Origin of the sequence: Propioniciclava tarda (assembly GCF_900182665.1) — a bacterium.
GTDB lineage: Bacteria > Actinomycetota > Actinomycetes > Propionibacteriales > Propionibacteriaceae > Propioniciclava > Propioniciclava tarda.
This window is the reverse complement of sequence record NZ_FXTL01000005.1, coordinates 55,274-112,944: the sequence shown is the minus strand read 5'-3', so window position 1 is coordinate 112,944 and position 57,671 is coordinate 55,274. Positions and strand designations below refer to the sequence as shown.

At 69.5% G+C, this 57,671-nt stretch carries 45 protein-coding genes, 1 other RNA gene and 1 pseudogene (1 of these 47 cut by a window edge); 26 read left to right on the top strand and 21 right to left on the bottom strand.

The window, feature by feature from the left end:
- Window positions 1-96: 96 nt before the first annotated feature.
- Window positions 97-465, top strand: a transfer-messenger RNA (tmRNA) gene (gene ssrA, locus FN821_RS06010).
- A 52-nt stretch (window positions 466-517) separates the two neighbouring features.
- On the opposite strand, the gene FN821_RS14965 is transcribed toward ssrA, so the two are convergent.
- The 3 genes from FN821_RS14965 to FN821_RS05995 form a co-directional block, all read right to left on the bottom strand.
- Window positions 518-1,051 (bottom strand): putative immunity protein, encoded by a 534-nt coding sequence (locus FN821_RS14965; RefSeq protein WP_131171809.1) that lies wholly within the window; start codon window positions 1,049-1,051, stop codon window positions 518-520.
- Between the two features lie 164 nt (window positions 1,052-1,215).
- Window positions 1,216-1,476 carry a Txe/YoeB family addiction module toxin gene (locus tag FN821_RS06000; protein WP_131171808.1) on the bottom strand — a complete coding sequence of 87 codons (261 nt, stop codon included), beginning with the start codon at window positions 1,474-1,476 and terminating at the stop codon, window positions 1,216-1,218.
- A 4-nt stretch (window positions 1,477-1,480) separates the two neighbouring features.
- Complete coding sequence (locus tag FN821_RS05995) at window positions 1,481-1,735, bottom strand: type II toxin-antitoxin system Phd/YefM family antitoxin (RefSeq protein ID WP_131171807.1); 255 nt, start codon at window positions 1,733-1,735, stop codon at window positions 1,481-1,483.
- 217 nt (window positions 1,736-1,952) lie between these two features.
- Between FN821_RS05995 and FN821_RS05990 the strand changes: the two genes are divergently transcribed.
- From FN821_RS05990 to FN821_RS05975, 4 genes are all read left to right on the top strand, one after another.
- Entirely contained in the window at window positions 1,953-2,513 is a 561-nt protein-coding gene (locus tag FN821_RS05990) for a YqgE/AlgH family protein (protein WP_131171806.1), read from the top strand.
- Between the two features lie 85 nt (window positions 2,514-2,598).
- The gene (gene mtrA / locus FN821_RS05985) at window positions 2,599-3,315 is read left to right on the top strand and encodes an MtrAB system response regulator MtrA (protein ID WP_131171805.1); all 717 of its coding nucleotides are present in this window, start codon (window positions 2,599-2,601) and stop codon (window positions 3,313-3,315) included.
- Window positions 3,316-3,335: 20 nt separating this feature from the next.
- Window positions 3,336-4,502 (top strand): sensor histidine kinase, encoded by a 1,167-nt coding sequence (locus FN821_RS05980; protein WP_131171804.1) that lies wholly within the window; start codon window positions 3,336-3,338, stop codon window positions 4,500-4,502.
- A 51-nt stretch (window positions 4,503-4,553) separates the two neighbouring features.
- Entirely contained in the window at window positions 4,554-5,240 is a 687-nt protein-coding gene (locus FN821_RS05975) for a ComF family protein (RefSeq protein WP_131171803.1), read from the top strand.
- On the opposite strand, the gene FN821_RS05970 is transcribed toward FN821_RS05975, so the two are convergent.
- Window positions 5,237-5,575, bottom strand: a complete 339-nt coding sequence (locus tag FN821_RS05970; RefSeq protein WP_131171802.1) for a P-II family nitrogen regulator — start codon at window positions 5,573-5,575, stop codon at window positions 5,237-5,239. The two genes, FN821_RS05975 and FN821_RS05970, sit on opposite strands and share 4 nt — an antisense overlap.
- Complete coding sequence (locus tag FN821_RS05965) at window positions 5,572-6,990, bottom strand: ammonium transporter (RefSeq protein ID WP_180319742.1); 1,419 nt, start codon at window positions 6,988-6,990, stop codon at window positions 5,572-5,574. The genes FN821_RS05970 and FN821_RS05965 overlap by 4 nt, the downstream gene beginning before the upstream one ends.
- Window positions 6,991-7,260: 270 nt before the next feature.
- Here FN821_RS05965 and hpf point away from each other — a divergent pair, with 270 nt between their 5' ends.
- Window positions 7,261-7,875, top strand: a complete 615-nt coding sequence (hpf, locus tag FN821_RS05960; protein WP_131171801.1) for a ribosome hibernation-promoting factor, HPF/YfiA family — start codon at window positions 7,261-7,263, stop codon at window positions 7,873-7,875.
- Window positions 7,876-7,921: 46 nt separating this feature from the next.
- On the top strand, window positions 7,922-9,124 hold the full coding sequence (locus FN821_RS05955) for a winged helix-turn-helix domain-containing protein (RefSeq protein ID WP_131171800.1): 1,203 nt from the start codon (window positions 7,922-7,924) through the stop codon (window positions 9,122-9,124).
- 171 nt (window positions 9,125-9,295) lie between these two features.
- Here the strand turns inward: FN821_RS05955 and FN821_RS05950 are convergent, their stop codons facing one another.
- The 5 genes from FN821_RS05950 to FN821_RS05930 form a co-directional block, all read right to left on the bottom strand.
- A complete protein-coding gene (locus FN821_RS05950) occupies window positions 9,296-9,994 on the bottom strand; it encodes an ABC transporter ATP-binding protein (RefSeq protein WP_131171799.1) in 699 nt (232 codons plus the stop codon).
- Window positions 9,994-10,878: an ABC transporter ATP-binding protein gene (locus tag FN821_RS05945; RefSeq protein WP_131171798.1), complete on the bottom strand. Its 885-nt coding sequence runs from the start codon at window positions 10,876-10,878 to the stop codon at window positions 9,994-9,996. The genes FN821_RS05950 and FN821_RS05945 overlap by 1 nt, the downstream gene beginning before the upstream one ends.
- Window positions 10,871-12,007, bottom strand: a complete 1,137-nt coding sequence (locus FN821_RS05940) for a branched-chain amino acid ABC transporter permease (protein WP_131171797.1) — start codon at window positions 12,005-12,007, stop codon at window positions 10,871-10,873. Before FN821_RS05940 ends, FN821_RS05945 begins: the two co-directional genes overlap by 8 nt.
- Before the next feature lie 4 nt (window positions 12,008-12,011).
- Window positions 12,012-12,902, bottom strand: coding sequence for a branched-chain amino acid ABC transporter permease (locus tag FN821_RS05935; protein ID WP_131171796.1), 891 nt, complete (start codon window positions 12,900-12,902; stop codon window positions 12,012-12,014).
- A gap of 97 nt (window positions 12,903-12,999) precedes the next feature.
- Window positions 13,000-14,151, bottom strand: a complete 1,152-nt coding sequence (locus tag FN821_RS05930; RefSeq protein ID WP_131171795.1) for an ABC transporter substrate-binding protein — start codon at window positions 14,149-14,151, stop codon at window positions 13,000-13,002.
- 341 nt (window positions 14,152-14,492) lie between these two features.
- Between FN821_RS05930 and FN821_RS05925 the strand changes: the two genes are divergently transcribed.
- From FN821_RS05925 to pruA, 7 genes and pseudogenes are all read left to right on the top strand, one after another.
- A complete protein-coding gene (locus FN821_RS05925) occupies window positions 14,493-15,317 on the top strand; it encodes a transporter substrate-binding domain-containing protein (RefSeq protein WP_180319741.1) in 825 nt (274 codons plus the stop codon).
- 82 nt (window positions 15,318-15,399) lie between these two features.
- On the top strand, window positions 15,400-16,230 hold the full coding sequence (locus tag FN821_RS05920; RefSeq protein ID WP_131171793.1) for an amino acid ABC transporter permease: 831 nt from the start codon (window positions 15,400-15,402) through the stop codon (window positions 16,228-16,230).
- A pseudogene (locus tag FN821_RS05915) lies at window positions 16,227-16,994 on the top strand (amino acid ABC transporter ATP-binding protein); the annotation flags it as partial. The gene FN821_RS05920 and the pseudogene FN821_RS05915, both read left to right, overlap by 4 nt.
- Before the next feature lie 257 nt (window positions 16,995-17,251).
- Window positions 17,252-19,987, top strand: coding sequence for a preprotein translocase subunit SecA (secA, locus tag FN821_RS05910; protein WP_479681055.1), 2,736 nt, complete (start codon window positions 17,252-17,254; stop codon window positions 19,985-19,987).
- 4 nt (window positions 19,988-19,991) lie between these two features.
- Entirely contained in the window at window positions 19,992-20,450 is a 459-nt protein-coding gene (locus tag FN821_RS05905) for a DUF6912 family protein (protein ID WP_131171791.1), read from the top strand.
- A gap of 54 nt (window positions 20,451-20,504) precedes the next feature.
- Window positions 20,505-21,326: a non-homologous end joining protein Ku gene (ku, locus tag FN821_RS05900; RefSeq protein ID WP_131171790.1), complete on the top strand. Its 822-nt coding sequence runs from the start codon at window positions 20,505-20,507 to the stop codon at window positions 21,324-21,326.
- A 78-nt stretch (window positions 21,327-21,404) separates the two neighbouring features.
- On the top strand, window positions 21,405-23,057 hold the full coding sequence (gene pruA / locus FN821_RS05895) for an L-glutamate gamma-semialdehyde dehydrogenase (protein ID WP_241660130.1): 1,653 nt from the start codon (window positions 21,405-21,407) through the stop codon (window positions 23,055-23,057).
- A gap of 44 nt (window positions 23,058-23,101) precedes the next feature.
- Here pruA and FN821_RS05890 read toward each other — a convergent pair whose 3' ends face one another.
- Window positions 23,102-23,587 carry a DUF2505 domain-containing protein gene (locus tag FN821_RS05890; protein WP_165489277.1) on the bottom strand — a complete coding sequence of 162 codons (486 nt, stop codon included), beginning with the start codon at window positions 23,585-23,587 and terminating at the stop codon, window positions 23,102-23,104.
- A gap of 287 nt (window positions 23,588-23,874) precedes the next feature.
- On the opposite strand from FN821_RS05890, the gene FN821_RS05885 reads away from it, so the two are divergent.
- From FN821_RS05885 to FN821_RS05870, 4 genes are all read left to right on the top strand, one after another.
- A complete protein-coding gene (locus FN821_RS05885; protein WP_338324576.1) occupies window positions 23,875-26,973 on the top strand; it encodes an NAD-glutamate dehydrogenase domain-containing protein in 3,099 nt (1,032 codons plus the stop codon).
- 91 nt (window positions 26,974-27,064) lie between these two features.
- Window positions 27,065-27,916, top strand: coding sequence for a PHP domain-containing protein (locus tag FN821_RS05880; RefSeq protein WP_277751011.1), 852 nt, complete (start codon window positions 27,065-27,067; stop codon window positions 27,914-27,916).
- Between the two features lie 158 nt (window positions 27,917-28,074).
- Complete coding sequence (gene trpS, locus FN821_RS05875; protein WP_131171786.1) at window positions 28,075-29,100, top strand: tryptophan--tRNA ligase; 1,026 nt, start codon at window positions 28,075-28,077, stop codon at window positions 29,098-29,100.
- Between the two features lie 200 nt (window positions 29,101-29,300).
- A complete protein-coding gene (locus FN821_RS05870; protein ID WP_131171785.1) occupies window positions 29,301-29,726 on the top strand; it encodes a hypothetical protein in 426 nt (141 codons plus the stop codon).
- Window positions 29,727-29,728: 2 nt separating this feature from the next.
- Here FN821_RS05870 and FN821_RS05865 read toward each other — a convergent pair whose 3' ends face one another.
- The 5 genes from FN821_RS05865 to FN821_RS05845 form a co-directional block, all read right to left on the bottom strand.
- Complete coding sequence (locus FN821_RS05865) at window positions 29,729-30,088, bottom strand: MBL fold metallo-hydrolase (protein WP_338324575.1); 360 nt, start codon at window positions 30,086-30,088, stop codon at window positions 29,729-29,731.
- On the bottom strand, window positions 30,049-30,576 hold the full coding sequence (locus FN821_RS05860; protein ID WP_421958044.1) for an alcohol dehydrogenase catalytic domain-containing protein: 528 nt from the start codon (window positions 30,574-30,576) through the stop codon (window positions 30,049-30,051). Before FN821_RS05860 ends, FN821_RS05865 begins: the two co-directional genes overlap by 40 nt.
- Before the next feature lie 23 nt (window positions 30,577-30,599).
- The gene (locus FN821_RS05855; protein WP_483407045.1) at window positions 30,600-32,036 is read right to left on the bottom strand and encodes a DEAD/DEAH box helicase; all 1,437 of its coding nucleotides are present in this window, start codon (window positions 32,034-32,036) and stop codon (window positions 30,600-30,602) included.
- Between the two features lie 279 nt (window positions 32,037-32,315).
- Window positions 32,316-32,540, bottom strand: coding sequence for a DUF3107 domain-containing protein (locus FN821_RS05850; RefSeq protein WP_131171782.1), 225 nt, complete (start codon window positions 32,538-32,540; stop codon window positions 32,316-32,318).
- 195 nt (window positions 32,541-32,735) lie between these two features.
- A complete protein-coding gene (locus FN821_RS05845) occupies window positions 32,736-32,942 on the bottom strand; it encodes a cold-shock protein (RefSeq protein WP_131171781.1) in 207 nt (68 codons plus the stop codon).
- 193 nt (window positions 32,943-33,135) lie between these two features.
- Here FN821_RS05845 and FN821_RS05840 point away from each other — a divergent pair, with 193 nt between their 5' ends.
- Genes FN821_RS05840 through nudC form a run of 3 tightly spaced genes read left to right on the top strand, consistent with a single transcriptional unit; the run spans window position 33,136 to window position 40,326 of the window.
- Window positions 33,136-36,255 (top strand): ATP-dependent helicase, encoded by a 3,120-nt coding sequence (locus FN821_RS05840; protein WP_131171780.1) that lies wholly within the window; start codon window positions 33,136-33,138, stop codon window positions 36,253-36,255.
- Window positions 36,252-39,452, top strand: coding sequence for an ATP-dependent DNA helicase (locus FN821_RS05835; RefSeq protein WP_165489275.1), 3,201 nt, complete (start codon window positions 36,252-36,254; stop codon window positions 39,450-39,452). The genes FN821_RS05840 and FN821_RS05835 overlap by 4 nt, the downstream gene beginning before the upstream one ends.
- 10 nt (window positions 39,453-39,462) lie before the next feature.
- The gene (nudC, locus tag FN821_RS05830; protein WP_131171778.1) at window positions 39,463-40,326 is read left to right on the top strand and encodes an NAD(+) diphosphatase; all 864 of its coding nucleotides are present in this window, start codon (window positions 39,463-39,465) and stop codon (window positions 40,324-40,326) included.
- A gap of 230 nt (window positions 40,327-40,556) precedes the next feature.
- Here the strand turns inward: nudC and recD are convergent, their stop codons facing one another.
- Genes recD through FN821_RS05815 form a run of 3 tightly spaced genes read right to left on the bottom strand, consistent with a single transcriptional unit; the run spans window position 40,557 to window position 48,693 of the window.
- Window positions 40,557-42,281: an exodeoxyribonuclease V subunit alpha gene (gene recD / locus FN821_RS05825; RefSeq protein ID WP_131171777.1), complete on the bottom strand. Its 1,725-nt coding sequence runs from the start codon at window positions 42,279-42,281 to the stop codon at window positions 40,557-40,559.
- Window positions 42,278-45,604: a UvrD-helicase domain-containing protein gene (locus tag FN821_RS05820; RefSeq protein WP_131171776.1), complete on the bottom strand. Its 3,327-nt coding sequence runs from the start codon at window positions 45,602-45,604 to the stop codon at window positions 42,278-42,280. Before FN821_RS05820 ends, recD begins: the two co-directional genes overlap by 4 nt.
- Entirely contained in the window at window positions 45,574-48,693 is a 3,120-nt protein-coding gene (locus tag FN821_RS05815; protein ID WP_131171775.1) for an exodeoxyribonuclease V subunit gamma, read from the bottom strand. Before FN821_RS05815 ends, FN821_RS05820 begins: the two co-directional genes overlap by 31 nt.
- A 115-nt stretch (window positions 48,694-48,808) precedes the next feature.
- On the opposite strand from FN821_RS05815, the gene FN821_RS05810 reads away from it, so the two are divergent.
- A complete protein-coding gene (locus FN821_RS05810; RefSeq protein ID WP_180319740.1) occupies window positions 48,809-50,881 on the top strand; it encodes an ATP-dependent DNA helicase UvrD2 in 2,073 nt (690 codons plus the stop codon).
- A 107-nt stretch (window positions 50,882-50,988) separates the two neighbouring features.
- On the opposite strand, the gene FN821_RS14215 is transcribed toward FN821_RS05810, so the two are convergent.
- A complete protein-coding gene (locus FN821_RS14215) occupies window positions 50,989-51,150 on the bottom strand; it encodes a DUF5679 domain-containing protein (protein WP_165489274.1) in 162 nt (53 codons plus the stop codon).
- Window positions 51,151-51,425: 275 nt separating this feature from the next.
- Between FN821_RS14215 and FN821_RS05805 the strand changes: the two genes are divergently transcribed.
- Complete coding sequence (locus FN821_RS05805) at window positions 51,426-51,950, top strand: M48 metallopeptidase family protein (RefSeq protein ID WP_241660129.1); 525 nt, start codon at window positions 51,426-51,428, stop codon at window positions 51,948-51,950.
- On the opposite strand, the gene FN821_RS05800 is transcribed toward FN821_RS05805, so the two are convergent.
- Window positions 51,947-53,329, bottom strand: coding sequence for a zinc-dependent metalloprotease (locus tag FN821_RS05800; protein WP_165489273.1), 1,383 nt, complete (start codon window positions 53,327-53,329; stop codon window positions 51,947-51,949). The genes FN821_RS05805 and FN821_RS05800 overlap by 4 nt on opposite strands.
- 110 nt (window positions 53,330-53,439) lie before the next feature.
- Here FN821_RS05800 and FN821_RS05795 point away from each other — a divergent pair, with 110 nt between their 5' ends.
- The 3 genes in view from FN821_RS05795 to FN821_RS05785 are tightly spaced (each overlapping or abutting the next) and all read left to right on the top strand, a layout consistent with a single transcriptional unit that may run on beyond the window.
- A complete protein-coding gene (locus tag FN821_RS05795; RefSeq protein WP_131171772.1) occupies window positions 53,440-54,504 on the top strand; it encodes a S16 family serine protease in 1,065 nt (354 codons plus the stop codon).
- Window positions 54,501-55,040: a PPA1309 family protein gene (locus tag FN821_RS05790; RefSeq protein WP_131171771.1), complete on the top strand. Its 540-nt coding sequence runs from the start codon at window positions 54,501-54,503 to the stop codon at window positions 55,038-55,040. The genes FN821_RS05795 and FN821_RS05790 overlap by 4 nt, the downstream gene beginning before the upstream one ends.
- A protein-coding gene (locus tag FN821_RS05785; RefSeq protein WP_131171770.1) for a UPF0182 family membrane protein crosses the window boundary here: on the top strand, window positions 55,037-57,671 show its 5' portion. It continues 245 nt past the right edge of the window; only the first 2,635 of its 2,880 coding nucleotides appear in the window; its start codon is at window positions 55,037-55,039; its stop codon lies beyond the right edge, outside the window. The genes FN821_RS05790 and FN821_RS05785 overlap by 4 nt, the downstream gene beginning before the upstream one ends.

The following is a 57,671-nucleotide window of genomic DNA, read 5'->3' as shown; positions in this document are numbered from 1 at the left end:
GTCCGGGAAGAATTCGGCGTCGCCGGAGGTTGCTAAGCTGGTAGTTCCCGGCGACGGGGAACTCGCCCGATCAGTAGCGGGCGGGACAACTCAACAGGGGGTGACTGGTTTCGACTTGGGACGGTAGTCCCAGGAGAAGCGGGCCGAGGAGCCGACGACATCTCGTTAACGATCGCCGGAAACCAATAAGTGCCAACTCTGAGCGCACTGACTTCGCTCTCGCTGCCTGATCAGTGATCGAAGGGTCGACCCGGGCTTAGCCTTCAGCCCGGTCATCGGCCTCATCTAGAAGGCTTGCTCCGGCGCTGGTGTTCCAGCGGCGTCGGGGGACTTTGCTGGGGCTGGGCTTGTCCACCACTCGCTGGCGTGAGGGTGGGAGCCGAGTAGAACGTTTTGCCAGCTGCGCCCGGAGAAGACCTGGTTCGCCTCTTGAGGACGCGGGTTCGATTCCCGCCACCTCCACCCCTTACAAGGTCCCGGGACATGCAAGTTGTGTGTCCCGGGTTCTTTGTGTCCTTCAGGTCCAGGTCAAGGCCTCCTGAAGGTGTCTGATTGAGTCGCCGACAGGCCCGCGTGAGAGCAGGCCTGGCCCCAAGGGTCCGCCCGGCTCTCCCAGGGCTGGCAGCCGCCGCAAGGCGGCTCTCACTTCGAGCGACATCTGCGCAAGCTGCCACGTCATCTCGAGCGACCACGCCTGCATTGCATCGTCCCCCGCAGCGAGGAGGGCTGCATGGCAGGCGTACCCTGCTGCGCCGAGGGCGTGCGCCCCCATGTGTGCCGTCGCCAGTGCCTGCCCGGCAGCGCGGCCAGCCGCTGCGGCAGCTGCTGTCACGTCAGGCCGGGGCCCCTTACCGCCACCTCGCTGGAGAATCATCTCGGCCGCGCCAATTGTTCCTCGCGCGAAGGCGCGGGCTGCGGCAATGGCAGTACGGGGTCGCGCATCGACCGGGGCTTCGGCTTCGAACAGCGGCAGTACGTGTTCGGCGCAGTCGGCTGCCCACGCCGAGAGCACCCGCCTGTCCGACAGGCTCAAGGTTTGCTGCGAGCTCACGATCGCCACTGTAGGCCGCCCCCATGGCGATGTGAGTCAGTCGCTGGCCCCCAGATCTGCCTGGGCAGTTGTGGTCAGGGACTGTGCCTTTGGGCAATCCAGTCGACTCGCCAGGGATGGTCGCTCGTGAGGTCGTCCACCAAGGCGATCGGGAACGATGAGCGTCAGCGGCCGTAGTGGTAGCGACAACTGGCAATGCGCACCTCGTTGTTGACGACCTTGTACACCAGGCGATGCTCGTCGGTGATGCGTCTGGACCAGTAGCCAGACAGCCCATGCTTGAGGGCCTCGGGCTTGCCGATTCCCTCATTGCCGTGACGTGCTACGTCCTGGATGAGCAGGTTGATGCGCTTGAGCGTCCGGCGGTCTTCGGTCTGCCACCACAGGTAGTCGTCCCAAGCAGTCTCATCCCAGATGAGGAGCACAGACTCAGTCCTCGGTGAGATGGTGGCGAGTGCCGCCGCCGCTCTCCAGTCGGTCGATGGAGTCCAGGAGTCGTCGGGCGTTGGCGGGCGAGCGCATGAGGTACGCGGTCTCGCGCAGAGACTCGTAGTCGGCAAGGGAGACGATGACGACGGGTTCGTGCCCGGCGCGAGTGATGATCGTCTCCTCACGGTTGTTGACCACGTCGTCGAGCACCTGCGCGTAGTTGGCGCGCGACTCGGTGTAGCTGAGCGTCTTCATGGCGAACCCCCTGTACGTAAAACTGTACGTTTGAACATGAAGGGTGTCAACAGGTCGGCGGCTGGCGAGCAACTGTCGATGAGCTCCGAATGCCACGAGTTCGACAGGTGCCCTCGATCGACAGGACTGCTTGTGATCGCTCGTCCTTCGGGGCCGGACGATCGTTGTTTCTGCGAGGCGTCCGCTGGCGGTGGCAGGATGACCTCAGGAGGTGGGGATGAGCGCTGTCATCAGGCCGGGACTGCTGCTGGCGGCCGGCGTGGGCGTCAGCGACGGCGTGTTCGACCAGACCGTCTGCCTCATTCTGGACGCCGACGCGAACGGTGCCCTCGGCGTCGTTCTCAACCGGCTCTCCGCGTACGACCTGGAGGCCGTCCTGCCCGGGTGGGGGCCCCTGGTCACGTTCCCGGAGCTGCTCTTCGACGGCGGACCGGTGTCGCCGGAGGGGGCGATCTGCCTGGCCGAGCCGGCCCGCGCGGACGAAGAGCCGCCGGGCTGGCGTCCGCTGTTCGACGGCATCGGACTGCTGCACCTCGACACCCCTCTGGAGATCGTGGCAGGCGCCTACCGCAGCCTGCGCATCTACGCGGGGTATGCCGGCTGGGGTCCGGGCCAGCTCGAACGCGAGCTGGAGGACCACTACTGGCACGTCGTGACCTCGCCGGTCTCGGCCGTCTTCGACGCAGATCCGAGTACTCTGTGGCGTCGGGTGCTGCGTCGTCAGCGTGGCGAACTTGGGCTGTTGTCGACGTGGACGCCGACGCCAGAGTTGAATTGACGCCGCGGAGTAGCTCCCGCGGCAGCGCGGTCACCCGGACTGTGCAACGTTTGTCGAGGGAACCGTTCGATGGAGGTGGGGCAACGTGGCTGAATCTTCGAAGGCGCTGACGGGGAGTCGCGTTCTGGTCGTCGATGACGATGCCGCCCTGGCCGAGATGCTGCAGATCGTGTTGCGCGCCTCGGGCTTCGACACGTCTTGGGTCGGCCGCGGGGATGAGGTCATGGCCGAGTTCGGTCGCTTCAAGCCCGACCTCGTCCTGCTCGACCTGATGCTCCCCGGACGCGACGGCGTCGACGTCTGCCGCGAGCTGCGAGCCAGCTCGGACGTGGCCATCGTGATGCTCACCGCCAAGTCGGACACGACCGACGTCGTCTCTGGCCTAGAGGCGGGCGCCGATGACTACGTACCGAAGCCATTCAAGACTCAGGAACTGCTTGCCCGTGTGAAGACGCGCCTGCGCCGTTCCGTGGTCGAGGAGAACGATCCCTCCGTGCTCCGGATCGGCGACGTCGTCATCGACGTCGAGGCCCACACCGTCCACCGTGGCGACCAGGCCGTCGCGCTCACGCCGCTGGAGTTCGACCTGCTGCTGGCCCTGGCCCGCAAGCCCCGGCAGGCGTTCAGCCGCGAGCTGTTGCTGCAAGAAGTCTGGGGCTACCGGCATCCGGGTGACACCCGTTTGGTCAACGTGCACGTGCAGCGGCTGCGCTCCAAAATCGAGAAGGATCCCGAGCGTCCCGAGATCATCGTGACGGTCCGCGGGATCGGCTACCGGGCGGGCACGCCGGCAGCCTCATGAGGGGCGCCCTGAGGCGCCTGGTGAGCGAGCCGGTGCAGCGCTGGGAGCGCTCGCTCCCGTACCGCGCGGTCGTCAGCGCGCTGGTGGTCACCGTGGTCGCCTGGCTGCTGGCGGCGGGCCTGTTGGTGGCCCAACTGTTGGTGAGCCTCAGCCCGGTCATCGGGCCGGGGGAGCGCGACATCCTGCGTGATGCGGTGATCCGCGCGGAGCTGGTGAGCGCGCTCGTCCTGCTCCCCGTCCTGGGCGGGGCGATCTACTGGATCTCGCTGCAGGTTGTCCGGCCGCTGCGCGCAGCCCGGGTGGCTGCCGAGGGCCTTGCCGCGGGCGACCTCGCGCGCCGGATGGTCGTCGAGGGGCCGGAGGACTCGTCCTCGCTGGCCCGCTCGATCAACGACATGGCAGCCGAACTCAGCCGCCGGCTCGCCGACCTGCGGGCGATGGCGCAGCAGCAACACCAGTTCGTGTCGGACGTCTCGCATGAGTTGCGGACGCCGATGACCACCGTCCGGATGGCCGCCGAGGTCATCCACGAGTCGAGGGCCGAGTTGTCTCCGGTGATGGCGCGGTCGGCCGAGTTGCTGGCCCGCGAGGTCGACCGGTTCGAGACCCTGCTGACCGACCTGCTGGACCTGTCCCGGATCGACGCCGGCGCGGCCGTTCTCGCCGCCGAAGAGACCGACGTCACCCAGCTCGTCAAGGACGAGGTCGGTTCGCAGATCCCCCTGAGCATCACGTTCGGCAGCGAGCTCCGGGTGGACGCCGACGCTGGCGTCATCGCTCGCGTGGACGCCATACGCCTGCGCCGGATCGTGGTCAACCTGCTGACCAACGCCATCGAGCACGGCGAGGGACGGCCCATCGACGTGGTGGTCCGGGCGGGCGAGACGGCGGTGGCGATCGTGGTCCGCGATCACGGGGTGGGGCTCACCGCGGACGAACGCGAGCACGTCTTCACGCGGTTCTGGCGCGCGGACCCGTCTCGCTTCCGAACGGTCGGAGGCACCGGGCTTGGCCTGGCGATCGCCCTGGAGAACGCCGAGTTGCACGGTGGTCGCCTCGACGTGTGGGGACGCCCCGGGCAGGGTGCCCAGTTCAGGCTGCTCCTGCCCCTCGCTCCCGGCGGCGACCTCGGGGCCGAGCCGTGGCCCTTCGTCCCGCCGGACGCGGAGGCCTCCGGCGCGGCGTGAAAGCCCGCGCCTAATGTGTAGGCGTGTAGCTATTGGTCGACGGCGGGGGAGTTGCTGCTGGGCGCCGAGTGCCCCGGCTGCCGGGCGGCGGGGCTCGGCCTTTGTGCCGAGTGCCGCAGAGTGCTGGCGGAGCGCTCGGTCCTGGGCGGCGTGATCGCCGGCGTCCCCTGGTGCGCGGCCGCCGAGTACGAGGGCGCCTGGAGCCACTGCCTGGTCGCCTACAAGGAGCGGCGGGCGTGGACCCTGGCGCGTCCGCTGGGACGCGCCCTGGCCTGGTCGGTCGCAGGGCTTCTGGGTGGGGAGAGCCGGATCGCGCTGGTCCCCGTCCCGTCCGCGCCCGCCGTCGTCCGGCAACGCGGAGAGGACGTGACGCAGCGGCTGGCGCGCGAGGCGTCCGCGGCCCTGGTGCGGGTCGGCTGCGACGCGACGGTCGAGCGGGCGCTCCGGCAAACGCGAGGCGTCCAGGATCAGGCGGGACTGGACGTTGCGGGCCGGCGGCGCAACCTCGCGGGCTCGATGGTCGCCGTCTCCGCACGGTCCGTCCCCGTGGTCGTCGTGGACGACATCTCGACCACGGGGGCGACCCTCGAAGAAGGTGTCAGGGCCATGGTCGCCGGCGGACGTCACGTCATCGGTACCGCGGTGGTCGCTGCCACCCGTCGACGCGACGGCCGCCCTCAGGCGTGGATGGGCGGGAGCGGACACAGGTCCACTCCCGCCCACGGTCGAGATGACTAGATCGCTTGATCGCCGGTCTCACCCGTCCGGATGCGGACCGCGTTCTCCACCGGCGTGACCCAGACCTTGCCGTCTCCGACTTCGCCGGTGTGGGCCGCTTTGAGGATGGTGCCCACCACCGCCTCGACGTCGACGTCCGCTGTCAGCAACTCCAGGCGCACCTTCAAGATGAAGTCGATGGACATCGTCTCGCCGCGGTAGACCTCCTTGTGGCCCTGCTGTCTGGCGTACCCCGTCACCTCCGACACGGTCATTCCTTTGGCGCCCAGATGCACCAGCGCGGTCTGGACCTGGTCGAGCATCGACGGCTGGATGATGGCGGTGATGAGCTTCATGCGGAACGCTCCTTCGTGGCTGAGGCGTGGTCGAGGTCGGTTGGGGAGGACGGGGACGCGGCACGAATCGCCTCGACGTGGGCCAGCACATGGCTGGGCAGCGAGCCGGGTTCCACCAGGAGGGTTCTGCGGACGCCGTCGAACGACGAGTAGTAGACCGGGCTCAGGTCATAGCCAATCTCGCTGTGCTCGGCCAAGTCGATGCCGCTGTTCTCGTCCGCCTTGCTCACCCGGAAGCCAACGGTCACCTTGATGATCACTCCCAGCAGCAGGGTGACCACGAACGAGTACGCGAGCACGCTCAGCGCCCCCAAGGCCTGACGTCCCAGCTGATCCAGACCGCCACCGTAGAACAGCCCAGCCGTTTTCGCGGGCGTACCGGGATCGGCAAACAGGCCGATGGCCAGGGTGCCCAACAGGCCGCCGACAAGGTGGACGCCCACCACATCCAGCGAGTCGTCGAGCCGGAGCCGGGTCTTGATGCCGATGGCAAAGGCGCAGCCGACTCCCGCCAGGGCGCCGATCGCGAGTGCCCCCAAGGGGCTGACGGACCCGGCGGCGGGTGTGACGGCGACGAGCCCCGCGACGAGACCGGAGGCGGCCCCCAAGGACGTGGGGTGTCCGTCCCGAACTTGTTCGACCACGAGCCAGGCGAGCATGGCCGCAGCCGGAGCGGCGAGCGTGTTGACCCAGGCCACGGCGGCGGTCGTGCCAGCGCCAAGGGCCGAGCCCGCGTTGAATCCGAACCAGCCGAACCACAGCAGCCCGGCACCGAGCATGACCAGGGTCATGTTGTGGGGGCGCATGGGCTTGGCGAGAAAGTCGATGCGGCGTCCCAGCACGATCGCGAGGGCGAGGCCGGCCGCCCCGGCGTTGATGTGGATCGCGGTCCCACCCGCGAAGTCGATGGCCTTGACCGTGTTCGCGATCCAGCCACCGTGCTCCGCGCCCAGGCCGTCGAAGGCGAAGACCCAGTGGGCGGCGGGGAAGTAGACGAACACTGACCATAGGACGGTGAACAGAGTCCAGGCCTTGAAGGACGTGCGATCGGCGACAGAGCCTGAGACGAGCGCCACCGCGATGATGGCGAACGCCGCCTGGAAGGCGACGAACGCAAGAGCCGGCACGGTGGCGACGACGGCGTCCGGGCTCATCAACGACGTCAGTCCGGCGAACTGGAGCGGATTGCCGATGACGCCGCCCAGGCTGTCGCCGAAGCTCATCGAGTAGCCGAACAGCACCCAGAGAACGCCGACGGTTCCCATGGAGATGAACGACATCATGATCATGTTGAGGGCGCCCTTGGCGCGGACCATTCCGCCGTAGAAGAAGGCCAGTCCCGGCGTCATGAGAAGCACGAGGCCTGCGCTGGCGAGCACCCAGGCGGTGTCTCCGGTGTTGATTTCGTGGATCATGACCGAGACTCTGCAGGGCCCAGGTTTCGGTCGATGACGCGCAGCGTTAGCGGGGCGTTACCCCCTGTTACGGGTCTGTTACGGCCGCGACTGCAGGCGTCCGGCTGCTTCGGGCTGAAACTGAGGCCGTCCGCCCAACATGCCCGGTCGCCCCCTGACTAAAACTTGTGGGTTGCGCTACGTTGGGGCCATGGCACACCAGCCGGCCAACCCGCACTCGCGGGGAGAGCCGGGCCGGGTGCCTTTTGTCGTCTCACTAGGAGGTACACCATGGACGTCCTCGTCAGCGGTCGGCGCTGCACCATCTCCGATGACTTTCGCGAGAAGGTCACTGAACGCATCCGTTCCATCGAACGGCTGCGCGATCGGGTGATCAGGGTCGAGGTCCAGGTGTCTGCCGAGCCGCACGCGAAGCAGCCCGATCAGGCGACCCGCTGCGAGATCACGCTCCACAGCAAGGGGCCGGTCGTGCGCGCCGAGGGCTCGGCCGACGAGAAGTCGATCGCCTTCGAGCGGGCGTTGGAGAAGCTGAAGACCCAACTCCGCCGCGCGGCTGATCGCCGCAAGACGCACCGTGGCCTGCGCGTGGAGCAGCAGGTCACCGAGGGCGCGCCCGTCCCGTCGGTGCTGGTGGAGCCGCCGCACGTCGACGTCCCCGAGAAGCACGTGATCGCGGGTGTCGAGGTCACGGGTGACGGGCCGTTGGTGGTGCGTGAGAAGTTCTTCCCCGCGACGCCGCTCACCCTCGCCCAGGCGCTCGACGAGATGGAACTGGTCGGCCACGACTTCTTCCTCTACGTCGATGCCGAGACGGGGGCGCCGAGCGTCGTCTACCACCGCCGCGCCTACGACTACGGCGTGATTCACCTGGAGATGGGCGCCTAGGCGATCCTGCGACGGTGCTGAGCATCGCTTCGAGCGGCGGCCGGGCATGACGCCCGGCCGCCGGCTGTCGTTGGACGCCGCGCGTCGCGTCGCCCTCGCGGCCCAGGGTTTCGGACGCCCGCGCCCGGCGGTCGTGAGCGGCCGGCACGTCCAGCGGGTCATTGACCAGGTGGCCCAGTTCCAGATCGACTCGATCAACGTCGCCGTCCGCGCCCAGTACATGCCGCTGTTCGCGCGGCTCGGGCCGTACGACCGCTCGCTGCTGGACGCAGCCGCGGGCCCCGCCCAGCGACGGCTGTTCGAGTACTGGGGCCACGCCGCGTCGCTGATCGACGTCGACCTACAGCCAGCACTGCGGATGCGGATGAGGTCGGAACGCACCTGGACGCCGGGACGCGTCCAGCAGATCCTGGCCGCGAAGCCGGACCTGCGGGAGCGCATCCTCGCCGACCTGGCGGCGTCCGGGCCGCTGACCGCGCGCGAGATCGACAACGTCGAAGAGCGCAAGAAGGTGTCGTGGGGCTGGAACTGGTCCGAGGCGAAGTTCATCCTCGAAGACCTGTTCGACTGCGGCACGGTGGCGGTGGCGTCCAGGAACAGCCAGTTCGAGCGCCGCTACGACCTCGCGGAGCGGGTGCTGCCGGGCCGCGTGCTGGAGGTCGCGGACCCGAGCAACGAGGCGTCCTACGACGTGCTGATCGGCAGGGCCGCGCGGGCGCTCGGGGTGGCCGATCTGGGGGCTCTTACCTCGTACTTCTACCTCAAGAAGGCCGCGGGGCTGGCGTCCGTGCGGCGGCTGGAGGCGTCCGGCCTGCTCCGTCCGGTCGAGGTCGATGGGCTGGGGGAGCACTGGCTCTGGCACGAGGCGGCGGTGCCGCGCACCATCACCACCCAGGCGCTGGTCAGTCCGTTCGACTCGCTGGTCTTCGATCGGCAACGGGTGCTGGACCTGTTCGGCGTCCACTACCGCATCGAGGTCTACACCCCGGCGGCCAAGCGGCAGCACGGCTACTACGTCTACCTGTTCGTCTGCGACGACGCGATCGCCGCGCGGGTCGACCTCAAGGCCGACCGCGGCCGGGGCGTGCTGGTGGTGCAGGCGTCCTGGGTCGAGGGCGGGCAGCAACCGGACGCCGTCGCACCGCGCCTCGCCGAGGAACTGCGCGCCATGGCCTCCTGGCTGGGGCTGACCAAGGTCGCGGTGACATCGGTGGGCACCCTGGCGCCCAAGCTCGCCCGCCACCTGTGAGTCGCGCGTCGTCATGGTGACGGTTGCCCGGTTCTGGTCGGCCGAATGCAGCCGTGTTGGGTTGTCGGTCCGCCACTGGACGCCGAACGGCGACCGTCCCGAGGGACGGCCGCCGTTGCTCAGTTCGGTTCCTGCGCTTGTCGAAGGGTGGTTCCTGAGCTTGTCGAAGGACTACTCGCCCAGGTACGCCGACTGGACGCGGGGATCCTTCAGCAGGTCGCGTCCGGGACCTTCCAGGACGACCTTGCCCACCTCGAGGACGTACGCATGATCGGCGACCTCGAGCGCGGCCTTGGCGTTCTGCTCGATCAGCAGCACGGTCACGCCCGAGTCGTGGATGGTCCGGATGATCTTGAAGATGTCCTTGACCACCAGCGGCGCCAGCCCCAGGGACGGCTCGTCCAGCATCATCAACTCCGGACGGCTCATGAGGGCGCGTCCGATGGCGAGCATCTGCTGCTCGCCGCCCGAGAGCGTCCCGCCCTTCTGGGTGCGGCGCTCCTCCATGCGCGGGAAGAGCTCGAACACCCAGTCCATGTCCTTGGCGACTTCGGGACCCTTGCGGGCGTAGGCGCCCAACGTCAGGTTCTCGGTCACCGTCAGGTTCGGGAAGATGCGGCGTCCCTCGGGGGCGAGCGTCAAGCCGGCCTTGACCAGGTCCATCGTCTTGGTCGACTTGACGTCCTTGCCCTTGTAAGAGACCGATCCGGTGTACTTGATCAGGTTCATGATCGCGTTGAGGGACGTCGACTTGCCGGCGCCGTTGGCGCCGATGAGCGAGACGATCTGCCCTTGTTCGACGTTGAGGTCGATGCCCTTGAGGGCGTGGATGCCGCCGTAGTGGACGTTCAGATCCTTGACCGTGAGCATTACTTGTCCCCTCCGATCTCGGACGCCGACGCGTCCGTGTGCGGCAGCACGCCGAGGTGCTCGGCCGCCTCGGCGACCGCCGGTTCGTCCGCCCCGACCCGCGCCAGTTCCGGATCGATGTCGCCGTCGTCATCGACGCCCAGATAGGCCTCGACGACCGCCGGATTGTTCTGGACCTCCTTGGGCGTGCCCTGGGCGATCTCCTCGCCGTAGACCAGGACCCAGAGCTTGTCGCAGATGCCCATGACGAGCTGCATGTGGTGCTCGATCATCAACACCGAGATGTCGTGCGCTTGCTGGAGCTGCTTGATCAGGCCGATGAAGGCCATGGTCTCGGCGGGGTTCATGCCCGCGGCTGGCTCGTCCAGCAGCAGCAGCCGGGGCTTCGTCGCCAGCGCCCGGGCGATCTCGAGCTTGCGCTGGAGGCCGTAGGGGAGCGAGGACGACTTGTCGTCGCGGAACTGCAGCAGGCCGAGCTCCTCGAGCAGGGCGTGGGCGTTGTCGTACTGCGCCTTGTCCTCGCCGCGGTAGCGGGGGAGCCCCACGGTCTGGCCGAACAGCGACGACTTCACCAGCATGTGCTGAGAGATCAGGACGTTCTCCAGCACCGACAGCTCCTTGAAGAGCCGGATGTTCTGGAAGGTCCGGGCGATGCCCTTGCGGGTGATCTCGTGCGGCTTGAGCCCGGTGATGTCCTGGCCGAGGAAGGTGACCTTGCCGGACGTGGGCTTGTAGACGCCGGTGATGCCGTTGAAGGCGGTCGTCTTTCCCGCGCCGTTCGGGCCGATCAGGCCGATGACCTCGCCGTCGCCGACCTCGATGGTGAGGTCTTTGAGGGCCTTCAGGCCGCCGAAGAAGATCGACAGGTTGTCGGTGCTAAGCATGGTTGGCCTCCTCGTCCAGCTCTTCGTCGGACCGGGACGGGGTGGGAGTCTCCGCGACGGCGTCCGTGGTGGACGCCGAGGCGACGGCCACCTTCTTCCTCCGACCAAACCGCTTGGATAGGTACTCCGGAGTGAGCTCGTTCTTGCCCATCAGCCCTTCTCGCCAGAACAGCACGACGGCGAGCAGGAGGGCCGAGAAGACGACCATGCGCAGGCCAGGGACGCCGCTGATGCGGTAGCCGAAGGCCTCCATGGAACCGTCGAGGAAGCGCAGCCACTCCATGCCGAACGTGATCACGACGGCCGCGATGACGCTGCCCGAGATCGAGCCCAGGCCGCCGAGGACGATGATCAAGACGATGTTGAACGTGTAGAGGAAGTTGAACATCTTCGGGTCGATCGAGCCCAGGAAGCCGGCCAGCAGGCCGCCGCCAAGCCCAGCCATGGCGGATCCGATGACGAACGAGGTGATCTTGGTGCGGTACAGGTTGATGCCCATCGCCTCCGCGGCGACTTCGTCTTCACGGATGGCCTTGAGGGAGCGTCCGAAGGAGCTGCCCACGAGACGCACCATGAAGACGATCATCAACAGGGCCACGCCCCAGCTCCACCAGACCGACGTCTCGGTGGGGATGCGGATCAGGCCCTGGGCGCCGTTGGTGATCGACTGGGTGTTGCTAAAGACCACCCGGATGATCTCGCCGAACCCGAGCGTGGCGATGGCGAGGTAGTCGTCGCGCAGCCGCAGCGCCGGGATGGCGATCAGCCAGGCGAGAAGACCTGCCATCACCGTCGCGAGGATGAGTGCGACCCAGAACGGGGTCTGGATGGCGAAGAGGATCGGGTTCATCGGTTCCAGGAAGAAGTTCTGCTTCTTGGCGTCCGGGGGCAGGGTGCAGATCGCCACGGTGTAAGCCCCGACGGCCATGAAGCCGGCGTGACCGAGCGAGAACAGGCCCGTGAAGCCGTTGATGAGGTTCAGGCCTAGCGCCAGGATGACAAAGATTCCGGACAGGATGAACATCCCGAACCAGAACTGACCGAGGACCGGTCGGGCGAAGGCCATGACGACCAGCGCCAGGGCGATCGCGGCGATCGCGAGGATGAGGTTGCGTTGTTTGCTGGTCATGTCGTTACGCCTTGTCCACGACCTGCGCGCCCAGCAGACCCTGCGGGCGAACGAGGAGGATGAGAATGAGGGCGATGAACGCGAAGGCGTCCCGGTAGCCCGTCAGGCTCGGCAGCAGGCCGACCAGGAAGATCTCAAGGAAGCCCAGCAGGAAGCCGCCGAGCATGGCGCCCTTGATGTTGCCGATACCGCCGATGACGGCCGCGATGAAGCACTTGAGTCCGGGCATGACGCCCATCAGGGGGACGATCTGGACGTACCGGATGCCCCACAGGACGCCTCCCACGGCGGCCAGCGCCGAGCCGATGACGAAGGTCAAGGTGACGATGCCGTCCACGTTGATGGCCATCAGGCGCGACGCCGTGTAGTCACGCGAGACCGCGCGCATGGCCATGCCCGTCTTGGTGTGCTCGATGATGTAAACGAGGCCGGCCAGGCAGACGAAGGCGACGATCGGGATGATGAACGTCACGTAGGGGATCGACACCCCGGCGAACGTGGCGATCTGGTTGAAGAACGGCGGTGCCGGGAAGCTCTTGGGGAGGCCGGTGAACAGCACGGTGGCCAGGCTCTCCAGGAAGAACGAGACACCGATCGCCGAGATGAGCACTGAGAGCTTCGGTGCGGATCTGAGCGGGCGGTACGCGAAGCGCTCGATGGTCACCCCCATGATGACGGTCAGCACGATCGCGCAGACGACGGCCAAGGGCCACGGCAGCATGAACATGACCGCGCCGTAGTAAACGACGTACAGGGCGAACATGAAGATGTCGCCGTGGGCGAAGTTGATGAGGCGGATGATGCCGTAGACCATCGTGTAGCCGATGGCGATGAGGGCGTAGAGCGAGCCCAGTGAGATGGCGTTCGCGAAGTTCTGTAGCAGGATTTGGACCATTGCGGCTCCCCTGAGAAGTGGACGGTGAACCCGATTGCAGAAGGGGACGCCTCGGACGCCTCAGGCGCCCATCGGCGTCCCCCCGCCGCTGAGGGAATCAGCTGGCCTTGATCGTCGTCTTGTAGGTGAACTTGCCACCGGAGACGGTCTTGATGACGACATCCTTGACCGCGTCGCGCGTCTCGTTCATCGTGATGGGGCCCGCGGCACCCGGGAACGCCTTGAGGGTCGACAGGTACTTCTGCAGCGTCTCGCCGTCGGTGCTCTTGGTCTTCTCCATGGCGTCACGGATCACGAGGTAGGCGTCGAAGGCCAGGGCGGCCACAGCGCTGGGCTCCTTGTTGTACTCCTTCTTGTACTCCTCGATGAACTTCTTGGAGGTGTCGTTGATCGGCTGCTCAGTGGCGAAGAACGTCGTGAACATGGCGCCGTCGACGGCAGCGCCGCCGGTGGTGATGAACTCGGGGGTCTCCCACGTGTCGCCGCCGAGGAACGGCTGGGTCAGGCCGAGCTGGCGGGCCTGCTTGATGATGAGCGCGGACTCGGTGAAGTTTCCGGGCGCGAAGATGACGTCGGGGGCCTGGGACTTGACGGTCGTCAGGGCGGCGTTGAAGTCGGTGTCGCCCGTGTTGTACTTGCCGCCGTCGACGACCGTGCCGCCGAGCTTGGTGAACTCGTCGGTGAAGAACTTGGCCAGGCCGACGGAGTAGTCGTTGGTGATCTCCTGGATGACCGAGACCTTCTTGGCCTTCAGCTCATTGAAGGCGAGACGCGCGAGCACCGTGCCCTGGAAGGGGTCGATGAAGCAGACGCGGAAGTAGTAGGGGTTGTTCAGCGTGACGTTGGGGTTCGTGGCGGAGGCCGCGACGGCCGGCACCTTGGCGGCCTGGAAGGTGGCGCCTGCCGACATCGACAGACCGGAGCCCCACGAGCCGATGATCGCCTTGACCTTGTCCTGCTCGACGAGTCGCTTGCCCGCGTTGGCGGCCTCGACCTTGTCGGACTTGTTGTCGACGATGACCAGTTCGATCTTCTGGCCGTTGACCTCGGGGTAGAGCTTGTTGGCGAGCTTGGCCCCTTCGACCTCCATCGTGCCGCCGCCGCCGTTGGCGCCGGTCATGGGCTCGAAGACGCCGATCTTGATCGTTCCCGTGGTCGCGGAGCCGCTGTCGACCTTCTGGACGCAGCCGGTGAGCGCGAGTGCAATGGCCGCCGTGGCGGCCGCTGCCTGAATGAACCGCTTGTTCATGGTCCCTAACCATCTCCTTTGATTGGCTGGAAACTCAGCGGCGAGGAAACCTCTCGCCGTGGCTGTTCCGGACAGTAGCACTTGGTGGTTTCATGGGGAGCAGAGTGAGCAACGGGCGTCAAACGGTGTTTACGCCACATGTCTCAGAACCGAGATCAGCCTTGTCGCCCTGCGAAAATTGACGTTCACCAGAGCTGGTGTCGCCAAGATCACAGCGTGATTTCGACATCGTCTGACAACTGTGACCCAACGGACGCATTTTCCGGGCCGATCAGGTGTCGGACTTCAGGCCCTCAAGTGCGAAGATACGGGCAGTGTTCGCTTCAAGAAGGAGTTCCCCGGTGACTGTTCGCCGTTCCACCCGTGTTGCGCTGGCGGGCGCAGCAGCCCTGTCGCTGCTCAGCCTGGCGTCCTGCGCCAACAACAGCTCGACCGCGACGTCCGCTCCCGCGGCGTCCGGCGTGTCCCTGGTCAACCCCGGCAAGCTCACCGTTTGCACCCACCTGGCCTACAAGCCGTTCCAGTACAAGGACACGTCCGGCAAGATCGTCGGCTTCGACGTCGACCTCATGGACGTCGTCGCCAAGAAGCTCAACGTCACGCAGGAGATCGTCGACATCGAGTTCGGCCAGATCACGTCCGGCGCCGTTTTTGCCGCGAAGAAGTGTGACGCCGGCGCCGCCGCCATCACGATCACCGACAAGCGCAAGGAGTCGACGGCGTTCGCCGATCCGTACTTCAAGTCGACGCAGGCCCTCCTGGTGAAGGCCGACTCGGGCATCACCAAGATGGAAGACCTGAAGGGCAAGGTGCTGGCCGTCCAGACCGACACCACCGGCAAGGACTACGCGGACAAGAACGCGTCCGCCATGGGCTACACCACCAAGGTCTTCGACGACCTGCCCTCCAGCGCCAACGCGGTGCTCGGCGGCACGGTCGGTGGCGCCATCAACGACAACGGCGTGATGTACGACTTCGCCAAGGACAACCCGACGACGAAGGTCGTCCAGGAGTTCCAGACGGGCGAGGAGTACGGCTTCAACCTCGGCAAGGACAACACGGCCCTGCTGACGGCGATGAACGACGCGCTCAAGGCTGCCAAGGCCGACGGCACGTACAACACGATCTACAAGAAGTGGTTCGGCGTCGACGCTCCCAAGAGCTAGTCGCTTCGACATGCACCAACGGCGCGTCCGGCACCCACAGGGTGCCGGACGCGCTCCCTGATCGGACCACCAAGGAGGCCCCATGACTGCCATCACCGCCGGCGCAGCGCCGGCCCGCCCCAAGCTTTCACCACGGAAACGCGCCCAGCGCGTTCGCATCGTGCAGTACGTGGTGTTGGCGGCCGCTGTCCTCGCCGTCATCCTGACCGCGGACGGGCCACAGCTTCAGCGTGTCTTCATGCGTCCGGACCTGGTGCTGCGCACGTTCACCTCCGGTCTGCCGCTCGCACTGGGCAACACCATCGCCTACACGGCCGGCGCGTTCGTCGTGGGCCTCACGATCGGGACGCTGCTCGCTCTGATGCGGCTGTCGCAGGTGGCCCCCTACCGCTGGATCTCGACCGTGTACGTCGAGTTCTTCCGCGGGGTCCCCGCCCTCATCGTCTTGTTGGCGTTCGGCGGCCTGTCGATCGCCTTCCCGGGCATGCGCGTTCCCCTCGAGCCGTACGGGACCGTCTGGATCGCCCTGGGCATGGTGAGCGCCGCCTACATGTCGGAGACCATCCGGGCCGGCATCCAGGCCGTGCCCAAGGGGCAGATCGAGGCGGCCCGTTCGTTGGGCATGCCCACCGGCATGGCGACGCGGAAGATCGTCCTCCCGCAGGCGTTCCGGATCGTCATTCCGCCGCTGACCAACGAGCTGATCCTGCTGACGAAGGACTCGTCGCTGGTGTTCGCGATCGGCCTGGCCAGCAACGGCTTCGAGCTCACCAAGTTCGGACGCGACCTGATGAACAGCACCGCCAACATGACCCCGCTGATCGTGGCCGGCCTGTGCTATCTGATCATCACCCTGCCGCTCACCGTGCTGGTGCGCCGCATGGAGAACAAGGCGAGGAAGGCGACCCGATGACCACCACTTCTGCGCCCCGCATTCCCACGGGCAACCGCGACGACGAGATCCAGATCTACGACCTGCACAAGTCGTTCGGCCAGTTGGAGGTGCTCAAGGGCATCACGACCACCATCCACCGAGGCGAGGTCGTCTGCGTCATCGGTCCGTCCGGCTCGGGCAAGTCCACCCTGCTGCGTTGCGTGAACCTGCTCGAGCAGCCCACCTCCGGACGCATCTTCATCATCAACGAGGAGATCACCGATCCGGACGCCGACATCGACCGTCTCCGGACGAAGATGGGCATGGTCTTCCAGTCGTTCAACCTCTTCCCGCACCTCACGGCGCTGCAGAACTGCACCACGGCCCTGACCAACGTTCTCAAGAAGCCGAAGGCGGACGCCGAGAAGATCGCGATGGCGAACCTCACGAAGGTGGGTCTGGGGGAGCGCGGTGGCTCCTACCCGGGCCAGATGTCGGGCGGCCAGCAGCAGCGGGTGGCGATCGCGCGCGCCCTGTCCATGGACCCCGAGCTGATGCTGTTCGACGAGCCCACCTCGGCCCTCGACCCCGAGCTCGTCGGCGACGTGCTCGCGGTCATGCGGGACCTCGCCGCCGAGGGCATGACCATGATGGTCGTGACCCACGAGATGGCCTTCGCCCGCGAGGTGGCCGATCGGGTCATCTTCATGGACGGCGGTGTCATCGTCGAGGAGGGCCACCCCAAGGACGTCATCGGCAACCCGCAGCACCCGCGCACCCGCGAGTTCCTGCGCCGCGTCCTCGACCCCACTCACGTCCATGCTGGCGACGAAGACGCGGCGTATGCCGAGCGTCACCAAAGCGATCTGAAGGTCGACAAGACCGGCGGAGGGCACTTGCCGCCGGGCGTCGGATTCCACAGCCCCTCCCTGGGCTGACACCTCCCTTCACAGCGCTGCCCCAGCTTCCGGCTGGGGCAGCGCCATGTTCAACCCTCTACGATGGGATCGGCCCCCAATCGACGCCGGGGTCATCTCGACAGGCAAGGAACGAAGACACCGTGGGCTTTCTAGACAAGATGCTGCACATGGGCGAGGGACGTATCCTTCGTCAGCTTCGGCAGGTGGCGGTGCAGGTCAACTCGATCGAGCCCGAGTTCGAGGCGATGAGCGACGCCGAGCTCAAGGGTCAGACCGCCGACTTCCGGCAGCGTCTCGAGAACGGCGAGTCCCTCGACCACCTGCTGCCCGAGGCGTTCGCGACGGTCCGCGAGGCGTCCAGGCGCGTGCTGGGCAAGCGGCACTTCGACGTCCAGATCATGGGCGGGACGGCCCTGCACCGCGGCAACATCGCCGAGATGAAGACCGGTGAAGGCAAGACGCTGGTCGCCACCCTGCCCAGCTACCTGAATGCGCTCTCCGGCAAGGGCGTCCACGTCGTCACCGTGAACGACTACCTGGCCCAGTATCAATCGGAGCAGATGGGCCGCGTCCATCACTTCCTCGGCCTCGAGACCGGCGTGATCCTGTCTCAGATGACGCCCGCCGAGCGGCGGGCCGCCTACGCCGCCGACATCACCTACGGCACGAACAACGAGTTCGGCTTCGACTACCTGCGCGACAACATGGCGCTCAGCCTCGAAGATTGCGTCCAGCGCGGCCACCACTTCGCGATCGTGGACGAGGTCGACTCGATCCTGGTCGACGAGGCCCGGACGCCGCTGATCATCTCCGGCCCTGCGGAAGAGAACAAGCAGTGGTACCCGGTGTTCGCCCGCATGGTCACGCGCATGAAGCGCGCCGAGCCGGACGGCCAGGGCGGCTACAAGGTCGACGGCCACTACGAGGTGGACGAGAAGAAGAAGACCGTCTCGATCCTTGAGTCCGGCATCACCGAGGTCGAGGATCGCCTCGGCATCCACAACCTGTACGAGTCCGTGAACACGCCGCTGATCGGCTACCTCAACAACGCGATCCGCGCGAAGGAGCTCTTCAAGCGGGACAAGGACTACGTCATCGCCGACGGCGAGGTCCTGATCGTCGACGAGTTCACCGGACGCACCCTGATCGGACGCCGCTACTCCGAGGGCCTGCACCAGGCGTTGGAGGCCAAGGAGGGTGTCGAGATCAAGGACGAGTACCAGACGCTCGCCACGATCACGCTGCAGAACTACTTCCGCATGTACAACAAGCTCGCGGGCATGACCGGCACGGCCAAGACCGAGGAGAGCGAGTTCCAGAAGATCTACGGCCTCGGCGTCCTGCCGATCGAGACCAACAAGCCGATGATCCGCATCGACCGGTCCGACCTGATCTACCGGACCGAGGACGCCAAGTTCGACGCCGTCGTCGCCGACGTGCTGGAACGCCATGAGAAGGGTCAGCCTGTCCTCTTGGGCACGGCGTCGGTGGCGAAGTCGGAGGTGCTGTCGGCGAAGCTCAAGCGCGCCGGCGTCCCGCACGAGGTGCTGAACGCGAAGAACCACGCTCGTGAAGCTGCGATCGTCGCCCTGGCCGGACGCAAGGGCAGCGTCACCGTCGCCACCAACATGGCCGGACGAGGCACCGACATCATGCTCGGCGGCAACGCCGAGTTCCTCGCCGACATGGCGCTCAAGAAGCGCGGCATCGATCCGGTCGAGCACCCGGACGAGTACGAGGCCGAGTGGGCCGCGACCCTGGCGGAGATCGAGAGCCAGGTCGCAGACGAGCACGCCGAGGTCGTCGACCTCGGTGGGCTGTGCGTCATCGGCTCCGAGCGTCACGAGTCGCGCCGCATCGACAACCAGCTGCGTGGCCGTTCCGGGCGTCAGGGCGACCCGGGTGAGTCCCGCTTCTACCTGTCCTTGCAGGACGACCTGATGCGCCTGTTCAAGGGCGAGTTGATCGACCGGATGCTGGTCGTGCTGAAGATCCCGGACGACGTCCCGATCGAGAACAAGCAGGTCACGAACGCCGTCGCCAGCGCCCAGGAGCAGGTCGAGGCGCAGAACTTCGAGATGCGCAAGAACGTCTTGAAGTACGACGACGTCATGAACCGCCAGCGCCATGCCATCTACGGCGATCGGCGCCGCGTGCTGGAGGGCGAGGACGTCGAGCCCCAGCTGCGCGAGACCACGCGCAAGGTGGTCGAGCAGGTGGTCCGCGGTAACACCGAGGGCTTCACCGAGGACTGGGACCTCGACCACCTGTGGACGACCATGCGGACGCTGTACCCCGTCGGCCTCGACATCGAGGAGTACCGCGACACGCAGGTCACGGCCGACGAGCTGGTGGCCGACTTCATCGACGACTCGATGGACGCCTACGACAAGCGCGAGGAGCAGCTGACGCCCTACGTCATGCGGCAGCTGGAGCGCCAGGTCCTGCTGACCGTCCTCGACCGCAAGTGGCGCGAACACCTCTACGAGATGGACTACCTGCGCGAGGGCATCGGCCTGCGGGCGATGGCGCAGAAGGATCCGCTGGTCGAGTACCAGCGCGAGGGCGCCACGATGTTCTCGGCCATGATGGAAGCCTTCATGGAAGAGGTCGTCACCTACCTGTTCAACCTAGAGGTCAACGTCCAGCCGGCCGTCGGCGTCATGACGGACGCGTCCGGCAACGTCCTCAACGCCGCCACGCTCGGGGTGGACGCCGAGGATCACGATCCTCGCCGCGTGGTCACGGGCCCCGCGGAGGACGGGAACGTGGCGGCGTCCGAGGACGGGTCCGACGTCGGCGCGGCCGCGCTGGCGGCGTCCGCTAAGAACGCGGCGGCGCAGCGGGCGAACAAGAACAAGAAGAAGCGACGCTAGGCCCGTGTTGGTCTTCGTGCCGGTGGCGTCCGCCGACCTCGCCGCTTGGGCGTCCGGTGAGGTGTTGTCGGACGCCGACGCGTTCGCCCCGACGGCCGCCTTCCTGGATGCCTTCGGCCTCAGCGCGCCCGATGAGGAGGACGCCGAGCGCACGCTGACCTATCTGGCCGGGCTCGTGGCCCTGCAGCGCCATGGACACCGCCTCGTCGCCGTCGCCGAGGCGCCCCTCGGCGCGGAGGGCGATGACGAGTGGGGACGCGTCCGGGTGAGCCTGCCGTTCTCCCACGTCAGCGCGCTGTTCGCCGATGATCCGGACGCCGCCGCGCAGGTCGCGTCGGTGCGCGCGGTCGTCCAGGACCTGTCGTTGGACGAGGCCTGGTCGGCGCCGGCGCATGAGCGGCTCCTGGCCGACGCCGACCTGATGTGGTTCGGGCCAGAGGAGTGGTCCCAGCTGGTCGGCTGAGGCCGGAGCGCCCTGAGCGTTGGCCAGTTCGCCAACGCCTGACAGACTCCTGTCATGCCTCGATCGATTTGGAAGGGCGCCGTCTCGTTCGGCCTGGTCACCATCCCCGTGAAGTTGTACGGGGCGACGGAGGAGAAGGACATCTCCTTCCGGCAGGTCCACGACGCCGACGGCGGGCGCATCAAGTACCGCCGTGTCTGTGAGGTCTGCGGCGAGGAGGTGCCGTATGAGCACATCGCCAAGGGGTACGACGCCGGCGACGGGCGCATGGTGACGCTCGAGGCGTCCGACTTCGACGAACTGCCGCTGCCGAGCGCGAAGGCCATCGAGATCGTCCAGTTCGTCGACCTCGACGACGTCGACCCGTCCTACTTCGCCAAGTCGTACTTCCTGGAGGCCGAGGGGCCCGGCGCGAAGCCGTACGTGCTGCTACGCGAGGCGCTGGCCGAGTCCGGACGCGCCGGCATCGTGAAGGTGGCGCTCCGGTCCCGCGAGACCCTGGCACTCGTGCGCGCCAAGGGCGACCTGCTGATGATGCACACCATGCTCTGGCCGGACGAGCTGCGCGACGGGTCGTTCGCGGCCCCGCCGGCTGAGATCAAGGCCAACCCCGCCGAGGTCACGATGGCCAAGATGTTCATCGACCAACTGGCCGGCGCGTTCGATCCCGGCGAGTTCACCGACTCCTACCGCGAGGCGTTGGAGCAGGTGGTGTCGGCCAAGCTCCAGGGCGTCCCGATGCCGTCCACGTCGTCCGGTCCGAAGGACGCCGAAGTGGTCGACCTGGTGGCCGCGCTCAAGGCGTCCGTCGAGGCGGCCAAGAGGCGGCGTGAAGAGGCGGCCAAGGCTGAGGGCAAGGCGGCCAAGGCGGGCTGATCAGCGACGCCCCGACGGGCCATTGAAGTTAGGTTCTGGCGGGCTTGAAGCGCTGAGGATTGCTGTCAAAGTCGCTTGGTGCATGAGATCATGCGGTACATGGATGCGAAGACCTCAGTTCCTGTCGCCGTCAACGAGCCGATCAAGACCTACGCGCCCGGCACGAGCGAGCGCGAAGAGCTCCAGGCCAAGCTGGCGGAGCTCTACGCAGCCGACCCGGTGGAGATCACCGGCACCTTCGGCGACGAGCGGCGTCCCGGACGCGGCGAGGACCGGCTCGAGGTCACGATGCCGTCCGAGCATGCGCACGTGCTGGGCGTCGTCCAGCAGGCGTCGCACGCCGACACCGAGCAGGCGATCGCCGGGGCGCTGCGGGTCGCTCCCGAGTGGGCGTCCATGCCGTTCTCCGAGCGCGCCGCGATCTTCCTGCGCGCCGCCGAAATGCTCGCGGGCCCTTACCGCGCCGCGATCAACGCCGCCACCATGCTCGGCCAGGCCAAGACTGCCCAGCAGGCCGAGATCGACTCCGCCTGTGAGCTCATCGACTTCCTGCGCTTCAACGTGGCGTTCGCCGAGCAGATCTACTCCGAGCAGCCCGCGAACTCGCCCGGGGTCTGGAACCGGATGGAGTACCGCCCGCTCGAGGGCTTCGTGTACGCGATCACTCCCTTCAACTTCACCGCTATTGCGGGCAACCTGCCCACCGCCCCGGCCCTCATGGGGAACGTGGTGCTGTGGAAGCCGGCGCTGGCCCAGAGCCTCGCCTCCCACGTCTTCATGGACGTCCTCGACAAGTGCGGCCTGCCGCGCGGCGTCATCAACATGGTGCCCGGCCACGGCCGCCTCGTCTCCGACATCGCCCTGGCCAGCCCGCACCTGGCCGGCATTCACTTCACCGGGTCGACCGGCGTCTTCCAGGGCCTGTGGAAGCAGGTGGGCGACAACATCGCCGGCTACCGCGGTTACCCGCGCCTGGTGGGGGAGACCGGCGGCAAGGACTTCGTCGTCGCGCACCCGAGCGCTGACCCGGTCGCGCTCGTCACCGCCCTCGTCCGGGGTGCCTTCGAGTACTCCGGGCAGAAGTGCTCCGCGGCGTCCCGGACCTACGTCCCGCGGTCGCTGTGGACCGTCATCAAAGACGACCTCGTGGCGCAGGCCGAGGCGCTGGCCGTCGGCGACGTCCGCGACCTGGCGAACTTCACCTCCGCCGTCATCGACGAGCGGGCCTTCCGCAAGCTCTCGGGCGTGGTGGACGCCTGCCACGCGGATCCGTCCATGGAGGTCATCGCCGGCGGCACCTACGACCGATCGGTCGGCTGGTACGTGAGGCCGACGATCGTCACGTCGACCGATCCGAACGCCGACATTTTCAAGACCGAGTACTTCGGGCCGATCCTCGGCGTCTACGTCTACGAGGACCGCGACTACGACCGCGTCCTCGACCTGGTGGACGCCGCGTCGCCGTATGCCCTGACGGGATCGGTGTTCGCCACGGATCGCCGCGTGATCGAGCAGACCTCGGCGCGGCTGCGGTTCACCGCGGGCAACTTCTACATCAACGACAAGCCGACCGGTGCGGTCGTCGGCCAGCAGCCGTTCGGCGGCGCGCGCGCGTCCGGGACGAACGACAAGGCCGGCTCGATGTGGAACCTGATCCGGTGGGCGTCCCCGCGGGCGATCAAGGAAACGCTGGTCCCCCCGACCGCGACGGGCTACCCCCACATGAACTGAGGACCGTTCGCCCCGAGAGATGAGCGGACATGCGCAGGGACGCGTCAGTGACTCGCCAGCCAGGCGTTTCCGGTCTGCTGCTGCACGTCGAGCGTCTCCAGGACGAACGGCGCCGCCTGCTTCTCGATGACGGGGCCAATGAGCGGAACCTTGACGGCCAGCGTGCCCTTGTAGTCGACCGCGCAGCCGCCTGGAATGGGGGCGAGCCGCGCGACGGCGTCCACCGTGACAGGCAGGCCGACCACCTTGATGCTGAAGCGGGCGCTCCGCGCGCCGTCGGCGTCGGCCGGCCCCCACTCCATGCGCTCCACTACCCGGGAGGTGGGTCCGGCGAAGGTCGCCAGCGGCCCGGGGACCTCCACGTCCGCCTCGACGTCAGTGATCGCGCCGACGTCGGTCGGTTCCACCCTGATCGTTTCGCTCAGCGCGCCGAGGTCACGGCACGCCTGGAGCAGGAAACTCGGATCGGTGACCATGGCGAAAACGCGATCGCAAGAGGCCTCGAACACATGGCGTGCGGTGAGCTGCATGGCTCCATTCTGCCGGACGCCTCGGGGAGGCGATTCGCCTGCGGATCGGTGTTTTCGCCGATACATTGGGTAAAGGAAAGCCTACTCACCGCGGAGTATTCGGGCCGATGCGCAAGAACCGTGCAGAGCTCCCGTGGTGCCGGCCGTCAGCAACCGACGATCTCGGAATCTGGAGAACTGCAGTGAACAATGTCGATGTCACCCTGGCGCACGAACTGACCGGACCTGACGATCTCAGGTTCGATCTGGAAGCGCCGAAAACCGGTGGCGATCCTGTCCTCAAGGTCGTGACCAAGCGGCCCATGTCGCTCACGACGATCATGCCTCACCTGGCCGCGCTGGGCGTCGAGGTCACCGAGGAGCGTCCCTCGGAACTCGTCGTCGACGGCGAGAAGGTGCTGAGCTACGAGCTCGGCTTCCGCACCAGTGAGGGCGTCGACTTCACCGACGACGAACTGCAACGGTTCGCCGATGGCCTGCGCGCCTCGTACTTCGGCAAGGCCGAGGCCGGACGCATGACCCGCTTGATCATGACCGCGGGCCTCACCTGGCAGCAGGTCGTGTTCCTGCGTGCCATGAGCCGCTACCTGCAGCAGGCCGGCATCCCGTTCTCCCAGACCTACATCTCCATGGCGCTCAACGCCAACACCTCGATCGCCGCGGCCCTGGTGGACGCCTTCGAGATCAAGTTCGACCCCAAGCGGCCCTTCGCCGATCAGGCCGCCCGCCAAGCAGCCTTCGAGGCCGCCGTGGCGGCGATCGAGGCGTCCCTGGACAAGGTCGCGTCGCTCGACCACGACCGCATCATCCGGATGCAGCTCGCGCTGCTGCGGGCCATGGTGCGGACCAACGCGTTCGCCGACGACCAGCCCGCGCTGGCCTTCAAGCTGCTGCCCCGCCAGCTGGACCTGCTGCCCGAGCCGCGTCCCCGCTTCGAGATCTTCGTCTACGCGCCTGATGTCCACGGCGTCCACCTGCGCTACGGCATGGTCGCCCGCGGTGGCCTGCGCTGGTCGGACCGCGCCGAAGACTTCCGCACCGAGGTCCTCGGCCTGGTCAAGGCGCAGATGGTCAAGAACACCGTCATCGTCCCGGTGGGCGCCAAGGGCGGCTTCGTGCCCCAGCACCTGCCGGACCCGTCCGTCGACCGGGCTGGCTGGCAGGCCGGCGGCGTGGCGGCCTACAAGAAGTTCATCAACTCGCTGCTCAGCATCACCGACAACATCGTCGACGGCCACGTCGTCCCGCCCAAGGACGTCATCCGGTACGACGGCGACGACCCCTACCTCGTCGTGGCCGCCGACAAGGGCACCGCGACGTTCTCCGACACGGCCAACGGCATCGCGCTGGAGCGCGGCTTCTGGCTGGGCGACGCCTTCGCGTCCGGCGGCTCGGTCGGCTACGACCACAAGGGCATGGGCATCACGGCCCGCGGCGCCTGGGAGTCCGTCAAGCGGCACTTCTTCGAGATGGGCAAGGACTGCCAGACCGAGGACTTCACGTGCGTCGGCATCGGCGACATGGCCGGGGACGTTTTCGGCAACGGCATGATGCTGTCCGAGCACACCAAGCTCGTCGCGGCGTTCAATCACCTGCACGTGTTCCTCGATCCGAACCCGGACGCCGCGTCCTCGTTCGCCGAGCGGGTGCGGCTGTTCAACCTCAAGGGCTCGACGTGGGCCGACTACAACGCCGAGCTGATCAGCGCCGGCGGCGGCGTGTTCCCGCGCTCGGCGAAGTCGATCCCGACCGGGCCTGAGGTCCGGGCCGCGCTCGGCCTGCCGGATTCTGTCACCAAGATGACACCGACCGAGCTCATCAACGCGATCCTCAAGGCCCCGGTCGACCTGCTGTGGAACGGCGGCATCGGGACGTACGTGAAGGCGTCCAGCGAGACCAACGCCGACTGCGGCGACAAGGCGAACGACGCCGTGCGCGTCAACGGGGCCGAGGTCCGCGCCAAGATTTCGGGCGAGGGCGGCAACCTGGGCTGGACCCAGAAGGGCCGCATCGAGTACGCCCAGGCCGGCGGCCGGGCGAACACCGACTTCATCGACAACTCGGCCGGTGTCGACACGTCCGACCACGAGGTCAACATCAAGATCCTGCTGGCGGCGGAGGTCGCAGCCGGACGCCTCACGTTCGAGGAGCGTAACGAGCTGCTGGCGTCCATGACGGACGACGTGGCGAAGCTGGTGCTCGCCCACAACATCGACCAGAACATCGCCCTGGCGTGTGGCACGTACCGCAGCTCGCGGATGGCGGCCTCGCACGAGGCCTGGATGAAGATCATGGAGGCCCACGGCCGTCTCAATCGGGGCCTGGAGAGTTTGCCGACGTCCGAGCAGATGGCGCAGCGCATCGCGTCCGGCAAGGGGCTGACGCGTCCCGAGCTGTGCTCGCTGCTGGCCTGGACCAAGATCTGGCTCGCGGACCTGATCCTCGAGTCCGACCTGCCGGACGACCCGTACCTGTCGGATCGCCTGACGACGTACTTCCCGAAGGCGTTGCGGGAGCGCTACGCGGACGCCATGGCCAAGCACCGCCTGCACCGCGAGATCGTCGCCACGGTGACGGTCAACCGGTTCGTGAACAGCCAGGGCATCACGAGCTTCTTCCGCCTGTCGGAGGAGACCAGCTCGACGATCGAGCAGATCGTGCGGGCCCAGCTGGCCGCGCGCAACATCCTGCAGGTGGCCAAGGTCGAGCTGGGCATGCCGGTCGCCGGCGTCGATCCGGACGCCGACGCTGCGGTCCGCATCGAGATCCGGCGCATGGTCGAGCGGGCCACGCGGTGGCTGCTCAACAACCGCCGCGGCGTCCTCGACATCAAGACGGAGTCGGCGACGTTCTCCGACGGCGTCCAGACGGTGTTGTCGGGTCTCATCGGACTCATGACCCCCCGGCATCGTGAGGGCTTCGAGAAGCAGAAGGCGACTTACCTGGCCGGTGGGGTCGCGCCGGAGCTCGCGGAGTTCGCCGCGCTGGCGCGGTACGGCCACATGGCGCTTCCGATCGTCCAGACTGCTCAGCGCACCGGACGCGACCTGATGGAGACGGCCCGGGTCATGTTCAAGGTGGCCGAAGTGCTGGGCATGGACATGCTGTTCGACCGGATCGGCGAGCTGCCCATCGTCGGCCGCTGGGACCTGATGGCCCAGGCCGCCATGCGCGACGACCTGCAGAAGCTCGAGACCGACATCTCGGCGGCGGCCCTCGAGGCTGCACCCGGTGAGTCGGACGCGAGGAAGGTCGTCGACGCCTGGCTCCGCAAGATCGACGGGGCCGAGGCCGAGCTGAAGACGCTGAAGGAGATCAACGAGGGCAGCCCCGACCTGGCGAAGACCTCGGTGGCGCTCCGGACGCTGCGGGCGATGCTGGCCTGATCGAACGGATCGGATCAACGGAGGGCGGTGGCCGCGGGGCCGCCGCCCTCCGGCGTTGTCGGAGCGTGCTGCGACAATCGTGGGCGTGAAGATCGACCTGCACCTGCACAGCACAGTCTCCGACGGCACGGACGCCCCCGCGGCCCTCATGGCGGCGGCCAAGGCCGCCGGCCTGGACGCGGTGGCTCTGACCGACCACGACACGTTCGACGGCCTCGAGCAGGGGCGCGCGGCGGCGTCCGCTCTGGGCCTGGAGTTCCTGGCTGGCGTCGAGATGTCGGCCGAGGTCGGCGGGCACTCGGTGCACCTGCTCGGCTACGGCTGCCGCGTCGATGATCCGGCACTGGCCGGCGAACTGGACGCCGTCCGCGACGGGCGGTTCGGACGCCTGCCTCGGCTGCTGCGCCGGCTCGCCGAGCTCGGCATGCCCTTGACGGAGGCCGACGTGGCGGTGTTCGCCGAGGACGCCTCCTCGCTGGGGCGTCCGCATGTCGCCGACGCGATGGTGGCCAAGGGCTACGTCCGCGATCGGGACGAGGCGTTCGGGCGCTGGCTCGCCGACGACAAGCCCGGCTACGTCCCGCGCTACGCGACGCCGCTGGTGCGCGCGATCGAGCTCGTGCGTGGGGCGTCCGGAGTGGCGGTGCTGGCCCATCCCTGGTCGAAGCGGGGCCGCCACGACCTGTCCGAGCGCTACCTGCGCGAGCTGGCGCGCGAGCACGGGCTGGACGGCATCGAGGTCGACCATCCCGACCACCTGCCGGCGGAGCGTGCGATCCTGCGCGGTCTTGTCGACGAGCTGCGGCTGGTGGCGACAGGGTCGTCCGACTACCACGGCACCGGGAAGAAGGCCGGCTACGCCCTGGGCGCGTGCCTCACGGACCCTGACATGTACCGCCGGCTGGTCGAGCTCATCGGGGCTCGGGGCGGCGTCGTGGGCTGACCGCGCGAGGCGTCCGGTGCGGTAGTCTCGTGGCCATGCACGAGCGACTCCGTTGGTGGCGGCCGTAACGACGGCCCTATCACCCATGTCGACACCACGGCCGTCGCAGTTGGCGGCCGTTTTGCATGTCCGGGCGAGGCGAGAACAGGGGAGTACCGATGACTGACGAGGTCAAGCGACAGCGGATTCTGTCGGGGATGCAGCCCACGAACGACTCGCTGCACCTGGGCAACTACCTGGGCGCCCTCGTGAACTGGGTCAAGCTGCAGGACGACTTCGACGCCTACTACTTCGTCGCCGATCTGCACGCGCTCACCGTCCCGACCGACCCGAAGCTGCTCCGCGCCCGGACGCGGCTCACGGCGGCTCAGTACATCGCCGCCGGAGTCGATCCGACGCGGTCGCCGGTGTTCGTCCAGAGCCACGTCCCGGAGCATCCGCAGCTGATGTGGGTGCTGTCGTGCCTGACCAGCTACGGCGAGGCCAGCCGCATGACGCAGTTCAAGGACAAGACGGCCAAGGGCGGCAACGCCAACGTCGGGCTGTTCACGTACCCGATCCTGATGGCCGCCGACATCCTGCTGTACGACGCGGCGTACGTACCCGTGGGGGAGGACCAGCGGCAGCACCTCGAGATCACGCGCGATCTCGCCGAGCGGTTCAACCAGCGGTTCAAGAAGGCGCTGCGCGTGCCCGAGCCCTACATCGTCAAGGAGGGTGCCAAGATCATGGATCTGCAGGAGCCCACCCAGAAGATGAGCAAGAGCCAAAGCTCCGAGCTCGGCATGATCAACCTGCTTGACGAGCCGAGCCGCAACGCCAAGAAGATCAAGTCGGCCGTGACGGACAGCGAGACCGTCATCCGCTACGACGTGGAGAACAAGCCCGGCGTCTCGAACCTGCTCATGATCCATTCGGTGCTGTCGGGGACGCCGATCCCGCAGCTGGAGGACCACTTCGCAGGCAAGCAGTACGGACACCTTAAGGTCGAGACCGCCGACGTCCTCGTGGACGCCGTCGCCCCGTTCCGCGCTCGGACGTTGGAGTTGCTGGACGATCCGGCCGAGCTCGACCGGATCCTCGCGTCCAGCGCCGATCGCGCTGGCGAGGTGGCGGCTCGGACGCTGGCCCGCGTCTATGACAAGGTCGGGCTGCTGGCGCCGGTGCGCACGTACTTCCTGTGACCTCTGGGGAGCCGCTGACCCCTCGATTCAGAGGACTTTTACGAACCGTCCGCCAGCGGTGACCCTGAATGGGCCCACTGCATGGGCCGTCCGGGGCTGACACCCGTGGTTCACCCAGGACCTGAGCGGGCGCTGCTGCTGGCCCAGCGGCGGACGGCACGACCGGCACCACCGGTGACCACTTCTCGCCGGAGATCGTGATGGAGGGCGGTTGGACGCTGCCCGTCAACGACTGCCTGGTCTTGCGCGAGGTGTCCGCCCCGGCGGGGTACGTCACTCGGTCGGCTCCGCTGATGGTGTGCAAGGGGCCCGGAGGCTGGACCACCGCCAACGGCAAGGGGTTCACGATCACCCCGCCCGGGGCCGACTTCACCGTCACCGGCGGCCAACTCGGCGACTTCACCGTGACCAACGACTCTGAGACTTGGGTCACCACCATCTCGCTGACGAACACGGCGATCCCCAAGCCGACACCCGCCCCGACTCCCACGCCGGTGTCGCCGACCCGTGGCGTCCCGGCCAAGACGTCCGCCGACGAAGCGGACGCGAGCGGCGGCGTCCCTGTGCTGGCGGCCTGCGCGGTGGCGACGCTCGCGGCGGCGTCCGCCTGGCGTAGGCGCGGCTGAGCTCAGCCGTCCAGCCGGACCCGCTCGGCGCCGATCGTCGTGTCGGCGCCCTGACCGGTCTTGACGATGGTCTCGTCCGGCAGGGCGAACAGCCGGTCGCGGATGGACGCCTCGATGGTCGGCCGGTGGCTGAAGCTGCGTCCGGTCGCGCCGGGCCCGCCGTTGACCAGGGTGTCGCCCGAGAACACCACGCCGAGGTCCGGCGCGTACAGGCACACCGAGCCGGGCGAGTGGCCCGGGGTGAGCAGGACGTGCAGGTCGGTCCCAGCGACCGTGATGACCTGGCCATCGGCCAGTTCGCCGTCGGGCTCGCTGTTGTGCGTCAGGTGCCACACCGGCAGGTCGTCGGGGTGCAGCCACATCGGGGCCCCGCAGCGGGCGCACAGCTCGGGGGACATCCGACCTTGGTGCACTGTCCGGCGTGGACGAGCGTCTTCTCGATGAAGGCCCCGATGCCCAGGGCGGGGGAGAGTTCGGTGCCGTCGGTCAGCGTCATCTTCTGGGTGGCGTTGAATGTGGCGAAGCAATACCAGGGCTGGCCCTTGCGGCAGGCGCGACAGTCGCCGCACACGGCCCGCCAGTTCAGGATCACGTAGTCGCCCGGCGCCACGTTCGTGACGCCCTCGCCGACGGACCCGACGACGCCCGCCGCCTCATGGCCGAGCAGGTAGGGGTAGGAGTCGCCGATGCCACCCTCGCGGTAGTGCAGATCGGTGTGGCACACGCCGCACGCCTGGACCTTGACGATCGCCTCACCCGGACCCGGGTCCGGGACGTTGATCGTGACCAGGTCGACGGGGGCGCCCTTGGCGCGCGATGACTCCTTGGACCTGTTGCATGGCCGCATCATGGTGGCCGCGCAGGGCTAGCCGATCACTCGGTGCCGGCGGCCACCTGAGGAGTATCGCCGTCGCGGCCACCGCGTCCGCGGCCACCGCGGCGCCGCCGACGACGACGGGTGGCCTCGGGGCTGTCGGACGCCTCGGCCGCCTGACCCTCGGCCGCCTGATCGGCCGCCGGACCGTGCTCGCCCTTGTGGTGCTTCTTGCCGTGGTGCTCGCCCTTGACGGGCGCTTCGGGGGCGGGCGCGTCGGCGTCCGCTGCGACGCCGTTGCGCAGGCGACGGCGGGTGCGCTCGCGCGCCGGACGCTCCTCGCGCTTGCGCTCCTTGTGGTCGCCGTGGCGGCCGCTCGGGCGGTCCTCGCGCACCTTGGGCGTCGAGCCGGGGACGCGTCCCCGCGTGCCCTCGGGGATCTGGAGGTCGGCATACAGGTGGGCCGAACTCGAGTAGGTCTCGGGGATCGTCTCGAAGTCGAGCTCCAACGCCTTGTTGATCACGCGCCACCGGGTGACGTCGGCCCAGTCGACCAGCGTGACGGCGACGCCCTTGCGGCCGGCGCGGCCGGTGCGCCCGATGCGGTGGACGTAGGTCTTTTCGTCGTCCGGACACTCGTAGTTGACGACGTGCGTGATGCCGGCGACGTCGATGCCGCGGGCGGCGACGTCCGTGGCCACCAGGACCTGGATCTTGTCGTCGCGGAACTTCTTCAGAGCCTTCTCGCGCAGCACCTGGGACAGGTCGCCATGAATGGACGCCGCCGCGAAGCCGCGGTCCTCGAGCTCGTCGGAGAGCCGCTGCGCGGCCCGCTTCGTCCGGGTGAAGACCATCACCTTACCGACGCCCTCGGCCTGCAGGAGGCGTCCGACGATCTCGGGCTTGTCCAGGTCGTGCGCCTGGTAGATGAACTGGGTGGTGTCCGGGACCGTCGCCTTGGCGTCGTGGGCCTCCGCGCGGATGTTGACCGGCTGGTCCAGGTGCATGCGGGAGAGCCCGACCACGGCGGCCGGCATGGTGGCCGAGAACAGCATCGTCTGGCGGCTCTTGGGGGTCTTGGCGATCAGCCGCTCGACGTCGGGCAGGAAGCCGAGGTCGAGCATCTCGTCCGCCTCGTCCAGCACGAGCTCGCGGACGTGGGAAAGGTCCAGGTCGCGGCGCTGCACCAGGTCAAGGAGCCGCCCCGGCGTCCCGACGACGATGTCGACACCGGAGCGGAGGGCGTCCAGCTGCGGCTCGTAGCCGACTCCGCCGTAGACGGTCAGGACGCGCGCCTTGCGGATCGCGCCGGCGACCTCAAGGTCCTTGGCGACCTGCAAGGCGAGCTCGCGCGTCGGCGTCATGATGAGCGCCTGCGGCTTGCCCGGATGCTTGAGGGCGGCGAAGTCGTCGTCGCCCTCGATCGTCACGCGCTGCAGCACCGTGATGCCGAACGCGAGGGTCTTGCCGGTGCCCGTGCGGGCCTGTCCGATCATGTCGGTGCCGACCAGAGAGATCGGGATGGACAGGGCCTGGATCGGGAAGGGGTGGACGATGCCGACCTCAGCGAGGGCGGCGGTGATGTCGGGGTGAACTCCGAGGTCGGAAAAGGTCTGCTTTTCGTCTGCCTGCGGCAGGGTGTTCTCAGTCAGCGTGATGCCTTTGCTCTCGCCGGCTCGCGAGAACCGGCCATGGGACCTAGGCGACCGCAGCGCCGACGGGGCGCGATCGCGAGACGCACGGAACTGCGCGTCGGCCCACTCTACTGCCCCGGACTAGACGACGCCGAATCCCACCGGACGCACGTGCTCGGTGCCGAGGTCCACGTAGGCGATGGTGCTCGCGGGGATCAGGATCGCTCGGCCCTTGTCGTCGGTGAGGCGCAGCAGCCCGCCGGACGCCAGGGCCTCGGTCAGTCCCTGCTCGACGGCGATCGCGGTCTCCGGGGTCTCGATGACGAGTTCGCGCTGCACGTGCTTGATGCCGACCTTGACTTCCATAGCTCCTCCTAGAACGGGTTCGGGCTCACTCTAGCCAGCCCCGCCCAAGGGTCAGGGAGGGCGGGGACGCCGAGCAGGCTCGCAGGGTCGGCACGCAGAACGGGCAGGCAGAAGGGGACGCAGAACGGGCCCGCCGAAGCGGGCCCGTTCGGAGTGACTCAACGGGGTGGAGAGTCGGGGTGATCGTGGGTGATATCAGCTCAGCGGCCGGACATGGTCGGCCTGCGGGCCCTTCTGACCGTCAACGATGTCGAACTCGACCAACTGGCCCTCGACGAGGGTCCGGAAACCCTGCGTCTCGATCGCCGTGTGGTGAACGAAGACATCGGTCGAGGTGCCGTCGACGGCGATGAAGCCGAAGCCCTTCTCCGCACTGAACCACTTGACGGATCCCTGCGCCATGCACTTCTCCTTACGGTAACGAAGGCCCAGCCAGGGGACCGGATGGGCCTGGAATGCTGTCGGGCGGTGAACGGACCCCGCCTGGGACGGCAGCGCTTTCACCCTTCCACACCGGCCCGACCCTCACAACAGTCCCCGCACGGGGGCCAGGGGCATCGAGAAACTGTCGGAGCCATGTGGTGGAATCGGACTCATGGCGACGTGGGATCCGGACGAGACACAGCAGCGTGTCTTGGCTCACGAGCGCGGACGCCTCCTCGTCCTGGGTGCGGCGGGCACCGGCAAGACCACGCTGCTCGTCGACTTGATGGCCCGCCGTCATCGCTCCGGACGGTCGCCTGCGCTGGCGCTGTGCCTGACCCGCCAGGCGGCGTCCGACGTGCGTGACCGGGTGACGCGGGCGTCCGGGCGGACCAGCCTGCAGCCCCAGGCGATGACCCTCCACGCCTTCTGCCTGTCCGTCCTCGGCCGGTTTTCTGACCTGGACGCCGCGCCGCGGCTCCTGACGGCGCCGGAGCAGGAGTTCCGCATCCGCGAGTTGCTGGCCGGGGGCGGCCCCGGGCTATGGCCCGAGTCGCTGGCGGACGCCGTGGGCACTCGCTCGTTCGCGCGTCAGGTCCGGGCGGCTCTGGCCCGGGCGCGGCAACTGGGGCTCGATCCGGCCGACCTGGAGGGCTTCGGCGCCCTGGCCGGCGACGTCGGCTGGGCCCGCCTGGGTGCGTTCATGGACGAGTACCTCGACATCCTGGACGCCGAGGGGGCCCTGGACTACGCCGAGCTCGTGCACCGCGTGCGCATCCTGGTCGGCCGGCCCGAGATCGCCGCGGCGATCGCGAGGGACGCGGGCGCGCTCTACGTGGACGACTACAGCGAGCTCGATCCGGCTCAGCTCGCGCTGGTGGCCGCCCTGGCCGAAGGGGCGGAGCACGTTGTGGCCTTCGCCGATCCGGACGCCGCGATCTACCGCTTCCGCGGGGCGCACCCGCGGGCGGTGACGGAGTTCGGACGACTCTTCGGCGGCGAGGTCCTGCCCCTGCGGTTCAACCACCGCTGCCCAGTCGATCTGGCGGAGCCGGCGGCGAGGGTCGCCGCCCGGCTGGGTGCGCCTGCGGTCGGCCCGGACCTCGTGGAGGCCTACCGCGGAGCCGTCCCCGTGAGTGGTCCGGGGCAGGCCGAGGCACGGACGTTCCCGGACGAGGACGCCCAGAACCGGTTCATCGCCGGCGAACTGCGGGCCGAGCACCTCGACCGGGGAACCGCGTGGGCGGACATGGCGGTGCTGGTGCGCTCCGGGCGGGGGCAGATCCCCGGCATCGCCCGGGCGCTGACCGACGCCGGCATCCCGGTCGAGGTAGCGGGCGACGAGATCGGCCTGGCCGATTCGCTCGCGGTGCGGCCCTTGCTGCTGGCCTTGGAGGTGGCGGCACGCGACGGGGGGTGTGACGCGGACGAGGCGGTCCGGTTGCTCACGTCGGGCTGGGGCGGACTGGACGCCGTCTCCATCCGGGTGCTCGGTCGGGTGCTGCGGGCGGCTGCGTCGGCGTCCGGGCGGGCGACGTCAGGACGAACCTCGGGTGACCTGATCGCCCAGGTGTTGAGCGGGGGCGACCTCCCTGATACGAGCGATCCGGGGGCGTCCGAGGTCCTGGCCCAGGTCGGTCAGCGTCGCGACGCGCTGGCGCAGGCTCGGGCGGCGATCGACGCCGGGCGGCGGCCCGACGAGGTGCTGTGGCTGCTCTGGGGCGCGACCCCATGGGCCGAGCACCTGCGGTCGACGGCGCTCTCCGGCTCGGACGCCGCGCCCCGCGCCAATCGCGACCTCGACGCCGTGATCGCGCTGTTCGACCTGGCGCGGGAGTCGTCCGCGCCGACCGGCGCGGCCGGGGTCCGGGCGTTCTTGGCCGAGGTGGCCGCGCAGCAGATTCCGGCCGACTTCGAGCGTGAGTCCGCGGTGCGCGGACGAGGCGTCCGGGTGCTGACCGCCCACCGGGCCAAGGGTCGCCAGTGGCCCGTCGTCGTGGTGGCGGGCGTCCAGGAGGGCATCTGGCCGGACGTGCGCCGCCGCGGCTCGCTGTTTGATCCGCAGCGACTGACGAACAGCGGACTGGCCGACGGCGTCGCGACCCGTGACCTGGTGGCGGGGGAGCGTCGCCTCTTCCTGCTCGCCCTGACGCGGGCGTCTCGGCGGCTGCTCGTGACCGCGGTGTCGGGCGTCGAGGGCGAGGCGAACCAGCCGTCCCGGTTCGTCGACGAACTCGGGCTCACCGTCCGCCACGTCCTGGCCCCGCCGCCTCGGCTGCACACGCTCCGAGCGCTGGTGGCGTCGCTCCGGGCCACCGCCATGGATGCCGAGGTCAGCCCCGAACTACGGCAGGCCGCCACCGTGCGACTGGCGCGGCTGGCGTCCGAAGTCGACGGCCACGGGCGCCCCTTGGCGCCGGATGCCGACCCCGAGCGGTGGTGGGGCGTCCGCACGGTCACTGGAGTCACGGCGCCGCGCCGACCTGAGCGGCTAGTGCTGACGCCCAGCCAGCTGCAAGCGGTGCTGGCCTGTCCACGGCAGTACTTCTTGTCGCGCGAGGTCAAGGCCGATCCGCCCCGGTCCAGTTCGGCGCTGTTGGGGTCGGTCATCCACGCGCTGGCCGAGCACGCGCTGTCGGAGGGGCTCACGGCCGACAACGCGCTCGACTACCTGGATCGGGTGTGGGACGACATCCCCTTTCCTGCGCCGTGGTTCAGCCAGTCGGAGCGGGCCGCGGCCGAGGCGGCGGTCATGCGGTTCATGGGCTGGCAGGCGGCGCACGACCATGCCGACGTGCTCGGGGTCGAGGTGCCGTTCGAGGCCGACGTCGAGGTCGACGGCGCGACCGTCACGCTGATGGGCTCGGTCGATCGGCTCGAGCGGGACTCGTCCGGCAAGCTGCGCATTATCGACTTCAAGTCCGCGCGGGCGTTGCCGACGCAGGCCGAGGCGGCGGCGTCCGAGCAGTTGGGGGTCTACCAACTGGCGGCGGACGCCGGCGCCTTCGATGCGCTGGCGCCGTCGACCGGCAGCGCCGGAGCGCAGCTGGTCTTCTTGCGGCACGGCGAGGACGATGCGCCGAAGGTACTCAGCCAGGACGCCCTCGGCGCCCGTCCGCACCTCAGCGACGATCCGGAGGAGCTGGCCTACCCGACCTGGGTGCATCACCGCATTGCGCAAGCGCGTCAGGTGCTGGTGTCGGGCCGCTTCGACGCGACCCCGGGCGGGGCGTGTCGCTGGTGCTCCTTCGCGTCGAGCTGCCCGGCCACGTCGGGGCAGGTGATCACGTGAGGCGCCTGAGGTTCGCCCGCGAGCTTTGCGACGCGCTGGGGATCGAGTTCAGCAGCCAACAGCTGGACGCGATCACGGCGCCCCTCGAACCGGGGGTCGTGATCGCCGGCGCGGGGTCCGGCAAGACGACGGTGATGGCAGCCCGGGTGGTGTGGCTGGTGGGCACGGGACAGGTCCGGCCCGAGCAGGTGCTGGGGCTGACGTTCACGCGCAAGGCCGCTGCCGAGCTCTCGACCAGGGTGCGGGCGGCGCTCCAGCGGGCGGGCGCCGTGGACGCGTCCGGGGTGGACGACGCCGGCGAGCAGCTGATCATGACGTACGACGCGTTCGCGGCGCGGCTGGTCAACGATCACGGGCTGCGGGTGGGCGTCGAGCCGGACGCGCGCATGATCACGGGCGCGGCGCGGTTCCGGCTGGCGTCGCGGGTGGTGGCGGCGGCCCCCGGACCCTTCCGGCACCTGGCCAGGCTGAAGCCCGACTCGGTGACCGAGCAGGTCCTGCGTCTGGACGCCGACCTCACGTCCCACCTGGCCGAGGTCGACGACGTGTGCGCGGAGTCTGCGGCGTTCGTGGCCGAGGCGTACTCGGCGCCCACGAACAACCGACGGCAGATGTTCGCGTCGCTGCGGGACGCCGCGGCGCGGGCGTCCGAGCGGGTCGAGCTGGCGGGCCTGGTCGAGAACTTCCAGGCGCTGAAGCGCGACCTGGGCGCCGTCGAGTTCGCAGACCAGATGGCCGTCGCCGCCCGCCTGGCGCGCGACGTACCGGACGTGTCGGCGGCGCTGCGCGAGCAGTTCACGGTCGTGCTGCTGGACGAGTACCAGGACACGTCGTCCGCCCAGGCGGAGCTCCTGCGAGCCCTGTTCTCCGGCGCTACGCCCCAGGAGGGGAGGGGGCACCCGGTCACGGCCGTGGGCGATCCGTGCCAGGCCATCTACGGGTGGCGCGGCGCGGCGGCGTCCAACATCATCACGTTCCCGGCCAGCTTCCCGCGCGCCGACGGCGAGCCGGCGCTCGCCTATCCGCTGACCGTGAACCGGCGCTCGGGTCAGGTCATCCTGGACGCGGCGAACGCGCTGGCGGCGTCCCTGCGCAGCGATCCTGAGCTGCGGTGGGACGGCATCGACGTAGACCTGGTCGCCCCGGACGGGACGCCACCGGGCGAGATCACGGCGGCGACGTTCGACACCCAGCACGGCGAGGTCGCCTGGGTGGCGGACCGCATCGTGGCGTCCCACGACAGCGCGCTCGTCCCCAGCTGGCGCGACATCGCGGTGCTGACGCGGCGGAACTCGACGATCCGGCCCCTCTACGCGGCGCTGGTCGCCCGGGGCGTGCCCGTCGAGATCGTCGGGCTGGACGGGCTGCTCGAGGTGCCCGAGGTCGCCGACGTCGTCGCCATGCTCCGGGTGCTCGGTGACGTGACGGCCAACCCGGACGTGGTCCGGGTGCTGACTGGTCCGCGCTGGGCGCTGGGTCCGGCCGACCTCGGTCAGCTCGGCCGGCGCGCGGCGGAGCTGTCGGGGCTCGCCCGACCCGACGGGGGTGACTTCGCCGACGAGGTCGCCGCCACGCTCGCCCAGGCCGAGTCGGCAGCCATCGTGTCCCTCGCCGAGGCGCTGGAGAGCCCGGGCGAGCGCCCCTACTCGGACGAGGGCCTGCGCCGCATCCAGGCCTGCGCCCTTGAACTGCGTTCGTTGAGGCGCCACGTCGGCGAGCCCGTCACTGATCTCGTCCGCCGGGTGATCGCCGCGCTGGGCCTCGAGGTGGAGCTCGCCGTCCGAGCCGCCGCGTCGCCCGCGGACCACGGCGCCCGGCAGTTGCACGCCTTCGTCGCGGCGGTGGCCGCCTACGTCGACGTGGACGGCGACGGCTCGCTGCCGGGGCTGCTGGCCTACCTGCGCGCGGAGGCCGAGCACGGCGCCGGGCTCGAGCAAGCAGTGGTGTCCCACGACGACTCCGTCAAGCTGATGACCATCCACAAGGCCAAGGGCTTGGAGTGGGAGCTGGTCTTCCTGCCCTCCCTCGCCGAGGGGGTCTTCCCCGGCGGTCGCGTGACCGACAACTGGCTGAGGAACGCCGGCGTCCTGCCGGCGCCGCTGCGGGGTGACGCGGCGTCGGTGCCTCAGCTGGCCGAGGTGAGCGATTCGGCGACGAAGGCCTACGACGCTGCCTTGCGTGACGAGCTTCGGCGCGGGGACGACCGGCTCGCCTACGTCGCCGTGACCCGCGCGCGTCAACACCTGGTGGCCACCACCCACACCTGGGCGCCGGGGCTGTCCAAGCCGCGCGCCGTGTCGCCTTACCTCGTGACGCTGGCGTCCTTCGGCGAGCTGGCCGTGTGCGAGCAGCCGTCGGCCACCAACCCGTCCGAGGGCGGAGGAGGCCTGGTGCCCTGGCCGGCGCCCGTCGACCAGGCGGCCTACGCGCGTCGGCGGGAGGTTGCCGACGAGATCGGACGCCTCCGCGACGCCTACGCCCTCTCGGGGGTCATGCCCGAGGACCGGGTCGCGACGCTCGACGAGGCGTCCAGGGTGGCCGAATGGGACGCTGCGGCCGACCGACTGCTGGCCGAGGCCAGGGCATCCAGAAGCGGTCGCCCGCCGCTCAGCCTGCCGCCGTACCTCTCGGCCACCGCCCTGCTGGCCCTCGATGCGGACGCCGAGGGTTACCTGAGCGAACTTGCGAGGCCGATGCCGGCGCGTCCGGTGCGATCGTCGAGGGTTGGTGAGGCGTTCCACGCCTGGATCGAGCGCCGGTTCCTGACGGCCCCCAGCCTCCTCGGGCGCGAGGACGACGCTGACGGAGAGGGCGCTGACGCGGCGCTGAAGGTGTTGATCGACACGTTCCTGGCGGGACGCTTCGCCGACCGGACGCCCCAGGCGATCGAGGTTCCGTTCACCCTCTTCCTCGGCGGGCAGGTGGTGCGCGGACGGATCGACGCGGTGTACGAGCAGCAACCCGGTCCCGAGGGCCGCTGGCTGCTCATCGACTGGAAGACCGGGTCCGGGCGCCGGGCGAATCCGCTGCAGCTGGCGATCTACCGACTGGCCTGGGCCGAGTTGATGGGCGTCGAGATCGATCGGATCGAGGCGGCGTTCTACGACGTCCGGCACGACGAGCTGATCTACCCCGCGTCCCTGCCCGACCGGGCCGGGCTGGAAGCCGAGGTGACCAGGCTCGTCGCGGCGCATTAGGTTGGCCGCCATGGAGCTGTGGGTGCCCGGAAGCGAGTTGGACCGCGTCGGCGACGACCGCATCCATCCCGAGTGGGTCGAGGGCCTCTGGGACGCCGACGGCGCGCGTCTGCTGCGGGTCGGCTCCGCTGGTCGCCTGCCGCTGGACGGTTCGGGAGGCCTGCGATTCGACCGCACGTCCGGCGCGTTCGACGGGCAGCGGCATCTGCTGGTCGGACTGGTGAACGGTGTCGGGGTCTTTGCCCTGGACGCCGAGCCCGACGAGCCGACGGCGTCCGGGCGGTTCGGCATGGTCACGCTGGGCGAGACCGACAAGGACATCGCCGTCACCGCCCTGGCGCTCGTGAACTGGCACCGCGTGGCGCCCCACTGCGGCGTGTGCGGGGGCGACACGCTCGTCGGCGCCGCCGGGCATGTGCGGCATTGCCCGTCGTGTCGGCGCGATCGCTTCCCGCGGACCGATCCCGCGGTCATCACGGCGATCCTGGACGCCAACGACCGTCTCTTGCTGGCGCACAACACCGCCTGGGACGCCAACCGGATGTCCCTCGTCGCCGGCTTCGTCGACGCGGGCGAGTCGCTGGAGGCGTGCGTCCGTCGAGAGGCGTTCGAGGAGGTCGGGGTCCGGGTGGGGGAGGTCCGCTACGTGTCGAGTCAGCCGTGGCCCTTTCCGCGGTCGCTGATGCTCGGCTTCGTCGCGCGGGCCGAGTCGTCCTACATCACCGTCGACGGCCTCGAGATCGACCGGGCCGCCTTCCTGACCCGCGACGAGTATGAGCAGCTGCTCGCCGATGGGCGCCTGGTCGCGCCCGGATCGGTGTCCATCGCGGCAGCCCTCATCGGACTCTGGCGTCGCGGTGAGTTGAGCGTTTAGCTCGCCAACGGGCCTTCTCGCGGCGGTTCGGATGTGAACCGCGGCTCATGCCCACCCCGCGGGACTCATCTCGCGCTCCATTGCGGGTGACGCACCGCGTTCAGCGTGTCAAACAAGCAGGACGCCGACAGCACGGGGGCCGAGCTTCGTACCGTTTGCCAAGGTACGAACCCCGGCGAGGGTCACCAACCTCGGCCGCGTGCCTTGGCGGCGGCGTGGGCGACGTTGCGTCAGGCGTCCAGTCGTGGACGCAGCCCGCTCGTGCGCGCGGCGGGACGGGCGATGGCCGCGCGGATGGCGTCCTCGGTGCCGACGATGAGCACGCTGTCGGACGCTCGAGTGACCGCCGTGTAGAGCAGCTCGCGCGTGAGCAGCGGGGAGCCGACGGGCGGCAGGACCACGCTCACCTGCTTGAACTGGCTGCCCTGGCTCTTGTGGATCGTCATGGCGTGCACGGACGTCAGCCCGTCGAGCACGTATGGCGAGAAGCGGCGCGGCCCGGAGCCCGTGGCGAACACCGCTTCCGGCGAGCCACCCGTGTCGAGGACGACCCCCGTGTCGCCGTTGAACAGGCCCACATCGGACGCGTTCCGCGTCATCAGCAGGGGGCGTCCGATATAGAACTCGCCCCCCTGGCCGTAGCCGGGAAGGTCCTCGGTGAGCCAGGTGGTGACCGTGCGCGACCAGGCCTGGACGCCGAACGGACCTCGGCGGTGCGCGCACAGCAGGCGATGGCGATCCAGCATCGTCAAGGCCAGCTGGTCGTCGCCTCGAGCCGCGGCCTCGAAGAGTCTCGACCCCGCGTCCACGCAGCGCTCGCGCAGCACGTCGGTCGCGTCGTTCGGTGCGACGAGCCTTACGGCCTCGCTGTCGGTCAGCACCGCGATCGCCGCGTCGGCGTCCGAGTCCCGAATGGCCGTCGCCAGCGACTGGATGTCGCCCGAGAACCGGAAGTTGTGGCGAAGCGGAACCACCACCTGCGCCAAGCGGCTCGCCTGGGTCAGGTCGGCAAGCACGGCGCCCGCCTCGACGGACGCGAGCTGATCGGGGTCGCCGACGAGCACCAGGCGCGCCCCCGGCTTGAGGGCCGACAACAAGCGGGCCATGAGCGTCATCGAAACCATCGACAGTTCGTCGACGATCACGACGTCGTGCGGCAGCGGGTTGGTCGGATCATGCTTGAAGCGGGTTCTCGACCCCGCCTTCCAGCCGAGCAGCCGGTGCAGGGTCGACGCCGACGCGTCCAGGCCCTCGGCCCGCAGCGACTCGGTCATCCGCGCTGCGGCCTTGCCGGTCGGCGCGGCCAAGGCGACCAACGCAGGGGCGTGTCCGGCGGTGAAGGCGCGCACGATCCTCGCGATGACCTGCGTCTTCCCGGTGCCCGGTCCGCCCGCGATGATCGTCAGGCCGGACGTCAGGGCGAGCCGCAGGGCGGCGTCCTGCTGGGCGGCCCTCGGATCGCCCGACGAGACCTCGGGGACGACGCCCAGCGGCGCATCCGAGGCGAGCAGGCGCTCCAGGATCCGGCTCCGGACGGCCTCCTGGTCCCGCCAGTAGCGCTCCAGGTAGAGCAGCCCGTGAGCGAGCCGGAGGGGTCGAACCGGCCCGTCCGTCCCGTCGCCGACCGTGACGATCGGGCTGGCTTCGAGCGCAGCCAACCAGCCGTTCGGCTCGGGCCAGTCCTGAGCGGGAACCGCCGGCGCGGCCTCGTCGGACGCCGCCCCGTCGAGCCGCTCCCATTGCGCGGCCGTCTGGGGGGCGGACGCGATCTCGATGCACAAGGACCCGGACCGCAGAGCCCGCACCGCCAGCGCCGCCGCCAACCGGACGCGTTCGTCCGACTCGCCGTACAGGAAGCAGAGATGCAGGGCCGGATGCACGTCCGCCCAGCCCAGCAGCCCGTGCTCGCTGAACGTCTTCAGCAAGCCGGACGCCGACACGGCGATGTCGGTCATCGTCGGCCCCCCGCCAGCAGCTGGGACACCGCGATGACCAAATCGGGGCTGGGCCGCCACGAGAAGACACCGGTCGGATGGCCGTCGATGATGGGCGTGGCCGGACCCGCCATGCCCCGGACGAAGAGGTAGGCCGACCCGGCAAGGTGCCGCTTTGGGTCGTAGCCCTTCTGCCTCCGCGCCAGGAACCGATGCAGGGCGACCGAGTAGAGCAGGGCCTGGAGGGGGTAATGGCTCGCCATCATCGCCTCCGCCATGGCGGGTCGGGTGTAGTGGCCGAGGGTGAGCTCACTGGGAGCGACGCCGGCGGCGCCGAGACGGTTCGTCTTGTAGTCGACGATGAGGTGGCCGCCGCCGGGCAGCCGCAGCACGGCATCGATCGAGCCGGTCAGGAACCCGTGCAGCCGCTGCTCCGTCAACGTCGGCCCGCTGAGGCGGGCGGGGTAGGCGGCCAACACGTCGTCCGCGGGCAGGTGTGCCGCCAGCAAGGACGCCACGTCCGCGAGGGTCGCCTCCGGCGCGTCCAGCGCGAACTCGAAGACGAACTCGCTCAGCCGGTCGGGCGGTGCGAAGGACCGCAGCGTCGTGTGCTCGGCGAGCGGCCCTAGGGGGGTCTCGAGCGTCGGTGCCATCGCGTCGGCGAGGCTGACGGCGTCCACGCCTTCGATCGGCCACCGTCTCAGCGCGCGCCTCACCTCGTCCAGCAGGCCCGCGCGCCAGCCATCACCCGTCGCGTCGAACGATTCGTAGACCGCATGCACCAAGGTGCCGAACGCGGCGCCGCCGGGCAGCTCAGCCATGGGCGAGGGAGTGGCGAGGCCACGGTCGGCGTCCACCGCGATCGGCTCCGTCGGCTCGTCCGCCACGATGCCGGAGTCGACCAGGTGGGCTGCCGCCGTGAGGCCGGAGTAGGACGTTCTCCGCCACTGCTGGTCGATCTGCCTGGTCCACTCGCGGCGGCGCAGGGACGCCGCGGCGGGAGCTGCGATGCCGGCCGGTACCGGCGGCGTCTCTGGCGCCGCCACGACCGCGATGCCGGACGCCGCGAGGGCGGGCTTCGTGAACGGCGAGCCGCCCCCGGGCTCGGCGCGCGTGTCGTAGGCCACGGCGGGACGCCGGGGGGCAGCGGCGTCATGGTCGGCGTGGACGAGGCGGTGGAGGGGCGACCGGGCCACATCCCAGTGATTGGCCCACCACGCGACGACGTGCGATTCCGCGCGGGTGAGCCCCACGTAGAGCGCGCGCAACGACTCGTCGGCGTCGTCCGTGCGCTGCGCGAGCCAGCGCTTGTCTCGCCCGGGGCCGGCGAGGCCGCCGACGTCCAGCTCGCGTCCGTCCGCGCTGGGCAGGACGATCTTCGCCCCCGTATCGCGTTCGGCCAGGTAGTCGCGGGACGCCTCCGGGAGCAGCACGACTGGGAACTGCAGGCCCTTGGCGCGATGGATGGTCATGATGTGCACCGCGGCGTCGTCCGTCTCGAGACGTCGGGTCCGCTCGGACGAGGCCGTCGCCTCGCTCATCGAGGACGTCAACCAGGCGAGCAACTCGCGCGGCAGGGAGCGGCCCAGAGCCAGGCTCTGGTGGTGCAGCAGTTCCACGATGTGGCGGTGGTCCGTGACGAAACGCTCCCCTAGGTCGACCGACAGAAGGCGTCCGATCATGCCGCTGTCTCGATCGATCGCGGCCCACAGCGCCGGCACCCCTTGCTGGCGGACGATCCGTCCCCAGCCGTGCAGCCACTGCGACCACCTCGCCCACTGGGCATCGTCCGCGGTCGCCAGTTGGGCGACGGAGCCGCCCACGAAGTTCGTCAGGATGGCCCGCTGGACGAACGGACGCCGCGGCTGGTCCAGCGCGGCGAGCAGCGCCACCCAGTCGGCGGCGGCGTCCGAGGCGAAGACGCTGTTGGTGCCGCTGAACGTGGCGGGGATCCCGGCCTCGGTCAGGGCCGCGGCGAGCGCAGCGCCTCGGCCGTTCGAGCGGACCAGCACGGCGATCTCGGACGCGAGCAGCGGTCGCCCGCCGCGATGCGCCAGCGGAGCCTCCGGTCCCAGGAGCGTCCCGACGACGCCCACCAGGTCGTCGGAGATCGCGCGCGCCGCGACCCAGGGCGACACCGGCTCCTCGGACTCGACGACCCGCAGTTGCACGCCGGACGCCCACGGCGACCCCGGCGCGGCCGCGAGGCGCGGCTTGTCGTGATGGGCGGCGATGGGTGGGACGTCGATGGCGTCCCCCAGGAGGACGCCCGCGAAGAGTGCCGACACGGCGTCCACGACCGCCGCGTCGGCGCGGTAGTTCTTGGTGAGCGTGTGTCGGGTGGCCGCTGCGTTGGCCGCCGCCGAGTACGTGTGCACATCGGCGCCCCGGAAGGCGTAGATGGCTTGCTTGGGATCCCCGATCAGCACCAGGGCGCCGTCGTCGTCGTGGCCGAAGGCGGAGCGCAGGATCTGCCACTGCACCGGATCGGTGTCCTGGAACTCGTCCACCAAAACCACCGGAAACCGCCGCCGCAGCCGCTCGCGAGCCCGCTGCCCGAGGTCGGGGTCCAGCAGGGCTCGGCGGAGTCGGGTCAGCTGGTCGTCGAACGAGAAGAGGCGGCGCTGACGCATCCGGTCGGCCACGACGTCGCGCACCTCGCCCGCGAACGCGACGCGCTCCGCGACGCGTCCGTCGGCATCAGCGGGGCTGAGGGAGGCGTCCAGGGTGACGGCGTCGCGAGCGATGTCGCGCGCGCCCGGCTCCTCGTCCTTGACCGTCTGCCAGCGAAACGGCGGCCTGCGGGCGTCGAAGGCGTAGCGGCGCAGGTAGACGTCGGAAGCGGCCTCGTCGGCGAGTGGCAGCAGGTCGTCGATCAGGCGCGACTGGGGTTCTTGGGGCGCGAGCACCCCCAGGCCGCGGAGCATGCCGTGGCAGAACTCGTGGGTGGTCATGATCGTCGCCTGATCGAAGCGGTCGAGCGCGGCTCGAAGGCGGTCCAGGCGCGCTTCGACCTCGGCGAACGAGCCGTTCGTCAGCAGGTGGTCGACGTCGTCAGCGGGCGGCGTCCCGTCGGCTAGGAAACGGGCGAGGGCGGCGGTCGAGTCGACGAGCCGTTCGCGGACGCGAGAGCGCAGCTCGGCGGTCGCCGCGCGGGAGAAGGTGACGAGGAGGAGGTCGCCGATCGAGGCTCGACTCTCGGCCAGGAACCGCGTCGCCAGGGCCGCGATCGCGTAGGTCTTGCCCGTCCCGGCGGACGCCTCCAGCACCGTGGTGCCCCGGGGCAGCGGGTCGACGATCGAGAACGGACGCATCATCGCTCGGCCCTCACGATCGGCCGCCATACCACGGCCGCGAGGCTGCCCAGGAGGCTCTTCTCGCCAGCTCGGCTCCAGGGGCTGCCCGAGGCCGGCTCGTCCCACGGCTTGCGTCCGGACGGCAGGACGGCGTCCCACACCGCGTCGCGGTCCCACGACCACTGCTTGTTGAGGTCGCGGTCGGCCAGGGGATCGCCGTTGCGCGCCCGGCTCTCGGCCCACAGGCGTCCGACCCGGGGCGGCAGGGGGAGGATCCGCTCCCGTCCGTGAACCGCCAGCGCCACCAGCTCGGCGAGGTACTCGCGCGCGGCGTCCGGGCCGGGGGCCGTCAGTCGACGTCGCCGTCCGCCGCCGAGGAGGACGGCGTCCACGGGCTGCTCCGTCACGATCGTGGCCGCCAAAAGGTCCACCCACGCCGAGACGATCGTGCGCGGGGACACCCGAGAGAAGGACGCCGTGAGCGCCACGTCGCCGCGGACGGCGACGCGTCCCGTGACGCGCACCCCCTCGAACGTCTCGTCCAGCGCGACGAAGCGCGGCGCGGTCGCCAGATACGGCTCGGCGTCGCCCGCCGTGGTCACGGCCGTCCGGCTGACGTCGTCCAGCAGGCGCGTCCCCAACTCCCCCGGGGGCAGCGCTCCTCTGAGCCGTTCGGCATGCCTCGCGGTCTCGAGCGGACGCCCCTGGATCAGCTGCCCCAGGAGCCGGTCACCGATCTGCCAGCGCGCGAGGGCGTCCAGTTCGATCGGCAGCTCCTCGGACGCCGCCTCCTCATCGCCGATCGTGAGCCCCGCACGCTCGCGCAGGAAGGACCGAGCCGGGTGCTGCAAGAACGACCTGAGCTGGTCGAGGTCGAGGGTCGTGACCGGCTCGGACAGCGGCAGGTGGCCGACGTCGAAGCGCCCGGTGACGCGTCGGCGACGCGGCGCCGTCAGGGCGCGCGCACCCCGGAGGGCCGCGCCGTCGAAGCTCAGCGGCACGGGCCCGAAGAGAGACGGGGAGAAAGGTTGCAGGGGCTCTTGCCGGACGAGCCACTCCGCCTGCGGGTCGGCCGTGGCGGTCGCGGCTTCGATGAGTTCGATGACGCCGGCCGGGGCCGGACGCGACTCCAACGTGTGACTCGACCAGCCCTGGTAGATCACCACGAGCCGGTCCTGGGCGGCGCAGATCGCGTCGAGGACGGCTTGCCTGTCATCGCGTCCCGGATCCGGATCACCCGGGATCGGGGCCGCCGCCACGAGGTCATCGCCGTCGGGCAGGCCCCGCCGCGGAAACGTGCGCTCGTCCAGACCGACCAGGCAGACCACCCGGTGCGGCACCTGGGCCAGCGCCCGGAGGTCGCACACCACCAGCGACCCGTCCCCGAACGACGGGCGCGCGGCGCGTCCGTCGAACTCGGCGTCGAGCAGGGCCAACGCGTCGGCGGCGCCGAGGACGGCGGGGGAGCCCGCGCTGCGCCGCTCGACGACGTCGAGCACGCTCCAGAACTGCGCGAGCTGCCACGAGTCCTCGAAGCCCACGTCGGTCAGCTGCTCGACGATCGTGCGGAAGTGCTGCACCCAGCGGGACGCCGTCGCGCGCTCCGGACGCGCCACCAGGCGCGAGAGGCGGCTCACCAGCTCGGCCAGACTGCCCAGTAGCTCGACGTCGGAGGAGTCCACATCGTCCACGGGCGAGATCACGCCGGCGGCGGCGAACTCGTCATCGCCGAGGGCCTCGCCGAGGAGAAGCCTCTGGACGCCGACCTGCCAGGTGCCTTGTCGGACGTCCGGGATGCCGAACCGCCCCCGGTGCGCCGCGTTCAGCCCCCACCGGATGCCCGCCTGCTCGATGAGCGCGCCGAGCCGTTCCGTGTCGTCGTCGGCGAAGCCGAAGCGGCGGGCGACGAAGGGCTGGCCGGCCAGCGCGAGGAGCTGGGCGGCGCGCGCCCGCGTCGTGTCGAGCTGCGTCACCTCCCGCACCAGTCGGTGCAGGGCGTTGGGTTGGGCGCCTCCCGCCACCTTCAACCGGAAACCGGGCGCCGGGTGCGCCTGTTCGTCGCCGGTGAAGACCGCCTGCAGATACGGCGTCAGCAGCGCTGGGTCAGGGCAGGCGACCACCATGTCGCGCGGCTCCAGCGAGGGGTCGTCCGCCAGCAGACCTGCCAGTGCGTCGCGTAGGACCTCGGCCTGCCGATCCAGACCGTGGCTGGACCGCACATCGATCGTCCGGTCGTCGCCGAGCCCGGACCTGACCCGCGGCACGCGCCCGTCGGCTAGGTCCTGCTGAACGGCCCCCAACAGCGTGCCTGGACGCGACCTAGCCTCCAGGTGGACGACCGATGCTGCCTGCGCCTGAAGCAGGGCCGCCGTCTCTGCGCCGCGCGTGCCCAGCCGTTTGCTGAGCGGGTTCACCGAGTCGGCCGGACCGGCCACGTGCAGCCACGCGGAGATCCTCCGTTCGGACGCCACCGCGGCGAGCAGCTCCGCCGTCGGCGCCGTGAGGGCACGGGGGCAGAAGAGCGCCACCCCGGGGGCGTCCAGCTGCCGTCGGCCCGCCAGCAGGTCGGCGATGAGCCCCTGACGGCGCTCGACCGGATCGGGCCCCGCGACCACGGAGTGCAGGTTCCGCCAGAGCACGGCCTGCCACGCATCGAAGCCGAGCCCCAGGTCGTCCACGGCGTCGGCGTCCGACCAACGAAGCAGCAGGTCGGGACGGAGCCGGGCGTAGCGGTCCAGCAGGGACGCCACGCGGGAAGCGTTGGCGTAGCGCTGATCGGACGCCGCGAGGTGGTGCCGCAGCGGCTCCAGCCCCGGGGTATGGGCCTCGGCGAGCGCCAGCACGTGCCACACGAGCCGCTGGGGCGCCCACGGGTCGTCTGCGGGATCGAGCCCCGACACGATCTCGTCGAGCCGTGACAGCGGCTCGAACCGGACGCCGGCGCAGATGCCCTCGCCGGCGGCGCCTGTCTCACGGGCGATCCGCTGGGACAGCCACCGCTGCATCCCGGCCCCAGGCGTGAGCACCAGCGGGGCCTCAAAAGGATCGGCGTCCAACTCGGTCAGCCACGTGACCAGCCCGGACGCCAGCGCGCGGACGTCGGTGCTCTTCACGAGGTGGAGACCGGTCGAGTTCATGATGCGGCCACCCTATTGCGGCGGGCTGACAGTTTCTGCGCGGGCCGCCGACCCTGTGGATATCGACCACCCGACCCGGCACCTTCCGTCGGACGCCGCCCCTACAGTGGGCGCCGTGCCACTCCACCCTGACGCCATCCTCGAGGCGCTGGACCCTGAACAGCGGGCCGCAGCGACCGCCCTGGAGGGGCCGGTCTGCGTGCTGGCGGGGGCGGGAACCGGCAAGACCAGGGCCATGACCCACCGCATCGCCTACGGCGTCGCCGTCGGCTCGTACGACCCGCGCGCGGTGCTCGCGCTCACGTTCACCACGCGCGCGGCGGGCGAGTTGCGCGGACGCCTCCGCAGGCTCGGCGCACACGCCGTCCAGGCCCGGACCTTTCACTCGGCCGCCCTGCGACAGGCCCAGTACTTCTGGCCCCAGGCCTACGGGACGCCGCTGCCGCCGGTCGCCGACAGCATCATCGCGCTGGTCGCGGAGGCTGCCCGCCGAGAGCGCTTTCCCGCCGAGACCGCCCTGCTGCGCGACCTCGCGGGCGAGGTCTCGTGGGCGAAAGTGTCGAACGTCGCGCCCGCCGACTACCCCGAGGTGGCGCCCACCCGGCAGCGGGCCGTTGCCGGACGCACGCCCGACGAGGTGGCCCGCGTCCTGGCCCGCTACGAGCAGATCAAGTCGGCCAGGGGCGTCGTCGACTTCGACGACATCCTGCTGTGCACCGCCGCACTGTTGTCGTCGTTCCCCGAGGTCGCGCACGAGGTGCGCCGCCAGTACCGCACGTTCGTCGTGGACGAGTACCAGGACGTCAGCCCCCTGCAGCAGGCCCTGCTGGACCTGTGGCGCGGCGACCGCGACGACCTCTGCGTGGTAGGCGACCCGGCGCAGACGATCCACAGCTTCGCCGGCGCGCAGGCGTCCTTCCTGACGAGCTTCGCGCTCCGCCACCCCAGTGCCCAGGTCATCGAACTCGTCCGCGACTACCGCAGCACCCCCGAAATCATCTCGCTGGCCAACGCCGTGATGCGAGGTCACGGCCCGGGCGTCGAGTTGCGACCCGTGCGTCCCGCCGGCCCCGTGCCGACGTTCGCTCAGGCCGCCAGCGAGCCGGACGATGCCCGGTCGCTGGTGGCTTGGCTGAAGGCGCTGGCCGATCAGGGGGTGCCCTACGGCGAGATGGCCGTGCTCTACCGCATCCATGCGATGTCGGTGCCGCTGGAGGCGGCGTTGAGCGACGCCGGCATTCCCTACGCGACGCGGGGCAGCGAGGGCTTCTTCGAGCGCGGCGAGGTCAAGAGCGCCCTGCACGCCCTGGCGGTGGCCGTCCGCACCACCCAGTCGGACGATGCTGCTTCCGCGCAGTTCCGGGCCGTCCTGGCCGGCCTCGGCTGGACGCCCGACCCGCCCGACGGCCAAGGTGTGGTCCGGGAACGCTGGGAGTCGTGGTCGGCGCTGGCGTCCCTGGCGGACGACTTCTGCGCGGCCCATCCGGACGCCTCCCTCGCCGACCTCAACGACGAACTCGAGGCCCGCCGGACGAGCCAGCACGCGCCAGCCGGCCAGGGCGTCACGCTGTCGACCCTGCACGCAGCCAAGGGCCTCGAATGGGACGCCGTCGCCGTCACGGGCGTGTGCGAGGGCAGCCTGCCGTTCGCGCTGGCCACCACCGCCGAGCAGGTGGCCGAGGAGCGCCGCCTGTTCTACGTCGGCGTCACCAGGGCCCGGACGCACCTGCGGATCTCGTGGGCGACGACCCGCAACGGGGGAGGGCAGCGGCGTGCCCCCAGCCGGTTCCTCGACGGGATCGTGGCCGTGCCGAAGGCGGCGGCCGCCCCGGCGTCCCGACGAACGCGCCAGGGCCCCCGCTCCGCGCTGTCGGAGACGTGCCGGTCCTGCGGGCGGGGGCTGACCTCCGGACGCGAGCGCAAGCTGCATCGGCACATGGACTGCCCGGCGTCCTACGACGAGGGACTGTTCGAGGCGCTCAAGGTCTGGCGGAAGGCGCAGGCGGACGCCGCGGGCGTCCCTGCGTTCGTGGTGTTCACCGACGCGACGCTCATGGCGATCGCCGAGGACGTTCCGACCGACGAGGCGGCGCTGCTGAAGGTGGGCGGGGTGGGAAGGGTCAAGCTCGACCGCTACGGGGCCGAACTGCTGCCGCTCCTGGTCGCGGCCAGCAAGGCTCAAGCCTGATTGCTACCAAGCCGCACCGCGTGACAACGGGGACGCCAAGGTCCTGACAACAGTGAAGTGCCGGACGGATGACCGTCCGGCACTTCAAAGATTCGAGCTCTCGCCGCTCAGGCCTTCGGCAGGAAGCGGGTGAGGTTGGTGCTGCACGTGGGGCACTTGGCCTTCGCGATGCGGGTGCCCTTCTCGTTGACGGACACCTGACCCTCGGCATCCCGGTGATCCTTGCACTTCACGCAGTAGAACGAACCCTTGTAGGTCTCTGCGGCCACGTTTGTCCTCCTGTAGGTAGGGACGCGCACGACACAGTTCGAGTCGGACGCCTTCGGTCACACTGTAGAGCACGCTCAGGGAATTCCCCGTAAGCGGCAAAAGGCAAGACCCCCGGCTGCGTCGCAGCCCGCTTGCCTTCCCCTGCATGCGGAGCGTCGAACCGGAGGTCTTGTTGGATGAAAGTACCGCCGTTGCCGGAGCCGGTCAAACGGGGCCGTCCGGGCCTGGACGCGTCGCCCGCGGACTTGTCGGAGGGCTCATTTATGGTGGGGCTGTGCAAGAGCCGAGCTATCAGATCCGCGAGTCCGCCCGTCGGCGACGCACGTTGACGGCGTTCCGAGAGGGCGGTCAGTTGGTGGTCGTCGTGCCGGCCACCCTGTCGGCGCGGCAGCGGCGCGAGCTCGTCCCGCCATTGGTGGCGCGGTTCCTGGCCAAGGAGGTCAAGCGGTCCGCCCCCCGCGGGGACGCCGAACTCACCGAGCGCCTGGGCGAGCTCTACCGCCGCTACCTTGCGCCGGTCGGCGGACCGATGCCGTCCGTCGGGGCCCGCTGGGTGACCAACCAGAACTCTCGGTGGGGCTCCTGCACGCCCTCAACCGGCGAGATCCGGCTGAGCCATCGCCTGCGCGACATGCCCGGCTGGGTCGTCGACTACGTCTTGGTGCACGAGGCGGTCCACCTCATCGAAAGGGACCACTCGGCCCGCTTCCATGCCCTCGTGGCCCGCTATCCGCACACCGAGCGCGCCAAGGCCTTCCTCGACGGCGTCCAGTTCGCCTGGCGGCGTCCGGACGCCTAGGCCCCGTCCGGTCCCTTGCGGCCCTCTTCGTCGAGCAGACGGGCCAGTTGGGCGTCCAGGTCGTCGACCCCATCGGTCGGCGCGACCGCGGGGCGTCCACGCTCGACGTAGCCGAGCGGGTCGTCCAGGTCGGCAGCCGTGGGAATCAAGTCGGGATGCGCCCAGGCGGCGTCGCGCGCCTCGTAGCCCTGTGCGGTGCGCAGGGCGGCCCACAGATTCGCCGCATCGCGGACGCGCCGGGGCCGCAGCTCCAGGTTGAGCAGCGCCTTGAGCGCGGCCTCGGCCGGACCCCCGCTCGCTCGGCGCCGACGGACGCTCTCGAGCAGCGCGCTGGCACCCGGCATCAGCCCCGCGGTCGTCACGGACACCACGTCGTCGACCCAGCCCTCGACGAGCGCCACGAGGTTCTCCAGGCGCCCCAGGATCTCCGTCTGCTCGGCGGTCTGCACCGGCTCGAAGAGCTTGCTGGACAGGGTCGAGCCCAGCGACTCCAGATCTTCGGCGGTCATCTGCCCGGACATCTGCGACTCCAACGCCTCCTCGATCGCGTGGGCGTCGATCGAGATGCCGCGCGCGTAGTGCTCGACGAGGGCGAGCAGCTGCGGTCCCAGCCAGCCCACGGACGCGAACAGGCGCTGGCGGGCGGTCTCGCGCAGGGCCAGGTAGAGCCGCACATCGGCGTCCGACTGCTCGAGGCCGTCGCCGAACTTGGCGACGTTGTCGGGCAGCAGGGCGACGATCGGCTTCTTGGTCAGGGGGAACGAGATGTCGCACGCGCTCACGACGTCGGTCGACAGCAGGCCCAGCGCCTGGCCCAGCTGGGCCGACAGCATCCCGGAGGACGCCGCGCGCATCAGCGGCTCGAGCATCGGCTGGAGCCCGCCCAGCTCCTCGCTCTGCTTGGTCAGCAGGCCGGTGATGGCCGCCGAGAACGACGACGCCACGGGGGAGGTGAGGGAGCGCCAGACGTCGAACGTCTGCTCGACCCACTCGGCGCGGCTCCAGGCCGCCGCCGGGGTGGCGATCCGGCCGAAGGCGGTCTGCTGATCGAGCCACAGGTCGGCCAGGCCCACGGCGTCCCGGACGGCGGCCACCTCGGACGCCGACGGCGAGGGGTCGGTGCCCTGGGCGGCCGTCACCTTGCGTGCGACATCGCGGGTGAACGTCCAGTTGAGGCCGTCGGCCCCCGCTCCGCCACCGAAGGACGCCATCTGCGAGGTGAACTGCGTCATGGCCTGCTGCAGCTTGCCCATCAAGCCGTCCATGTCGAAGTTGCCGTCCGCCCCGGGAGTGATGCCGAACTGCGCCATGAACTGGGCGAGCGGGTTGTCCTGGTCGCCTGAGCGGTCGGGATCGAACGGGTCTCGATCGGACGCCATGGGTTCTCCTTCGACGGTTGGAGTCTCCATTGTCGCGCACCGTCCCAATCGATGGCCGGGCTACGATCTGCACAGCGTGCCGCACGGCGCGAATCCCTCGAAAGGGCCCCATGACCAAACAGACCTGGACCGCGCTGGTCGCTGGGATCTGTTTCGCGGCCTGCGTCCTGGTGGCCGCGGTGGTGCCCGTCCCGTTCGTGATCTGGTCGGCCGGCCCCACCAGCGACCTGCTCGCCACCGGCGACACGGTTCCGGTGACGGTGACGAACGCCACCAACTACCCGACCACCGGACGCCTCCTCGTCACCACCGTCTCGCAGACGCGGCTCAGCGCCAACGTGTCGTTGTTGGAAGCGCTGTACTCCTACTGGGCCGAGCAGCGTGAGGTGCAGCCGCGCTCTGCCGTTTTCCCGGCGGGCGTCGACGAGTCGACGCTGGCGGCCGAGCAGGCGACGGAGCTGACGTCCGCGCAAGAGGACGCCGCGGCGGCCGCCTTGCGGTCGGCCGGGATCAAGGTCGACCCCGTACCGGTCGTCGCCGCCGTCAACGCGGCCGGACCCTCGGCGGGCAAGCTGCTCGTCCGCGACGCGGTCATCGCGATCCGCTACACGACGACCCCGACGGCGACGGCCGTGCAGACGGCGGCCGAGGCGAGCACCGCGATCGCGTCCGGCAAGGTGGGGGACCAGATCATGTTCTCGATCGTGCGGGACGGCGTCCCCCAAGACGTGCTGGTGACGACCCAGTCGTCCAAGACCAGCGCCGACCAGCCCGTCGCGGGCGTCAGCTTCGTCCAGGGGTTCCGGTACGCCCCCGAGGTGACGTTCAAGCTGGACCCGTCCGTGGTCGGGAGCGGGTCCGGGCTCATGCTCGCCCTCGCGATCTACGACAAGGTGACCCCGGACGCCCTCCTGAAGGAGCGCATCGTCGCCGGGAGCGGGTCGATCGACGCCAACGGCGCGGTGAGTCGCGTGGCCGCGATCCGCGAGAAGGTGGTCAGCGCCGAACGCGCCGGGGCGTCCGTCTTCTTGCTGCCGGCCGCGAACTGCGCCGAACTGGCCGGTCAACGACCCACGGTGCGGCTGGTGCCGGTCGCGACGCTGGCCGAGGCCGTCGATGCCCTCGGGGCGCTCTCAGACACGGAGAAGGCGAAAACTGTGAAGGGATGCCCATGACCGAGCAAGCCAAGCCAGCGCCGGACGCCTCCGCCGTGATCGCCGTCTGCGGCGAGATCGAGAAGCACGTCGCGGCGTCCGGCTGGGATCAACCGGCCCGGCTGTTCGCCCTCGTCCCCACGGCGGCGCTGCTGGCAGCCGAGCCATCGCTCGGCGCTGCCCTGGGGGAGCAGGCCCACCCGGACGGCCACCTCACGGCCATCGAACAGGACGAGTTCCACGCGGGCGGCGATCTGGTGGCCGACCTGGAGCGGATCGCCTGGCCGGACGGCGTGACGGGCTGCGCGCTGTCCGTCGAGCGGACGCTCGTCCCGGCGTCCGTCGAGGCGGACATCCCGGCCGATCCGGACGCCGCCGCCGAGTTCGTCAACGCTCATCCGCAACGCCATGACGTCCGCGTCGTCGTCGCGGTCGATCGCGGGGGCGCCCAGCACGGGCTCGCCCGACTCAGGTCCGAGCCGGACGCGCTGCTGAGCGGCACCGAGCTCGTCCCGGGCCTGGCCGGCGCACTTCTGCGTACTCTGGACCCATCATGAGCACTCCCGGACCCATCCGCCTCTCGCCCCGACGACGAAATCCGCTGATCGCGACGCTGGCCATCTTGGTCGGCCTCACCGTCATCGCCGGGATCGGCTCCCGCATCTTTACCGACAAGCTCTGGTTCGACTCGGTCGGCTTCGTCGAGGTCTTCTCGACGCAGCTTCTCGGCGAACTGGCCCTGTTCGGCATCGGGTTCGCCCTGATCGGTGGGCTGTTGGCCGCCAACATGTACATCGCCTACCGGCTGCGCCCGCAGGCGCGCCGCCGTGGGGCGAGCGCGATCCTCGATCGCTACCGCGACCTGCTGGAGCACAACCTGCTGCTGGTCATCGCCGTGCCCTCGGTGCTCATCGGCGGGCTGGCGGGGCTGTCGGCCTCGTCGCAGGTCCTGCCCGTGCTGGCCTGGCTGCACCGGGTGCCGTCGGGCATCAAGGACTCCAAGTTCGGCCTGGACACCACGTTCTTCATGCTGGAGTACCCGGTCTGGCGGTTGACGGCCTCGATGGTGCTGAGCGCCCTCGTCCTCGCCCTGATCGCGGCCGTCGCGGTGCACTTCGCGGTCGGCAACCTGGCGTCCGGACGCCCCCGCGTCCGGGGCGCCGCCCCCGGCCCCGTCGCGCGTCATCTGTCCGTGCTGGCCGCCCTGGTCGTGGCCGTCTACGGCATCGAGAACCTGCTGGACCGCTACGGGCTGATGGTCACCCCGGGCGTCCTCTTCGACGGGCTCAAGTACACCGACGATCACGCCCGCATGACCGCCAAGCTGGTCGTCGCTGTGATCGCCTTCATCGTGGCCGCGCTGTTCCTGGTCAACGCCTTCGTCAACCGGGTGATGGTCCCCATCGTGGGCGTGGTCCTGATGGTCGCCTCGGGGCTGATCCTGTCGCTGATCTACCCGACCATCGTCCAGGCGTTCACCGTGAAGCCGAACGAGCCCGACAAGGAGCGCGACTACATCGGCAAGCACGTCCAGGCGACCCGCCAGGCCTTCGGCATCGACAACGTCTCCATCGAGGACTACCCGGCGGTCGTCAACGTCACGCCCGGTCAGCTGAAGGAGGACGCGGCGACGCTGCCGAGCATCCGCCTGATGGATCCGGGCCTCGTCTCGGCCACCTTCGAGCAGCTGCAGCAGGTCCGCGGCTACTACTCGTTCCCCAACACCTTGGCGGTCGACCGGTACACGATCGACGGCAAGCCCACGGACGCCGTCGTCGCCGCCCGCGAGCTGCTGCAGTCCGGCATCCCGGACAAGAACTGGAACAACATCCACACCGTCTACACGCACGGCTACGGCTTCGTGTCGGCGTACGGCAACCGCCGCCAGACGAACGGCGAGCCGGTCTGGATCACCCGCGACATCCCGCCCGTCGGCGACATCAAGCAGACCCAGTCGCGCATCTACTTCGGCGAAGAGACGACGCAGTTCGCCATCGTCGGACGCCTCGAGGGCCAGGCACCCCTCGAACTCGACACGCCGGGTGGCGGCACGACCGGCGGCGAGAGCTACAACACCTACGACGGCTCAGGTGGGGTCGGCATCGGGACGCTTCCGCTGCGGGCGATGTACGCCCTGCGGTTCTCGGACGTGAACCTGCTCCTCAGCGACCGCATCAATGCGGCGTCCAAGATCCTCTACGACCGGACGCCGCAGCAGCGCGTCCAGCTGGTGGCGCCCTGGCTGACGCCCGACAAGACCACGTACCCGGCCATCGTGGACGGACGACTCGTCTGGATCGTCGACTGCTACACCACGTCGTCCAGCTACCCGAACGCGCAGAGCGTCTCGCTGGCCGAGGCCACGTCGGACTCCCAGACCCGCGGCTCCACGACCCTGGACGAGCGCGTCAACTACATGCGCAACGCCGTCAAGGCCGTGGTGGACGCCTATGACGGCACCGTCAACATGTACGCCTGGGACGACACCGACCCGATCCTGAAGGCCTACTCGGGCGCGTTCCCGGACGTGGTGAAGCCGAAGAGTGCCGTGTCGCCGGACCTGCTGGCGCACCTTCGCTACCCGTCCGACCTGTTCAAGGTCCAGCGACAGCTGCTCGCGCGCTACCACATGACGGATCCGGGCAGCTGGTACCAACAGTCCGATCTCTGGGAGGTGCCCAGCGATCCCACGCCCGGCAACTCCAACGCCAAGGAGCCCGCGTACTACCTGACCATCCGTTGGCCCAAGGAGTCGCAAGCCGCCTTCAGCCTGACCGGCGTGTTCGTCCCGAAGGGACGCCAGAACCTGGCCGCGTACCTCGCGGTCAACGCGGACGCCGCCAGCCCCGACTACGGCAAGCTGCGCGTGCTGCGCATGTCGGGCAGCTATCAGATCGACGGTCCCGGCCAGACGTTCAACCAAATCACCACCGACCCCCGGGTCGCGCAGATCATGCGCAACTACACGCAGGGGTCGTCCGAGGGGAAGTACGGCAACCTGCTCACCCTGCCGGTGGGCGGTGGCCTGCTCTACGTGCAGCCGATCTTCGCGGTCCGGGCGGGCACGACGAGCTCGTACCCGGTCCTGACCTACATCGCCGCCCGGTTCGGCCAGCACGTGGGCATCGGCACGACGCTGCAGGAGGCCCTGGATCAGGTCTTCGCCGGGGACGCGGGCGCCAGCACCG

Excerpts from the sequence above, each read along its gene's own strand:
- FN821_RS05995 (WP_131171807.1), bottom strand. The coding sequence starts at position 1,735 with ATGAAGACGCTCAGCTACACCGAGTCGCGCGCCAACTACGCGCAGGTG.
- FN821_RS05990 (WP_131171806.1), top strand. The coding sequence starts at position 1,953 with ATGAGCGCTGTCATCAGGCCGGGACTGCTGCTGGCGGCCGGCGTGGGC.
- FN821_RS05970 (WP_131171802.1), bottom strand. The coding sequence starts at position 5,575 with ATGAAGCTCATCACCGCCATCATCCAGCCGTCGATGCTCGACCAGGTC.
- FN821_RS05965 (WP_180319742.1), bottom strand. The coding sequence starts at position 6,990 with ATGATCCACGAAATCAACACCGGAGACACCGCCTGGGTGCTCGCCAGC.
- hpf (WP_131171801.1), top strand. The coding sequence starts at position 7,261 with ATGGACGTCCTCGTCAGCGGTCGGCGCTGCACCATCTCCGATGACTTT.
- FN821_RS05955 (WP_131171800.1), top strand. The coding sequence starts at position 7,922 with ATGACGCCCGGCCGCCGGCTGTCGTTGGACGCCGCGCGTCGCGTCGCC.
- FN821_RS05950 (WP_131171799.1), bottom strand. The coding sequence starts at position 9,994 with ATGCTCACGGTCAAGGATCTGAACGTCCACTACGGCGGCATCCACGCC.
- FN821_RS05945 (WP_131171798.1), bottom strand. The coding sequence starts at position 10,878 with ATGCTTAGCACCGACAACCTGTCGATCTTCTTCGGCGGCCTGAAGGCC.
- FN821_RS05940 (WP_131171797.1), bottom strand. The coding sequence starts at position 12,007 with ATGACCAGCAAACAACGCAACCTCATCCTCGCGATCGCCGCGATCGCC.
- FN821_RS05935 (WP_131171796.1), bottom strand. The coding sequence starts at position 12,902 with ATGGTCCAAATCCTGCTACAGAACTTCGCGAACGCCATCTCACTGGGC.
- FN821_RS05930 (WP_131171795.1), bottom strand. The coding sequence starts at position 14,151 with ATGAACAAGCGGTTCATTCAGGCAGCGGCCGCCACGGCGGCCATTGCA.
- FN821_RS05920 (WP_131171793.1), top strand. The coding sequence starts at position 15,400 with ATGACTGCCATCACCGCCGGCGCAGCGCCGGCCCGCCCCAAGCTTTCA.
- ku (WP_131171790.1), top strand. The coding sequence starts at position 20,505 with ATGCCTCGATCGATTTGGAAGGGCGCCGTCTCGTTCGGCCTGGTCACC.
- FN821_RS05890 (WP_165489277.1), bottom strand. The coding sequence starts at position 23,587 with ATGCAGCTCACCGCACGCCATGTGTTCGAGGCCTCTTGCGATCGCGTT.
- trpS (WP_131171786.1), top strand. The coding sequence starts at position 28,075 with ATGACTGACGAGGTCAAGCGACAGCGGATTCTGTCGGGGATGCAGCCC.
- FN821_RS05870 (WP_131171785.1), top strand. The coding sequence starts at position 29,301 with ATGGAGGGCGGTTGGACGCTGCCCGTCAACGACTGCCTGGTCTTGCGC.
- FN821_RS05865 (WP_338324575.1), bottom strand. The coding sequence starts at position 30,088 with ATGTGGCTGCACCCCGACGACCTGCCGGTGTGGCACCTGACGCACAAC.
- FN821_RS05860 (WP_421958044.1), bottom strand. The coding sequence starts at position 30,576 with ATGATGCGGCCATGCAACAGGTCCAAGGAGTCATCGCGCGCCAAGGGC.
- FN821_RS05855 (WP_483407045.1), bottom strand. The coding sequence starts at position 32,036 with ATGATCGGACAGGCCCGCACGGGCACCGGCAAGACCCTCGCGTTCGGC.
- FN821_RS05850 (WP_131171782.1), bottom strand. The coding sequence starts at position 32,540 with ATGGAAGTCAAGGTCGGCATCAAGCACGTGCAGCGCGAACTCGTCATC.
- FN821_RS05845 (WP_131171781.1), bottom strand. The coding sequence starts at position 32,942 with ATGGCGCAGGGATCCGTCAAGTGGTTCAGTGCGGAGAAGGGCTTCGGC.
- FN821_RS05840 (WP_131171780.1), top strand. The coding sequence starts at position 33,136 with ATGGCGACGTGGGATCCGGACGAGACACAGCAGCGTGTCTTGGCTCAC.
- nudC (WP_131171778.1), top strand. The coding sequence starts at position 39,463 with ATGGAGCTGTGGGTGCCCGGAAGCGAGTTGGACCGCGTCGGCGACGAC.
- recD (WP_131171777.1), bottom strand. The coding sequence starts at position 42,281 with ATGACCGACATCGCCGTGTCGGCGTCCGGCTTGCTGAAGACGTTCAGC.
- FN821_RS05820 (WP_131171776.1), bottom strand. The coding sequence starts at position 45,604 with ATGGCGGCCGATCGTGAGGGCCGAGCGATGATGCGTCCGTTCTCGATC.
- FN821_RS05815 (WP_131171775.1), bottom strand. The coding sequence starts at position 48,693 with ATGAACTCGACCGGTCTCCACCTCGTGAAGAGCACCGACGTCCGCGCG.
- FN821_RS05800 (WP_165489273.1), bottom strand. The coding sequence starts at position 53,329 with ATGGCGTCCGATCGAGACCCGTTCGATCCCGACCGCTCAGGCGACCAG.
- FN821_RS05795 (WP_131171772.1), top strand. The coding sequence starts at position 53,440 with ATGACCAAACAGACCTGGACCGCGCTGGTCGCTGGGATCTGTTTCGCG.
- FN821_RS05790 (WP_131171771.1), top strand. The coding sequence starts at position 54,501 with ATGACCGAGCAAGCCAAGCCAGCGCCGGACGCCTCCGCCGTGATCGCC.